The 44,162-nt window shown below is 73.8% G+C and carries 39 protein-coding genes and 1 pseudogene; 20 read left to right on the forward strand and 20 right to left on the reverse strand.

The window, feature by feature from the left end:
- Nucleotides 1-615: 615 nt before the first annotated feature.
- From ACFWIC_RS32595 to ACFWIC_RS32615, 5 genes are all read left to right on the forward strand, one after another.
- Nucleotides 616-819: a cold-shock protein gene (locus tag ACFWIC_RS32595; protein ID WP_030289665.1), complete on the forward strand. Its 204-nt coding sequence runs from the start codon at nt 616-618 to the stop codon at nt 817-819.
- A gap of 381 nt (nt 820-1,200) precedes the next feature.
- Nucleotides 1,201-2,820 carry a chaperonin GroEL gene (gene groL / locus ACFWIC_RS32600; protein WP_329877131.1) on the forward strand — a complete coding sequence of 540 codons (1,620 nt, stop codon included), beginning with the start codon at nt 1,201-1,203 and terminating at the stop codon, nt 2,818-2,820.
- Between the two features lie 169 nt (nt 2,821-2,989).
- The gene (locus tag ACFWIC_RS32605; RefSeq protein WP_329948975.1) at nt 2,990-3,349 is read left to right on the forward strand and encodes a hypothetical protein; all 360 of its coding nucleotides are present in this window, start codon (nt 2,990-2,992) and stop codon (nt 3,347-3,349) included.
- 311 nt (nt 3,350-3,660) lie between these two features.
- On the forward strand, nt 3,661-4,413 hold the full coding sequence (locus tag ACFWIC_RS32610) for an ABC transporter ATP-binding protein (protein WP_329948974.1): 753 nt from the start codon (nt 3,661-3,663) through the stop codon (nt 4,411-4,413).
- A complete protein-coding gene (locus ACFWIC_RS32615) occupies nt 4,410-7,151 on the forward strand; it encodes an FtsX-like permease family protein (RefSeq protein WP_380520683.1) in 2,742 nt (913 codons plus the stop codon). The genes ACFWIC_RS32610 and ACFWIC_RS32615 overlap by 4 nt, the downstream gene beginning before the upstream one ends.
- Before the next feature lie 151 nt (nt 7,152-7,302).
- Here the strand turns inward: ACFWIC_RS32615 and ACFWIC_RS32620 are convergent, their stop codons facing one another.
- On the reverse strand, nt 7,303-7,947 hold the full coding sequence (locus ACFWIC_RS32620; protein ID WP_329948972.1) for a hypothetical protein: 645 nt from the start codon (nt 7,945-7,947) through the stop codon (nt 7,303-7,305).
- A gap of 83 nt (nt 7,948-8,030) precedes the next feature.
- Here ACFWIC_RS32620 and ACFWIC_RS32625 point away from each other — a divergent pair, with 83 nt between their 5' ends.
- The 3 genes from ACFWIC_RS32625 to ACFWIC_RS32635 all read left to right on the forward strand — a co-directional run bounded on the left by ACFWIC_RS32625 (nt 8,031) and on the right by ACFWIC_RS32635 (nt 10,390).
- The gene (locus ACFWIC_RS32625) at nt 8,031-8,420 is read left to right on the forward strand and encodes a PadR family transcriptional regulator (RefSeq protein WP_329948971.1); all 390 of its coding nucleotides are present in this window, start codon (nt 8,031-8,033) and stop codon (nt 8,418-8,420) included.
- Complete coding sequence (locus ACFWIC_RS32630) at nt 8,417-9,385, forward strand: hypothetical protein (RefSeq protein WP_329948970.1); 969 nt, start codon at nt 8,417-8,419, stop codon at nt 9,383-9,385. The genes ACFWIC_RS32625 and ACFWIC_RS32630 overlap by 4 nt, the downstream gene beginning before the upstream one ends.
- A gap of 318 nt (nt 9,386-9,703) precedes the next feature.
- The gene (locus tag ACFWIC_RS32635) at nt 9,704-10,390 is read left to right on the forward strand and encodes a copper homeostasis protein CutC (RefSeq protein ID WP_329948969.1); all 687 of its coding nucleotides are present in this window, start codon (nt 9,704-9,706) and stop codon (nt 10,388-10,390) included.
- Nucleotides 10,391-10,527: 137 nt separating this feature from the next.
- On the opposite strand, the gene ACFWIC_RS32640 is transcribed toward ACFWIC_RS32635, so the two are convergent.
- A complete protein-coding gene (locus ACFWIC_RS32640) occupies nt 10,528-12,579 on the reverse strand; it encodes an AAA family ATPase (RefSeq protein WP_329948968.1) in 2,052 nt (683 codons plus the stop codon).
- A gap of 289 nt (nt 12,580-12,868) precedes the next feature.
- On the opposite strand from ACFWIC_RS32640, the gene ACFWIC_RS32645 reads away from it, so the two are divergent.
- From ACFWIC_RS32645 to ACFWIC_RS32655, 3 genes are all read left to right on the forward strand, one after another.
- Nucleotides 12,869-13,054 carry a hypothetical protein gene (locus tag ACFWIC_RS32645; RefSeq protein ID WP_329948967.1) on the forward strand — a complete coding sequence of 62 codons (186 nt, stop codon included), beginning with the start codon at nt 12,869-12,871 and terminating at the stop codon, nt 13,052-13,054.
- A 97-nt stretch (nt 13,055-13,151) separates the two neighbouring features.
- Nucleotides 13,152-14,516 carry an ATP-binding protein gene (locus tag ACFWIC_RS32650; RefSeq protein WP_329948966.1) on the forward strand — a complete coding sequence of 455 codons (1,365 nt, stop codon included), beginning with the start codon at nt 13,152-13,154 and terminating at the stop codon, nt 14,514-14,516.
- Nucleotides 14,464-15,090: an RloB family protein gene (locus ACFWIC_RS32655; protein WP_329948965.1), complete on the forward strand. Its 627-nt coding sequence runs from the start codon at nt 14,464-14,466 to the stop codon at nt 15,088-15,090. Before ACFWIC_RS32650 ends, ACFWIC_RS32655 begins: the two co-directional genes overlap by 53 nt.
- 4 nt (nt 15,091-15,094) lie before the next feature.
- Here ACFWIC_RS32655 and ACFWIC_RS32660 read toward each other — a convergent pair whose 3' ends face one another.
- Complete coding sequence (locus ACFWIC_RS32660) at nt 15,095-16,732, reverse strand: DNA repair helicase XPB (RefSeq protein ID WP_329877109.1); 1,638 nt, start codon at nt 16,730-16,732, stop codon at nt 15,095-15,097.
- 82 nt (nt 16,733-16,814) lie between these two features.
- Nucleotides 16,815-17,219 (reverse strand): hypothetical protein, encoded by a 405-nt coding sequence (locus tag ACFWIC_RS32665; protein ID WP_329948964.1) that lies wholly within the window; start codon nt 17,217-17,219, stop codon nt 16,815-16,817.
- Nucleotides 17,220-17,355: 136 nt separating this feature from the next.
- On the opposite strand from ACFWIC_RS32665, the gene ACFWIC_RS32670 reads away from it, so the two are divergent.
- Complete coding sequence (locus tag ACFWIC_RS32670; RefSeq protein ID WP_329877105.1) at nt 17,356-17,622, forward strand: hypothetical protein; 267 nt, start codon at nt 17,356-17,358, stop codon at nt 17,620-17,622.
- 109 nt (nt 17,623-17,731) lie between these two features.
- On the opposite strand, the gene ACFWIC_RS32675 is transcribed toward ACFWIC_RS32670, so the two are convergent.
- The gene (locus tag ACFWIC_RS32675) at nt 17,732-20,236 is read right to left on the reverse strand and encodes a helicase-associated domain-containing protein (protein ID WP_380520684.1); all 2,505 of its coding nucleotides are present in this window, start codon (nt 20,234-20,236) and stop codon (nt 17,732-17,734) included.
- Between the two features lie 543 nt (nt 20,237-20,779).
- Here ACFWIC_RS32675 and ACFWIC_RS32680 point away from each other — a divergent pair.
- The gene (locus ACFWIC_RS32680) at nt 20,780-21,508 is read left to right on the forward strand and encodes a hypothetical protein (protein ID WP_380520685.1); all 729 of its coding nucleotides are present in this window, start codon (nt 20,780-20,782) and stop codon (nt 21,506-21,508) included.
- A 120-nt stretch (nt 21,509-21,628) separates the two neighbouring features.
- Here the strand turns inward: ACFWIC_RS32680 and ACFWIC_RS32685 are convergent, their stop codons facing one another.
- The 4 genes from ACFWIC_RS32685 to ACFWIC_RS32700 all read right to left on the reverse strand — a co-directional run bounded on the left by ACFWIC_RS32685 (nt 21,629) and on the right by ACFWIC_RS32700 (nt 25,640).
- Nucleotides 21,629-22,615 carry an iron-siderophore ABC transporter substrate-binding protein gene (locus tag ACFWIC_RS32685; protein ID WP_329948961.1) on the reverse strand — a complete coding sequence of 329 codons (987 nt, stop codon included), beginning with the start codon at nt 22,613-22,615 and terminating at the stop codon, nt 21,629-21,631.
- A 72-nt stretch (nt 22,616-22,687) separates the two neighbouring features.
- Complete coding sequence (locus tag ACFWIC_RS32690; protein ID WP_380360161.1) at nt 22,688-23,569, reverse strand: ABC transporter ATP-binding protein; 882 nt, start codon at nt 23,567-23,569, stop codon at nt 22,688-22,690.
- Entirely contained in the window at nt 23,569-24,615 is a 1,047-nt protein-coding gene (locus tag ACFWIC_RS32695; protein WP_329877094.1) for an iron chelate uptake ABC transporter family permease subunit, read from the reverse strand. The genes ACFWIC_RS32690 and ACFWIC_RS32695 overlap by 1 nt, the downstream gene beginning before the upstream one ends.
- Complete coding sequence (locus ACFWIC_RS32700) at nt 24,612-25,640, reverse strand: iron ABC transporter permease (protein ID WP_329877092.1); 1,029 nt, start codon at nt 25,638-25,640, stop codon at nt 24,612-24,614. The genes ACFWIC_RS32695 and ACFWIC_RS32700 overlap by 4 nt, the downstream gene beginning before the upstream one ends.
- A gap of 114 nt (nt 25,641-25,754) precedes the next feature.
- Here ACFWIC_RS32700 and ACFWIC_RS32705 point away from each other — a divergent pair, with 114 nt between their 5' ends.
- Nucleotides 25,755-26,384: an HAD family hydrolase gene (locus tag ACFWIC_RS32705; protein WP_380520686.1), complete on the forward strand. Its 630-nt coding sequence runs from the start codon at nt 25,755-25,757 to the stop codon at nt 26,382-26,384.
- Nucleotides 26,385-26,421: 37 nt separating this feature from the next.
- Here the strand turns inward: ACFWIC_RS32705 and ACFWIC_RS32710 are convergent, their stop codons facing one another.
- Nucleotides 26,422-26,658: a hypothetical protein gene (locus ACFWIC_RS32710; RefSeq protein ID WP_329877088.1), complete on the reverse strand. Its 237-nt coding sequence runs from the start codon at nt 26,656-26,658 to the stop codon at nt 26,422-26,424.
- A 470-nt stretch (nt 26,659-27,128) separates the two neighbouring features.
- On the opposite strand from ACFWIC_RS32710, the gene ACFWIC_RS32715 reads away from it, so the two are divergent.
- On the forward strand, nt 27,129-27,512 hold the full coding sequence (locus ACFWIC_RS32715) for a cold-shock protein (protein WP_329948958.1): 384 nt from the start codon (nt 27,129-27,131) through the stop codon (nt 27,510-27,512).
- A 100-nt stretch (nt 27,513-27,612) separates the two neighbouring features.
- Here the strand turns inward: ACFWIC_RS32715 and ACFWIC_RS32720 are convergent, their stop codons facing one another.
- The 4 genes from ACFWIC_RS32720 to ACFWIC_RS32735 all read right to left on the reverse strand — a co-directional run bounded on the left by ACFWIC_RS32720 (nt 27,613) and on the right by ACFWIC_RS32735 (nt 31,353).
- The gene (locus ACFWIC_RS32720; protein WP_329948957.1) at nt 27,613-28,458 is read right to left on the reverse strand and encodes a 1,4-dihydroxy-6-naphthoate synthase; all 846 of its coding nucleotides are present in this window, start codon (nt 28,456-28,458) and stop codon (nt 27,613-27,615) included.
- Nucleotides 28,451-29,335, reverse strand: a complete 885-nt coding sequence (locus tag ACFWIC_RS32725; RefSeq protein WP_380520687.1) for a futalosine hydrolase — start codon at nt 29,333-29,335, stop codon at nt 28,451-28,453. Before ACFWIC_RS32725 ends, ACFWIC_RS32720 begins: the two co-directional genes overlap by 8 nt.
- 10 nt (nt 29,336-29,345) lie before the next feature.
- Nucleotides 29,346-29,879 carry a hypothetical protein gene (locus ACFWIC_RS32730; protein ID WP_380360152.1) on the reverse strand — a complete coding sequence of 178 codons (534 nt, stop codon included), beginning with the start codon at nt 29,877-29,879 and terminating at the stop codon, nt 29,346-29,348.
- A 139-nt stretch (nt 29,880-30,018) separates the two neighbouring features.
- Nucleotides 30,019-31,353: an MFS transporter gene (locus tag ACFWIC_RS32735; RefSeq protein ID WP_329877173.1), complete on the reverse strand. Its 1,335-nt coding sequence runs from the start codon at nt 31,351-31,353 to the stop codon at nt 30,019-30,021.
- Between the two features lie 791 nt (nt 31,354-32,144).
- On the opposite strand from ACFWIC_RS32735, the gene ACFWIC_RS32740 reads away from it, so the two are divergent.
- Together ACFWIC_RS32740 and ACFWIC_RS32745 are read left to right on the forward strand one after the other, a co-directional pair.
- Nucleotides 32,145-33,026: a DUF3027 domain-containing protein gene (locus ACFWIC_RS32740; RefSeq protein WP_329877171.1), complete on the forward strand. Its 882-nt coding sequence runs from the start codon at nt 32,145-32,147 to the stop codon at nt 33,024-33,026.
- Nucleotides 33,027-33,312: 286 nt separating this feature from the next.
- The gene (locus tag ACFWIC_RS32745; protein ID WP_329877079.1) at nt 33,313-36,600 is read left to right on the forward strand and encodes a sacsin N-terminal ATP-binding-like domain-containing protein; all 3,288 of its coding nucleotides are present in this window, start codon (nt 33,313-33,315) and stop codon (nt 36,598-36,600) included.
- Between the two features lie 111 nt (nt 36,601-36,711).
- Here the strand turns inward: ACFWIC_RS32745 and ACFWIC_RS32750 are convergent, their stop codons facing one another.
- The 3 genes from ACFWIC_RS32750 to ACFWIC_RS32760 are packed head-to-tail and all read right to left on the reverse strand — an operon-like array spanning nt 36,712 to nt 39,893.
- The gene (locus ACFWIC_RS32750) at nt 36,712-36,948 is read right to left on the reverse strand and encodes a hypothetical protein (protein WP_329877077.1); all 237 of its coding nucleotides are present in this window, start codon (nt 36,946-36,948) and stop codon (nt 36,712-36,714) included.
- Nucleotides 36,949-36,988: 40 nt separating this feature from the next.
- Nucleotides 36,989-39,538, reverse strand: coding sequence for an HAD-IC family P-type ATPase (locus ACFWIC_RS32755; RefSeq protein ID WP_380520688.1), 2,550 nt, complete (start codon nt 39,536-39,538; stop codon nt 36,989-36,991).
- A gap of 52 nt (nt 39,539-39,590) precedes the next feature.
- Nucleotides 39,591-39,893 (reverse strand): DUF2530 domain-containing protein, encoded by a 303-nt coding sequence (locus ACFWIC_RS32760; protein WP_329877073.1) that lies wholly within the window; start codon nt 39,891-39,893, stop codon nt 39,591-39,593.
- Nucleotides 39,894-40,139: 246 nt separating this feature from the next.
- Between ACFWIC_RS32760 and ACFWIC_RS32765 the strand changes: the two genes are divergently transcribed.
- Together ACFWIC_RS32765 and ACFWIC_RS32770 are read left to right on the forward strand one after the other, a co-directional pair.
- A complete protein-coding gene (locus ACFWIC_RS32765) occupies nt 40,140-41,600 on the forward strand; it encodes an NCS2 family permease (RefSeq protein ID WP_329877071.1) in 1,461 nt (486 codons plus the stop codon).
- 167 nt (nt 41,601-41,767) lie between these two features.
- Nucleotides 41,768-42,301 (forward strand): NUDIX domain-containing protein, encoded by a 534-nt coding sequence (locus ACFWIC_RS32770; protein ID WP_380520689.1) that lies wholly within the window; start codon nt 41,768-41,770, stop codon nt 42,299-42,301.
- On the opposite strand, the gene ACFWIC_RS32775 is transcribed toward ACFWIC_RS32770, so the two are convergent.
- A complete protein-coding gene (locus ACFWIC_RS32775) occupies nt 42,302-42,595 on the reverse strand; it encodes a hypothetical protein (protein ID WP_380520690.1) in 294 nt (97 codons plus the stop codon).
- A gap of 4 nt (nt 42,596-42,599) precedes the next feature.
- On the opposite strand from ACFWIC_RS32775, the gene ACFWIC_RS32780 reads away from it, so the two are divergent.
- The gene (locus ACFWIC_RS32780; RefSeq protein ID WP_380520691.1) at nt 42,600-42,932 is read left to right on the forward strand and encodes a GNAT family N-acetyltransferase; all 333 of its coding nucleotides are present in this window, start codon (nt 42,600-42,602) and stop codon (nt 42,930-42,932) included.
- A gap of 193 nt (nt 42,933-43,125) precedes the next feature.
- On the opposite strand, the gene ACFWIC_RS32785 is transcribed toward ACFWIC_RS32780, so the two are convergent.
- Together ACFWIC_RS32785 and ACFWIC_RS32790 are read right to left on the reverse strand one after the other, a co-directional pair.
- On the reverse strand, nt 43,126-43,920 hold the full coding sequence (locus ACFWIC_RS32785; protein WP_380520692.1) for an ABC transporter permease: 795 nt from the start codon (nt 43,918-43,920) through the stop codon (nt 43,126-43,128).
- Nucleotides 43,917-44,162 (reverse strand): annotated as a pseudogene (locus ACFWIC_RS32790) (ABC transporter); the annotation flags it as partial. The pseudogene ACFWIC_RS32790 and the gene ACFWIC_RS32785, both read right to left, overlap by 4 nt.

The following is a 44,162-nucleotide window of genomic DNA, read 5'->3' on the forward strand; positions in this document are numbered from 1 at the left end:
CTTGGCGGGCGTCCCCTCTCCTCATCGGGGGGGGGGGGGGGGGGGGGTCGCGCCCATTTCCCCCGCCCCCGGCCGGTGGGGGCCCGTAATGCCCCCCCCCCCCACGGCCGGTCGTATTTTGGCGGGAATATTTTCCGTCCCGGGCGGAGTAAAGTGTCGCCGTACCGGGAACAGCGCCGCCCCTCCCCGCCCTCCCGGCGATCGCGCCCACTCGCACCCGTACCGCCGCCGACCGTCCGGCCGTTGAGACCGGCGACGGGCCCGCGGGAGGGAAACATGTCAGGCCGGTGTCAGAATTCTGGAGCGGATTTCGGGCATTCCGTCCGCTATGTCCGGGAGGAAAGGCGGCCTTCCTCCCGATTACTCCCGGGCTGTCCCTTGATCATGCCGGGGAATTCCCAACCGTTGACCCTGTTGCAGAGGGCGTCGATCCGGATACATTCAGCCGCGGTCGACGCAATCGCCCGTTCGCCGGATACCGTCCGGCGGCGTCGGGGGGATTGTGGCGTGCGCGGTTGCGCCCAGGGGGGGTTCCCCGGGCCGGCCTCCAACCAGACCCGGGCCCGCAGACCTGCGGGCACGTGAAGGGCCAGCACAGCACTAGGGGAGTTCGGAATGGCTCAGGGCACCGTCAAGTGGTTCAACGCGGAGAAGGGCTACGGCTTCATCGCGGTCGACGGTGGTGCGGACGTCTTCGTCCACTACAGCGCGATCCAGATGGACGGCTACCGCACCCTTGAGGAGGGCCAGCGGGTCGAGTTCGAGATCTCTCAGGGGCAGAAGGGCCCGCAGGCGGACATGGTCCGCGCGGCGGTCTGACCTTTCCGACACCCAGGAGTTCGGCTCGGCTCATCGGCTGGTGCGCCTCTCGCTTCCCGGCGGGCCCGTACGACACACGTCGTACGGGCCCGCCGGCCTGTCCGGGGGTGCGTCCGGAGGCGGACGGGGACCGCCGGAGGGGCCCCGGAGGGGGGCGTGCGGAGGGCCCCGGAGGCGCTCGCGGATTGCCGATTGGGCTTGCACTCGCCCACCTAGAGTGCTAATCATTGGCGTTAGCACTCACAGCTTGAGAGTGATAAGCGGACCGGGTCGGTGAGGCCCCAGGGAGCGGTAGGGGAAGGGACCCCCGCATACCAGGGCCGTCCGTCGCGGGCACCCCTTGGTCCGAGCAGTCGACCGTGTCCCGGAGGACCACTTCAGATGGCCAAGATCATCGCCTTTGATGAGGAAGCTCGCCGCGGCCTTGAGCGTGGCATGAACCAGCTCGCCGACGCGGTGAAGGTCACGCTCGGCCCCAAGGGTCGCAACGTCGTTCTGGAGAAGAAGTGGGGCGCCCCCACGATCACCAACGACGGTGTCTCCATTGCCAAGGAGATCGAGCTCGAGGACCCGTACGAGAAGATCGGTGCGGAGCTCGTCAAGGAGGTCGCCAAGAAGACCGACGACGTCGCGGGTGACGGCACCACCACCGCCACCGTGCTGGCCCAGGCGCTCGTTCGCGAGGGTCTGCGCAACGTCGCCGCCGGCGCCAACCCGATGGCCCTGAAGCGTGGTATCGAGAAGGCCGTCATCGCCGTCTCCGACCAGCTGCTGGCCCAGGCCAAGGACGTGGAGACCAAGGAGCAGATCGCCTCCACCGCCTCCATCTCGGCCGCCGACACCCAGATCGGCGAGCTCATCGCCGAGGCCATGGACAAGGTCGGCAAGGAAGGCGTCATCACCGTCGAGGAGAGCAACACCTTCGGTCTGGAGCTTGAGCTCACCGAGGGCATGCGCTTCGACAAGGGCTACATCTCGGCCTACTTCGCCACCGACCTGGAGCGCATGGAGGCCGTCTTCGACGAGCCGTACATCCTGATCGCCAACTCCAAGATCGGCTCGGTCAAGGACCTCCTGCCGCTGCTGGAGAAGGTCATGCAGAGCGGCAAGCCGCTCGTCATCATCGCCGAGGACGTCGAGGCCGAGGCCCTGTCGACCCTGGTCGTGAACAAGATCAAGGGCACCTTCAAGTCCGTCGCCGTCAAGGCCCCGGGCTTCGGTGACCGCCGCAAGGCCATGCTCCAGGACATCGCCATCCTCACCGGCGGCACCGTGATCGCCGAGGAGGTGGGCCTGAAGCTGGAGAGCGCCGGCCTCGACCTGCTGGGCACCGCCCGCAAGGTGGTCATCACCAAGGACGAGACGACCATCGTCGACGGTGGCGGCGACGGCGAGCAGGTCGCCGGTCGCGTGAGCCAGATCCGCGTCGAGATCGAGAACAGCGACTCGGACTACGACCGCGAGAAGCTCCAGGAGCGCCTCGCCAAGCTGGCCGGCGGCGTGGCCGTCATCAAGGCCGGCGCGGCCACCGAGGTGGAGCTCAAGGAGCGCAAGCACCGCATCGAGGACGCGGTGCGCAACGCCAAGGCCGCCGTCGAGGAGGGCATCGTCGCCGGTGGTGGCGTCGCCCTGCTGCAGGCCGCCGTCGCGTTCGACAAGCTGGAGCTGGAGGGCGACGAGGCCACCGGTGCCAACATCGTCAAGATCGCGCTGGAGGCCCCGATCAAGCAGATCGCGACCAACGCCGGTCTCGAGGGTGGCGTCGTGGTGGAGAAGGTGCGCAACCTTCCCGCCGGCCACGGCCTGAACGCCGCGACCAACGAGTACGTCGACCTCATCGCCGCGGGCATCATCGACCCGGCGAAGGTCACCCGCTCCGCGCTGCAGAACGCCGCCTCCATCGCGGCGCTCTTCCTCACCACCGAGGCCGTCATCGCCGACAAGCCGGAGAAGGCTTCGGCCGCCGGCGGCGGCATGCCGGGCGGTGACATGGACTTCTGATCCTTCGGATCGGACGGTTCCTCGTCCGCACGGGCGGTCCCCTTCGGGGGGCCGCCCGTGCGGCGTTTGCGGGGGAGCAGGGCGTTTGCGGGGGCGCGGCGCCGGGCGGTTCGGCGGGGCCTCGTGCGGAGGGCGTCCGGGGCGGCGGCGGGTTTGGGAGAATGGGCCGATGGCTTCCCCTGACGACATCGAGACGGCGCTGCACACCGCACGGGCGCTGATTCTGGCCGACCTCACCGCACGGGACGTGGCGGACGCCGCCGTGGTGTCGCTGGTCGAGCAGGCCGTGACGCACCGGCGCTGGTGGCTGGAGCAGTGGCCGGACGGCACCGAGTACGTGCTCGGGCTGGTCGCCCAGGACGTCCAGGACGCGCTGCTGGAGAACTACGGCCGCTGGCCGCTCTGCGCCGAGTGCGCGGCGGACGGGGACCCGCACGCGCTCGGCGTGGAGCCGGAGCTGGGCCCCGAGCCGCACTGGGTCTGCGGCAAGCAGGGCGCCGCGGTGGCGCCCGTCGGGCAGCTCGCCTGACGCCCCCGCCGTTCCGGCGCCGCCCACTGCCCCGGTCGTCTCCGCCGTCCCCTCTGTCGCCGTGCTCCTTGCCGCCCCTGCCGCTTCCCCCGCCCTCCCCCTGCCGGGTTCCCCCGCTTCTCCTCGTCCGCCGCCGTGCCTCCGGGTGCGGCGGCTTTTTTCGCGGCTCCGACTCGCGTAACCTGCATATGCAGTCTACCGACTTATGTCGGGCACTTGAGTCACCCCTTCGGGTGGGGGTATACATACTCGGTATGTAGGGCGCCGCCGGCCGCGAGGCCGTCCGCCCACGCGAAACGAGGGGGAGAAGCATGTCCCAGTCAGATTTGGCCCGGCCCGTCCTGCAGCTGCGGAACGTCACCCGGGTGCACGGGCAGGGCCCGTCCGAGGTGCACGCGCTGCGCGGCGTCGACCTGGCCGTCCACCCCGGGGAGTTCGTCGCCGTGATGGGCCCGTCCGGCTCCGGCAAGTCCACCCTGCTGACGCTGGCCGGCGGTCTCGACCGGCCCTCCGGCGGGGAGGTGCTGGTCGAGGGCGTCGAGCTCGGCGGACTGAGCCGGACCGGGCTCGCCGCCGTCCGCCGTCGCTCGGTCGGCTACGTCTTCCAGGACTACAACCTGATTCCGGCCCTCACCGCCGCCGAGAACATCGCGCTGCCCCGGGAGCTGGACGGCACCTCCGGGCGGATCGCCCGCCGCGAGGCACTGGCCGCACTCACCGAACTGGGCATCGCCGAGCTGGCCGACCGCTTCCCCGAGGAGATGTCCGGCGGTCAGCAGCAGCGCGTCGCCATCGCCCGCGCGCTCGTCGGCGACCGCCGCCTCGTCCTCGCCGACGAACCCACCGGCGCCCTCGACTCCGCCACCGGGGAGGCCGTCCTCGCGGTGCTGCGGGCCCGCTGCGACGCCGGCGCCGCCGCCATGATGGTCACGCACGAACCCCGGCACGCCGTCTGGGCCGACCGCGTGGTCTTCCTTCGCGACGGCCGGATCGTCGACGAGAGCATCGGCCGGGACGCCGAGACCCTGATGCTGCTCTCCAGCCGGAACGGAGCCGGTCGATGAGGCTCTCCGCCCTGCGCGTCGCGCTGCGCATCGCCCGCCGCGACGCCCTGCGCGCCAAGGGCCGCAGCGCCCTCGTCGTCGCCATGATCGCCCTGCCCGTCCTCGGTGTCACCGGCGCCGACGTCGTCTACCGCAGCGGCCAGCTCACCCCCGGCGAGCGGGCCGAGCGGCTCATGGGCGGCACCGACGCGCTGGTCACCGCCTACCGGCCGGGCCGCGCGGTCGAACAGGCCCCGGTCGCCGAGGACGGCGTCCGGGTGCTGGTGGCCGGGGAGACGGCCACCGCCGAGCAGCAGCGCGCCGCCGCGACGGCCCCGGCCGCCCTGGTCGCCGGGTTGCTGCCGCCCGGGGCCGTGCTCCTGCCGGCCACCCCCGGACCCGAGGTCAGCGCCTCGACCCGGGAGGGCCTGTTCACCACCTCGACCGGTGAGGCCGACCTGACGGCGAAGGACTGGTCCGGCCGTCTCGACCTGGTCGAGGGCCGGGCCCCCTCCGCGCCGCACGAGGCCGCCGTCACCCGGGCCTTCCTCGACGAGGCCGGGCTGCGGATCGGCGACGCCACCACGCTCAAGGGCCTGGCGACCCCGTTCACCCTGACCGGCGTGGTCGAGCACCCCGGGGACCTGGACAAGGTGGAGCTGGTCGGCCGCCCCGGCGAGGTGGTCGCCCCGCTCACGGCGGCGATGGCGCCGAAGACCGCCGGGATCACCGCCCCGGTCGCCGACGAGGGCGCCCCGCCGGAGCAGTGGCTGGTGCGGCTGCCCGCCGGTGGACGGCTCGACTGGGCCAAGGTCCAGGAGTTCAACAGGTACGGCTTCACCGTCACCTCCCGGGCCGTCACCCTCGACCCGCCCGCCCGGTCCGCCGTCCCCTACCAGCTGGACCGGCCGGTGGACCTCACGGCCGCCACGGACAACCGGACCGTCGTGCTCGTCACCGTCGTCGGGATGGCACTGCTGGAGGTCGCGCTGCTGGCCGGCCCCGCGTTCGCCGTGGGCGCCCGCCGCTCGCGCCGCCAGCTCGCCCTGATCGGGGCGGCCGGAGGCCACCGCGGCCACGTCCGCGCCGTGGTCCTCGGCGCCGGGCTGGTGCTCGGGCTGGCCGGTGCCGCGCTCGGTGTCGGACTCGGCACCGGACTGGTCGCCGCCGTCCGGCCCTGGGCCGAGGAGGCGGGCGGCAGCCGCTTCGGACACTTCGCGCTCGCCCCGGTCGACCTGCTGGCGATCGCCGGCGTCGGCGTCCTCACCGCACTGCTGGCCGCCGTGCTGCCCGCCGTGCAGGCAGCCCGCCGTGACGTGGTGGCCGGTCTCACCGGCCGCGACACCGTCACCGCCCCCAGCCGCTGGGCCCCGGTCGTGGGTCTGCTGCTGGTCGGCGCCGGCGCGGCCGTGGCGGTCTACGGGGTCGGCACGTACTCCAGTGCCGGCATGCCGGTGGTCGGGAGCTTCACCGCCCGGACCCTCTCGGTACTGGCCGGAGCGGCCACCGCCGAAATGGGCCTGCTGCTGTTCACCCCGATGCTGATCGCCCTGTTCGGCAGGCTGGCCCGCCGGCTCCCGCTCGGCCCCCGGCTCGCCCTGCGCGACTCGGCCCGCCACCGCGGCCGGACCGCGCCGGCCGTGGCCGCCGTGCTGGCCGCCGTCGCCGGGGCCGTCGCCGTCGGCGTCTACACCACCGGTACCGACGCGCAGGAACGCGCCGCCTACCGTCCGGAGGCCCCGCCCGGCGCCGTCGTGGTCGACGCCGCCCTCAAGCCGGACAGTCCGCAGCTGACGCGGCTGCGCACCTCCGTCGAGCAGGACCTGCCCGGGCTCGGCACCCGCGCCGACGTCCACGAGGTCGTCTACGTGTTCTGCCCGGAGTGCTCCTCCAGCGTGCGGATCCAGGGGACGGGCCCGGTCGAACGGGGCAGGTCCGCGGTCCGGACGCTGGCCGGGGACGCGACCGTCCTGCACAACCTGTTCGGCCTGCACGACCGGACCGCCGAGGAGGCACTGGCGGCCGGCAGGACGGTCGTCTTCGACCGAGCCTTCCTGCGCGACGGCCGGGCGGTGCTGACGATGCAGGGCGGCGCCGGTGGACCGGTCCAGCCCGGCCAGGCGCCGCAGACGGAGAACCGCGAGGTCGGCGTCGAGGCGGTCCTGGTGGAGAACCCGGAAGCCGCCCGGTTCGGGCCGGTCCTGATGAGCCTCGACGCGGTGCGGAAGGCCGGTCTCGAAGCCCGGCCGGCCGGGTCGGTCTGGCTGCCGGAGACGGTGCCCACCCCGAAGGAGCAGCAGCGGGCCGAGGCGACCGTGGCACGGATCGTCCCGTTCGCCCAGCTCCGGGTGGAGCGGGGCTACGACCCGAAGAGCAACCTGAACACCGTGGCGCTCACCGGGTTCGCGGCCGTCGTGGTGCTGGGCGCCGCGGCCGTGGCCACCGGGCTCGCCGCCGCGGACTCGCGCAACGACCAGGCCACGCTGGCCGCGGTCGGCGCGCCGCCGCGGATCCGGCGGGTGCAGGCCGGTCTGCAGTGCGCGCTGATCGCGGCGATCGGGGCGGTGCTCGGCACGATCAGCGGGTTCGTACCGGCGATGGGGCTGCTCCGGGCGCACAGTGCCGGGAGCTCGGCGGCGCCGTTCGCCGCACCGTGGGGGGTGATCCTGCTGGTCACGGTGGTGCTGCCGGTGGTGGCCGGGCTGGGAGCGGCCGCGTTCACCCGAGGGGGGCTGCCGCTGGCGCGGCGGGCCGGCTGACGGGGCCGTGCCTCCCGTGCCCGCTCCGGTGGGCCGTGCTTCGACGGGCCCGGCTGCTTCGGCGGCCGGGCCCGCCCCTGTCCGGGAGGCATCGGAACGGGGCCCGGGTGGCCTGGGGCCCGGGTGGCGGGCCCGCCGGGCACCGGAGGGCCTACGCGCGGGTGAGTCCGGCGAGCTCGGCGGCCAGGTTGGCGCGTGCGGGGGCGTCGAACCGCTCGTGCGCGGTGGGCGTGCGGTAGAGCGCGGGGAGCGCGAGCAGCTGCCGGAGCACCGCCGCGCGCCCGGCGCGGAAGTCCGGCTCGGGGACGAAGGCGTACTCCTCCCGGACGGCTGCCGCGTACGCCGCGTAGGCGTCCGGCGGACCGCCGAGGACGGCGAGGTCGGCGTCGCAGAGCACCTCGCCGTCGCGGTCACCGGGGTCGGGGTGGTGGGTGACGGTGAGCCGGACCAGCCGGGCGACCTCGTCGACCCGTGCGGCGGCGAGCCCCGCCTCGGTGAGCGCGCGGACGGCGAGGACGGCGCTGCGCTCCTCGTTCTCCGAGCGGTCCGGGCGGTAGACGGCGTCGTGGAACCAGGCGGCCAGCCGGACGGCGTCCGGGTCGGCGGCGTGCCCGGCGAGCGCGTCGACGTGGGCCAGGACCGCGCGCAGGTGCTCGGTGGTGTGGTACCGCCGCTGCGGTTCGGCCCAGCGCCGCAGCAGCTCCCGTCCGGCCGGCTCGGGGTCGGCCCCGGTGCCGCAGCGGCGGAGCAGGGCGGTCCAGGCGGCGAGGAGACCGGGGTCGGGTGCGTCGGGCATGGGGTCATTCTGTCCGGCCGTCACCCGGATCGGTGACGGATTCCGCTGGACTGGATATGTCGGTGGACGGTATATGTAGTTCCATGACAGAACGGGCCATGCAGGAGCCGACGCTGCTCCTGCTCACCGCGCTCGCCGATGCCCCCCGGCACGGCTACGCGCTCATCCAGGAAGTCGCCGCGATTTCCGGCGGCCGGGTCACGATGCGCACCGGCACGCTGTACGGCGCGCTCGACCGGCTGCTCCAGCAGGGCCTGATCGAGGTCGCTGCCGAGGAGGTCGTCGACGGCAGGGCCCGCCGCACCTACGCGCTCACCGAGGGCGGACGGGGCGCGCTGGGCACCGAGGCCGAACGGCTGGCCGCCGTCGCCGAGGAGGCGCGGCGCAGGCTGGCGGCCGTCCGGCCCGCCGCCGTCCGTCCGACCGGAACGGCGCGGCCCGCGTTCCTGAGGGTCAGGGGGGCCTTCGCATGACTCATCAGACCTTTCCGGGATTCCTGGCGGAGCCGGTGGCGTTCCGCGCCGCGCTCCGGCTCTACCCGGCCCGCTACCGCCGGGAGCGCGGGGACGAGCTGTCCGCCGTCTTCGCCGACAGCACGGCCGAGGCCGGCAAGCTGGCGACCGCCCGGGAGGCGGTCGACCTCGGGGCCTACGGCCTGCGCATGCGCGCCGGGCTGACCGCCTCGTCCCGCCTGGGGCAGCTGCTCGCGGCCGCCGCGCCGCTGATCGCCGGGGCGATCGCGGGGCTGGGGGTGGCGCAGGCGCTGGGGAGCGCGGTCGGCTCCTACCGGCCCAGGCTGCTGATGACGCCGGACCACATCACGCACGTGCCCGGGTTCATCGCCTCCGTCGGGGAGATGTTCGTCCCGCTGCTGCTCGTCGCCTTCGTGCTGGCGGGCCGCTGGCAGGCCGCCCGGGTGACGGCGCTGGTCGTGGTCCTCGCCGGGGCGTTCCGGATGGTCGAGGTGATCGGGGTCTCGCACGACGGGTGGCAGTTCTTCCTGGGGAGCTGCGAGGCGACACCGCAGCTGGTGTCCGGCCTGCTCTTCGCGCTCGCGCCGCAGGAACTGCTGGAACGTCCGACCTGGCGGAGCCGTGCCGTGGTGGTGGCCTCGATGGTCGGGGGCGGGCTGGTCCTGCTGGCCGAGGAGTTCTACAGCTCCTTCGTGCTGATGGACGGGCGGACGGCGGCGCTGCTGCTGATCGTCCCGCTGGTGTCGCTGCTCGGGGTGGCCCGGGGACGGCTGGCGCCGGCGGCGATGGGGCTGACGGTGCTCGCGCTGAGCGCGGGGTTCAGTCTCTTCCGGGCCTGGCAGGTGGTCGGCGGGGCGTGGCGACTGCTGCCGCTGATGGGCGTCGCGCTGGTGGTGCTGCTGGCCCTCGGCCGGATCCTCGGCCGGAGTGGAGCCGGGGCGGGAGGTGGCCGGAGCCTCGCCTGAGTGCACTCGGATCCGTCGGGGATCCGCGGGCCCGGAGGGGTTCGCGCGAACCCCGCCGGAGCGGGGACGGCCGGGGCTTCGCCGCCCCTGAACGGCCGGACGACCGGATGTGGGACCGGTCGTCCGGCCGTTCGGTCTGTCCGGGGTCGCGGTCGGGGCCGTTCGGTCTGTCCGGGGCCGGGGCCGGGGCCGGGGCCGGTCGCGCCGTCGCCGGGCGGGTGCGGTGGACGAGGTTGCCGGAAGGGGCGGGTGGATTCGGTGCTCCGGGTGGCTGCACGGGGCTCGCCGGGTGCTGCCCGATGTGGCAGGCTGTGTGATATGTCTAGACCAATTTTCGAAGTCATCGCGCTGACGCCCCAGGACGCCCAGGCCGCCGAGTCGGGCGGCGCCGACCGGCTCGAACTGGTCACGGACATGGCCGCCGACGGGCTGACCCCCTCGGTCGAGGACTTCGCCAAGATCCGCGACGCCGTGGAGCTGCCGCTGCGCGTCATGCTGCGCCTGCGCGACGGCTTCGCGCCCGGAGACCTGGACGAGCTGCGCGCCCGCGCCGCCGCCCTCCGGGCCGAGGGCGCCGACGAGTTCGTCTTCGGCTTCCTCGACGCCGACGGCGGCGTCGACCTCGCCGCCACCGAGGCCGTCGCCGACGCGGTGGCCGGCTGCCGGTGGACCTTCCACCGGGCGGTCGACCACAGCGCCGACCGGGCCGCCGTGCGCGCGGCCGTCGGCGCGCTGCCCGGACTCGACACCTTCCTCACCTCCGGCGCGGCCGGCGGCGTGGACGCGGGCCGGGACGTCCTGCTGGCCGAGCTGGCCCGCGCCGGCGAGCCCGGCTACACCCAGCGGATCCTGATCGGCGGCGGCCTGCGCGCCGAGCACCTGGCCGGGCTGCTGGCGGCCGGCTTCGACGCCTTCCACGTCGGCGGCGCGGTGCGGGTCGACGGGTGGCAGTCGCCGGTGGACGCCGCCAAGGTGGCCGAGTGGCGGGCGCTGATCGGCGGCTGAACCACGTCGGAGCCCGGGGCCGGCCCTCCACGGGCCGGCCCCTCCGTCGTGGCGCCACCGTCCGCCGTCGCGCGGTCCGTCGGTGCCCGGTACCCGGCGCCCCGTGCCCCGTGCCCCGTCCTCCGGCGTCGCGTCCGTCAGCGCAGCTGCTCGGGCAGCGGCTCCGAGTGCAGGACCTCCAGGCCGGAGACCGCACGGGTCAGCGACACGTACAGCCGCCGCAGGCCCGTCCGCTCGTCCGGCTCGCCGGCGATCACCGCGGCCGGCTCGTCGAGCACCACGTAGTCGTACTCCAGACCCTTGGCCAGCGAGGCCGGGACGAGCGTCAGCCGGGCCTCCGCGCTGGTCTCGGTGCCCGGGGCGAGGTGCGGCAGGCCGGCCGCCGCCAGGGCCTGCGCGAGCAGCGGGACGTGCGCGTCCGCCGCGATCAGGCCGGTCGACCCCTCGTTGAGCAGCGCCCGGCGGCAGGCCTCGACCACCGCCTCCACCCGCTCCGCGCCGTCGACGTGACGGACGATCAGCGACCCCGGGGCGTCGCGGACCGAGCCGGCCGGGGCCAGTCCGGGCGCGATCGCCGGCAGCAGCCGGGACGCGTAGGAGATGACCTCCTCCGGCACCCGGAAGCCCTTGGTCAGCTCCTCGATGTGGGCGCCCGGCTTGCCGAGGTGGTGCAGGGCCTCCGGCCAGCTCGCCGTCGCCCAGGGGGTGGTGCCCTGGGCGAGGTCGCCGAGCACGGTCGCCGAGCCGGTGGAGCAGCGGCGGCCGACCGCGCGGTACTGCATCGGCGAGAGGTCCTGCGCCTCGTCGAGGACCACGTGGCCGAGCGAGGGCGTGCGCTGCACCAGGTCGGTCGCCTCGTCGACGAGGACGGCGTCGGCGGCCGTCCAGCGGGCGGTCCTCACCGAGCGGCCCGGCTTCGGCCACAGCACGGCGGCCTGCTCCTCGTCGGTCAGCAGGCCGTCCGCGCACGCGGCGAGGAACTCCGGCTCGGAGAGCAGGCGCAGCACCAGCTTGGCCGGCTCCACCAGCGGCCAGCACTCCTTGACCACCGCCTTCACCGCCGCGTTGCGGGCCACCGCGTCCTGCACCCGGTCGTCCGGGGCCTCGCCGCCCTGCTCCATCTTCAGCAGCACGGCGTGCGAGATCCGCTGCGGCAGGGCATCCCGGGCGGCGCCGTACCGGATGTCGCGGCTCTTCAACTCCTCGATGATCTCGATCAGTTCGTACGCCGGGACGCGCCAGCGGCGGGAGCCGCGGACCACCACGCAGGGCTCGGTGGGCAGGGTGATGCCGGCCCGGACCGCCCGGCGCAGCACCTCGGCCATCCGGGCGTCGCCCTTCAGCCGGGCCGCCTCGGCGGAGTCCTCGCCCCGTACCTCGACGTGTCCGACCAGCTGCTGCACGGTCGCCTGGGCGACGTCCACCTCGCCGAGCGCGGGCAGCACCTGCTCGATGTAGGAGAGGAAGGCGTTGTTCGGACCGATCACCAGCGTGCCGGTCCGCGCGAGCCGCTCGCGGTGCGCGTACAGCAGGTACGCCACCCGGTGCAGGCCGACGGCGGTCTTCCCGGTGCCGGGCGCGCCCTGGACGCAGAGGGTGCCGGAGACGTCGGCGCGGACGATCTCGTCCTGCTCCGGCTGGATGGTGGCCACGATGTCGCGCATCGGGCCGACGCGGGGCTTCTCGATCTCGGCGGCCAGCAGCGCGGAGGAGGTGTCGTGCTCCGCCGGGTCGGTGAGGTGCTCGTCCTCGTACGCGGTCAGTTCGCCGCCGGTGTAGCCGAACCGGCGGCGCCGCTCGACGTCCAGGGGGTCGGTCCGGCTGGCCCGGTAGAACGGCTGGGAGACCGGCGCGCGCCAGTCGATCACCATGGGGTCGCCGCCGGCGTCGTGCACGTGCCGGCGGCCGATGTAGAAGCTCTCGCCGCCGGAGCCCTCGGACAGCTCCTCGCTGATCGCGTGGAGGTAGTCGAGGCGGCCGAAGAAGAGCGGGGTGTGCGAGAGGTCGGCCAGGGAGGCGATCCGGGCCTCGATCTGGTTCCGGAGCACGACGGCGGTGACCCAGGTGCCGGTCACGTCGCTGATGTCCAGCGACTCGACGTCCTCGCGCATCGCGCGCAGCGCGGCGCGGGAGGACGCCAGGTGGTCGCGTTCGCGCTGCAGGGGGTCGGTGGTGGGGGTGGCGGGCACAGCGAACCTTTCCGGCTGCCCCGCGGGCGGGCGCAGCGGATCGTAGGAGCTCACGGTGTGTACGGCCGACCGGTTGCCGAACGGACGGCGCCTCCCCCGGCTGCCTGCGCGACTACAGCAGGTACCACGGTTCGGGAGGGGGCAGACGGACGATCCTAGTCCGGTCCGCCTCCGGGTTCCAGCTCCTGGATCCCTCGGGGCCTCCGTACTCCCGGAGGACGACCTCCGTCCTGCCGGATACGGCCTTTGGGGTGATGTGCCCGGCGTGTCCGGAACCTACCGTTGAACCATGAGCACCGTACACATCACGGCGCCCCGAGTGCCGTCCCAGCAGTCCGCCCCCGCCGGCGCCACCGCGACCGGCACCCCCGGCCGCCGCCGCAGCCCCCTGACCACCGCCGTCCGCAACGTCGGCATCGCCCTCGACACCGCCACGCGCGTGGTCCTCCTCGGGCGCGACGGCGTCAAGTACTGAGCAGAGTGCAATCAGAAGCCTGAATTCGCGGAACTTTGCAGATTTCGGCAGTTTGATTTGGGTAGTCTCCCCATCGAATGGATGAGGAGGGCCAACGATGCTGATGCGGTTCCGGGTGGCCAACCACGCGTCGCTCCTGGAGGAGCAGGAGCTGAGCCTGGTCGCCACCGACGAGCATGACGACATCGCGGTGACCGAGGCGTCTTCGGCGGGTGTCCGCGTGCTCCCGGCGCTCGCCATTCTCGGGGCCAACGCGTCAGGCAAGTCCAACGCGCTGCGGGCGCTCGTCTACATGCGTCGTGCGGTCCTCGAATCGCACGCCCGGTGGCTGCCGGACGGTGGCACGTCGCGTGTCCCGTTCCTGCTCACCGCAGGGGGCCGGGCGGCGCCGTCCGCGTTCGCCGTGGACATCGTGCTCGACGGCGTCCACTTCGAGTACGGCTTCGAGCTGGACGACCGGCAGGTGCGCGAGGAGTGGCTCAGGAGCTTTCCGGAGGGGCGACCACGCCGTCTCTTCGAGCGTTCGGTGGCCGACGACGGGACGTCGAGCTACGCGTACGGGCCGAGCTTCCGGGGGCGCAGGCGGCTGATCGAGGACGTCGTGCGGCCGAACAGCCTCTACCTGTCGGCGGGGGCGGGAAACAACCATGACATTCTGCGGCGAATCCACCGCTGGTTTCACCGCGGGCTCAAGGTTGCACTCGACGCGAACTTCGGCGCGAGGATCCAGGAGACGCGCAGGTTGTGGGACAAATCGGAGGAATATCGCGACAGGCTCAGGGGCCTGCTCCAGTTCGCGGACCTTGGTATCACCGATCTTTCGATCACCGAGGAGGAGTGGGACGACGAACGTGTGCGTCAGGTGAGGTCGGCCATGCGGGTCCTGGTTCCCGAGATTCCGGAGGACGAGGCGTTCGACGTGAAGCCGGCCCCCCAGATCGGCTTCGTCCACGCGGCGGAGGGCGGGCCCGTGACTCTCGATCTCCACGACGAGTCGAACGGCACGCGTACCTGGGCCGGACTGCTCGGACCGGTGGTCGGCGCGCTGCAGGACGGATCACTCCTCGTCGTCGACGAGTTGGACGCACGGCTGCATCCGCATCTCGCTGCCCGCCTGGTGGCACTCTTCCAGAACCGGGAGTGGAACACAGGCGGTGCCCAACTCCTCTTCAACACGCATGACGCGACACTGCTCGCCCCGCACAGCGAGGCGAATCTGCACCGGGACCAGGTCTACCTGGCGACCAAGGACGCCCGTACGGGGGCCACGGAGCTGACCGCACTGGTCGACTTCAGGGTCAGGGACGGTGTCGAGAATCTTGAGAAGCGCTACCTCGCAGGCCGTTACGGTGCGCTACCTTTCTTCGACGAAGAGCTTCTGGTGGGGATCGGGGCGAAGCGTGGGGTCGATGAGGCGGGGCAAGCCGCTCGGGACGAAGAAGCAGAACGCGAACACGCGTGAGCAGGAGCGCCGTTTCCTGGTCTACTGCGAGGGGGAGGTCACGGAGAAGATCTACCTCCGCGGCCTCGTCAAGGACCTTCGGAGCAAGCCGATCTCGTTGAAGATCGGCAACACGCACGGTGAGCCGTGGTCGCTCGTCAACTCCGCGATAGCCCACGCTGCCCGTGCGGACGAGTCGTTCGACGAGGTGTGGTGCGTGCTGGACGTCGAAGCCCCGCAGCAGGCACCGTCCCTCGACCGGGCCCTGAGACTCGCTCGCGAGAAGGGCGTGAAGTGCGCGCTCTCCTCGCCGTGTTTCGAGCTCTGGCTCCTGCTCCACTTCGACCGGGGCCGGGCGTACCTGCAGAGCCACCAGGCAGCCAGGGAACTGGCGAAGGTCCTCAAGGGGTACGACCCCAAGAGGAAGGAGTTCGCCTTCGACGACGTCAGGGGCCTGACCGTCAAGGCCCGCGCCGCGGCACTCGATCTGCACGCCCGGCACGAGCAGCCGGACGGGCAGATCGAGTGCTGGTGCGTCAGCAATCCGTGCACCTCGGTGGGTGGTCTGCTGGACGCCCTGGACTACCGGCCGTGACCGGTCACAGCACGTCGTCCGCGTCGATGATGCGGTAGGCGTAGCCCTGCTCGGCCAGGAACCGCTGGCGGTGGGCCGCGAAGTCCTGGTCGACGGTGTCGCGGGCGACCACGGAGTAGAAGTGGGCCGAGTGGCCGTCGGCCTTCGGTCGCAGGACGCGGCCGAGGCGCTGGGCCTCCTCCTGGCGGGAGCCGAACGTGCCGGACACCTGGATGGCGACGGTCGCCTCGGGCAGGTCGATGGAGAAGTTGGCGACCTTGGAGACGACCAGGACGCTGATCTCCTTGTTGCGGAACGCGTCGAACAGCTTCTCGCGCTGGGCGTTGCTGGTCTCGCCCTTGATCACGGGGGCGTCCAGGGTCTCGCCGAGCTCGTCGAGCTGGTCGATGTACTGCCCGATGATCAGCGTCTGGTCCTTCTCGTGCTTCTTGACCAGCGCCTCCACCACGCGGCGCTTGGTCGCGGTGGTCGCGCAGAAGCGGTAGCGCTCCTCGGGTTCGGCGGTGGCGTAGGCGAGCCGCTCGGAGTCGGTCAGGGTGACCCGGACCTCGCAGCAGTCGGCCGGCGCGATGTAGCCCTGCGCCTCGATCTCCTTCCACGGTGCGTCGAAGCGCTTGGGCCCGATGAGCGAGAAGACGTCGCCCTCGCGGCCGTCCTCGCGGACCAGGGTGGCGGTCAGGCCGAGCCTGCGGCGGGCCTGGAGGTCGGCGGTGAACTTGAAGACCGGCGCCGGCAGCAGGTGGACCTCGTCGTAGACGACCAGGCCCCAGTTGCGGGCGTCGAAGAGTTCGAGGTGGGCGTAGACGCCCTTCCGCTTGGTGGTCATCACCTGGTAGGTGGCGATGGTGACCGGGCGGATCTCCTTCCTGGTGCCGCTGTACTCGCCGATCTCGTCCTCGGTGAGCGAGGTCCGCTTGACCAGTTCGTGCTTCCACTGGCGGGCCGAGACGGTGTTGGTGACCAGGATCAGCGTGGTCGACTTGGCGTACGCCATCGCCGCGGCGCCGACCAGGGTCTTCCCGGCGCCGCAGGGCAGCACGACCACGCCCGATCCGCCGTGCCAGAAGCCCTCGACGGCCTGGGCCTGGTAGGGGCGCAGCTGCCAGCCGTTCTCGTCCAGCTCGATGGGGTGGGCCTCCCCGTCGACGTAGCCGGCGTGGTCCTCGGCGGGCCAGCCGAGCTTGAGCAGCATCTGCTTGATCTGGCCGCGCTCGGAGGGGTGGACGACGACGGTGTCGGGGTCGACCCGGGCACCGACCAGCGGGGCGATCTTCTTGGAACGCAGCACCTCCTCCAGCACCGGGCGGTCGGTGCTGGTGAGCACCAGGCCGTGGGTGGGGTGCTTGCTGAGCCGGAGCCGCCCGTACCGGGCCATGGTGTCGGCCACGTCGACCAGCAGCGCGTGCGGCACCGGGTAGCGGGAGTACTTGACCAGGGCGTCTACCACCTGTTCGGCGTCGTGGCCGGCGGCACGCGCGTTCCACAGCCCGAGCGGGGTGATGCGGTAGGTGTGCACGTGCTCGGGCGCACGCTCCAGCTCGGCGAACGGCGCGACGGCGCGCCGGCAGTCGGCGGCCTTCGGGTGGTCGATCTCCAGGAGAAGAGTTTTGTCGCTCTGGACGATGAGTGGTCCGTCGTTCACGCGGGGAAGCCCTCCACTGGCTGACAGGTCTGCAGGGACGCAGACCCTCCAGTGTCGCTCATCCGGCCGCGTGGTCGGGAGGCTACTTCCATTCGTGGTACTTGCCGGTGGACTTCCCGTCCGGGGCGACCTCGTACTCGAAGAGCCCCACGATGCCGTTGAGGCGCTCGAACTGCGGTGACGCGGTGGAGAAGAAGAGCGATCCGCGCCAGCTGGTGCCGCCGCCCTCGGTGAAGTGGCCGATGCCGATGCCGTGCCAGCTGATCGTCTGGCCGTCGGAGGTCATGTCGACCCCCTGGCCCTCGCCGCGGAGCGTGCCGTCGGCGCGCAGCTCGGACTCGTAGGTGCCGAACCCCTTGACCGGAGTGCCGTAGTAGTCGCCGCTGCCCTCGAACGAGACCTCGACGACGACGTGTCCTTCCTCGGCGGCGAGGACGCGTCGACCGATGTCCTGGCCCTTCGTTTCGCCGATCGGATCGCCGAGCATGATGGCTCCTTCCGTCGTCCCCCTCCTCCGGACTACGCCGCCGGACGGTGCGCGTCAAATGCGGCTCAGCGGGGCGGGGGAGGAGCGGGAGCGGGGCCGGGGGTGACCCGGGCCGGGGCGGCTCGTTGATTCGGGTATGAACACGTCGAAGCGCGTCCTCACCGCTCTCGCCCTGGCCGGTACGGCCTTCGCCGCCACCGCCTCCTCGGCCACCTCCGCGCACGCCCTGGCGGGCATCGGCGAGGGGCCGGGCGGTCCGCTCGCGGCGCCCGCGTTCCTGCTCGCGGACCTGGCCGGTGCCAACTCCGTGATGCCGATCGGGCAGGGTGACCTCGCCGCCATGGCGGACAAGGCGATGAAGGAGAAGCAGGGAGAGCAGGCGGCGCAGCAGCAGGCGCACTGACCGCGCACCGTCCTTCCGCCGGCCGTTCCTCGGCCCGGTCCGAGCCGGGTGCATGTGGTCCGGGCCGGGTGCGGTCCGGACCGGCACCGGCTCGCCGCCGGGCCGGTGGCTACTCGTCGAGTTCGGCCACGCCGGTGATCCGGTGCAGCGCGAAGGTGCGCAGCTCGCCGTCGTGGTGGTCGAAGGCGGTGACGAAGCCGCCTTCGACCTTGACCGGGTCGATGATCCGCTGGCTGGCGAGGCCCTCGGCGTTGAGGTAGCCGATCCACATCCGTTCGCCGAGCAGGACCGCCGTCTGGAGCGAGGCGAGCGTCTCGGCCGCGGCCGTGCGCGGGAGTTGGCGGCCGTCGGTGGCGGCCGGTTCGCGGCGGGCGGCGGTCGCGGCGCGGTCGCCGGCCCGGATCGCCTTGATCGCTGCGGCGAGCAGCGTGTCGTCCGGTGCGGGCGGGCCGTCCGGGACGGGCACGGGAGCCGTCCGGGGCGGGGTGCGGTGGCTGTCGGGGCGGGTGATCAGCACGTCGCCCTCGGCGGACTCGGCGGCCGGCGCGTAGCCCATGGTGCGCAGCGCGGCGAGGAGGGCGTCGGGCGGCGCCTGCGAGGCCAGCACGGTGGGGGCGAGCAGCCGCAGGCGCAGGTCGACGGAGCGGCGGTCGGCGAGCACCTCGTTGAGCAGCGCGGGGTCGTCGCAGCGCAGGTACGAGGAGGCGGCGCCGACCCGCAGGATGCCGTGCCGGCGGGCGACGTCGTCGATCAGGTAGCCGAGCGGCTGCGGGACGGGTGTCCGGGAGTGCTGCTCCAGGAAGGCCCGCAGGTCGGCGGCGCTGCGACCGGCGTCGAGCGCGCGGCGGACCGACGTGGGGGTGAAGCGGTAGACGGTGGCGCCGCCCTTGGACTCGATGTCGGCGCAGAGCGCGAGCGCGTGGGCGAGCGGGGTGAGCAGCGGCCCGGGGGCGACCGCGGTGAGGTCGGGCTGGAGGATGACGTGGTCCAGCGGCCGGGGCAGCAGCGGGGCCAGCACCCCGGCGGGGTCGGCCTCGGCGGTGAGCAGCGCACGGGCGGGGGCGGCGAGGGCGCCACGGCCGGTGATGCCGAGGAGTTCGGCCTCGGCGAGGGTCCAGGTGGCGAGGTCGTCGCGCAGGTCGCGGCCGTCGGGGGCGGTCGGTCCGCCGCGCAGCGGGCGCTGCCACCGCAGGGTGGGCAGAAGCTCGTCGGCGGTGGCCGGGGTGCCGGGCGGCAGTTCGGCGAGCAGGGCGAGGGCGGCGCGGCGGACGGACGGGGCGAGGGTGCGGTCCAGCTCCGGTCCGAGGGCGGCGCGCGGCTTGCCCTTGCTGTCGGCGGTGCCGGCGAGGGCGGGGACGCGGGTGGCGGTGAGCCAGGCCCGGGCGAGGACGGTCCAGCGTGCGGCGGTACCGAGGTGGAGCCAGTCGTCGTAGGCGGGGGTGGGTGCCCAGCGCTCGTCGGCCTCGCCGTCCGGGGCCAGCAGCCCGGCGGTGTGGGCGAGTTCGATCCAGAAGGAGGCGAGCTGCTCGGTGGTCTCCAGGGTCTGCGCGGTGCGCTTGAGGTCGCGGACGCCGAGGCCGCCGGCCCGCAGGGTCGGCGGCGGGGTGAGGCCCCAGTGGTCGAGCAGTTCCTCGACGGTCCGGACGGCGGTGTGGGCCTGTCCGGCGGCGGCGTTGTCCACAGCCTGTGGATCGCGCGGTGGAGCGGCGGGTGACGGTTCGGGCTGGAGCGGTTCGACGGTGCGGTGCGAGCGCCCGCCGCGCAGGTGGAGGGCGAGTTCGCGCGGCAGGACGACGCTGCCCGGGCTGGTGGGCAGCAGCAGGCCGCGGGCGAGCAGCCACTCCACCGGGCTCTGCGCGTCCGCGGCGGTGACGGGGCGGGTGGCGTCCGGGACGGTGCCGGTGGGCGGGCCCCAGACCAGTCGTTCCAGCAGCCGCAGTGCCGGTTCGGGGGCGGTGGCGAGCAGGCCGTCGCAGCGGGTGCGGTCGGTGAGCAGCGCGGTGAATCCGGCGACGGCGGAGACCGGGTCGGCCGTCGCGGGCTGTCCGGCGGAGGCGAGCAGCTGCTGGAGCCGGGCCGGGGACATGCCGGTGCTCGCCTCGGCGAAGGTCGGACCGAGGCCGGTGCGCCCCGGGTTGGCGGCGGTCGGCGCGAGCGCCTCACGGGCGGCGATGACCAGGCGCAGGCCGTTGTCCGGGCCCCAGAGCAGGGCGCGGTCGCGCAGGGTGGCGAGCGCGCGGGGCAGCTCGGCGGCGACGGCCGAGCGGTCGCCGGCGGTCAGCGGGGTGGCGCCGGGGTGCGGCTTCACCTTCGCCGGTCCGGCGAGCAGGGTGCGGACGGCGGTCGGGGTGGCGCCGTCCGGGAGGGCGGCGAGGGCCTCGGCGACTTGCAGGGTGAACCGGTCCAGCCGCTCCAGGGCGCGCAGGGCGGAGGCGCGGGAGGAGAGCCGGGCGGCGAGCTGGGTGAGGTCGCCGGGCACGGGGTTGAGCAGGTCGGGGCGGGACCGGAGCAGGGTGGCGAGGTCGTCGTCGGGCCGGGTACGGAGTTCCTCCGCGAGGGTGCGGGGGCCGGCGGCGGACTTGGCCTGGCGTTGGGAGCCCTGCTGTGTGGTCATTCGACCTAGGTTAGTCGCGCCGGGGCGGGGTGGGGGATGGGCGGAGAGCGGGTGGTGGGGGCCGGTTCCGGTGCCGTTCGGGTGCGGACGCGGGTGGTTCGGTGTCGTGCCGCGCGGTCCGGCGCGGTTCGGCGCGGTTCGACGCGGGAGGACGTGCGGTCCGGCTCGCGTGGTGGGACGGCGGGTGGGTACCGTCACGGGCAACGGGGACGGGGACGGGTTCCGGTACGGGTTCGGGCAAGGCGGGGTGTGGTGGGGATGTCGGACGGCGAGTGGTGGCGCAAGCAGGGGCCCTGGAGCGAGCCGCCGGGCTCGGGGGGTACGGCGGGCCCGGCCGGAGGTGGGGACGGCGACAGCGTGTACGCCCAGGAGGCGGCGCCCGACGCGCCTCCGCGCCCCTCGACGCCGCCACGCCCCGCCGCCCCGCCTTCCGCGCCTCCGTCCGCGCCGTCCGCGGCTTCCGGTCCGCCCACCCCGCCCACCCCGCCCGCCGCGCGGCCGTCGGTTCCGGCCCCGTCCTCCTTCGGTGGGGACTCGCCGTGGGTGGCGAAGCAGGTGGAGGGGGCGCCCGGCGACCCCGACGCGCTCCCCGCCCCGTACCGGGCGATGAGCACGGGCGACTGGGACTACGTGTCGATCGACTTCGGGGAGGGGCCGGCGGGTCCGGCGGCGTCCGACAAGCCGATCCCCGAACAGCGGACCGCGCAGGACGACGCCGCGGCGGACGCCTCGGACGCCGCCCCCGCGGGCGGGGGGACCGGGCCGCCGGTTGACCCCGGACCCGGGAAGGCCGGGGCGGAGAAGGGCAGGGGGAAGGCCGGCAAGGCGCGGAAGGGCAAGGCGAAGGGCCGCGAGCCCGCGCCCGCCGCCGGGGACCCGGCGCCGCCGCCGAAGGCCGGTGCGACGGCCGGCCGCCGTCCCGCACCGCTGCTGCTGCTCGCCGCCGCCGTCCTGGTGGGTGGCGCCGTCACCGGTCAGCTGATTGCCATGCTGGTGGGCTGGGCGCTCGGCTACCTGTCCCGCCAGCTGGGCGACTTCGCCCGCAAGCTGGCCGTCTTCGGCATCCCGCTGATGACGGTCAGCGGCAGCTCCCTCTGGTTCTGGGGCCGGGCCCAGGGGCGTTGGGGCACCGGTCTGGAACCGGGCCAGCAGGCCACCGACGCCGTGTGGAGCGCCGCTCCCGGCGTGCTGCGGCTGGCGGCGGTGCTGTCGGCCGTCTTCCTGCTGGCCGTGTCCGTCCGGCGCCGCCGCACGGCCGCACCCGGCCAGTAGGGCCCTCCCGGCCGTGGCAACCGGCCGTGGGCGCCTGGTGAGGGGCCGGGCGGCCGACCGCTCCGGCTCGCCGCTCCCTCGGACGCCCGGCCTCAGGCGCCCGGCCTCGGACGCCCGGCCTCAGGCCCCCAGGAAGTGCTGCAGCTCGGTCAGGACGTAGTTGGCGCCGGTGTAGCCGATGCCCTGGAACCAGAGCTGGTCGTCGACCGGGAACGCGCGGTGGGCCCGGACCGCGCCGAGCGCCTGCCAGGCCGGGCTCGCCAGCGCGGCCGTCGTCCCGGCCCGGTCCGGGTCGCCGTAGGTCGCGTACAGCAGCAGGTCGCCGTCGGCCTTGGCGAGTTGGTCCGCCGGGATCTCCATGTCGCCCTGTTCGACGTTCTGCGCGTCCGGCCGCCCCACCTGGGCGTCGGTCAGGACCGACCCGGGGAAGCTCTGCTTCCCGTACAGCCGGATGCCCCCGCCCTCGACGAAGCGGACCAGGCTGACCTTCCGGCCGCCCGTCCTGGCGTTCCCCAGTGCCGTCACCACCTGGTTGACGTGCCGCTGGTAGGAGGCCGCGAACGCCGCGGCCGCGTCCTGCCGGCTCAGCGCCTGGGCGTGGGTCTGGACGTTGGCCTTCCAGGGCGCGCCGGTGGTCTGGGTGAGGACGGTCGGGGCGATCGCCCGCAGTGCTTCGTACCGGCCGCCGTCCCGGCTCTGGTTGGAGAGGATGAGGTCCGGCCGCAGCGCTCGGATCGCGGCGAGGTCAGGGTCGCCGGTGGCACCGACGGTGGCGATCGGGGCGAGCCGGGACGCGGGCCAGTAGTCGGGGAAGGACGGGTCCGCCGCGGGCCGGGCCGAGCCGACCGGGGTGATGCCGAGGGTGAGCGCGGAGTCCAGCTCGGCGGTGTCCAGGGTGACGACCCGCAGCGGTGCGCCCGGCACGGTCACCGGCCCCGTGGCGGTGGTCACGACGACGTCCGGCACCGGCGCGGGAGTGGCCGACTCGGCGATGGCGGTGCCGTCGACGGGTGGCGGCGAGGGGTGCCGCGTGGTGCAGCCGCAGAGGGCGGCGCCACCGAGCCCGCCGAGTGCGGTGAGCAGGGCGCGGCGGGTGATCGGAGGCATCGGCGGTCCTCGGACGGATCGGGACGGGGCGGCAACCCGTCGATTATGTCCGAATTGGATGGTAAACCGGCGCTATGCGTCCTTCGTGGCCGTCCACGGCGCGCCCGGCACCACCAGCGGGGTCCCCGTCACGGGGTCCGGCACGACGACGGAGTCCAGCCCGAACACCTCGCGCACCAGCTCCGCCGTCACCACCTCCGCCGGCGGTCCCTGGGCGACGATCCGCCCGTCCCGCATGGCGACCAGGTGGTCCGCGTACCGGGCGGCCTGGTTGAGGTCGTGCAGTACGGCGACGACTGTCCGCCCGCGCTCCACGTTCAGCCGGCGGACCAGGTCCAGCACCTCCACCTGGTGCGCGATGTCCAGGAAGGTGGTCGGCTCGTCCAGCAGCAGGATGTCGGTGCCCTGGGCGAGGGCCATCGCGATCCAGACCCGCTGGCGCTGCCCGCCCGACAGCTCGTCCACGCCGCGCTCGGACAGGTCGGCGGTGGAGGTCCGCTCCAGCGCCTCGGTGACGGCGGTCTCGTCCTCCGCCGACCACTGCTGCCACCAGCTCTGGTGCGGCTGGCGACCGCGCGAGACCAGGTCGGCCACGGCGATGCCCTCGGGTGCGGTCGGCGACTGCGGGAGCAGCCCGATCCGTCGGGCGATCCTCTTGGTGGGGACGCGCGCCAGCTCCTCGCCGTCCAGCAGCACCGCGCCGCGGGTCGGCTTCAGCAGCCGGCCGAGCGCGCGCAGCAGGGTGGACTTGCCGCAGGCGTTCGGTCCGACGATCACCGTGACCTTCCCGTCCGGGATCCGCAGGTCGAGCCCCTCGGCGACGGTGCGGGTCTCGTAGGCGAGGGTCAGGCCCCGCGCTTCGAGCCGGTGGAAGGGCTCCGGCCGGTCGGAGCCGGACGGGCAGGAGCCGGACGGACCGGAGCCGGGCTCGGCGGACACCGCGTCAGCGGACATCAGGAACCTCCACGACGGGAACGGATCAGCAACCACATCAGGTACGGCGCGCCGACCAGCCCGGTCACCACGCCGACCGGCAGTTCGGTGGGCGCCAGCAACCGCCGCGCCACCAGGTCGGCCAGCACGACGACCAGCGCACCGGTCAGCGCCGAGCAGAACAGCGGGATCTGCGCCGAGCGGGCCAGCCGCAGCGCGATCTGCGGGGCCATCAGCGCGACGAAGTCCACCGGGCCGGCCGCTCCCGCCGCGCAGGAGGCGAGCACGATGCCGAGCAGCGCCATGCCGAGCCGGATCCGGTCCAGCCGCAGGCCCAGCCCGACGGCGGTGGCGTCGTCGAAGGAGATCGACCGCTGCGCCCGCGCCGCCCAGAGCGCCGCCGGCAGGGCGGCGAGCAGCACCCAGCCGAGCGGGCCCGCCTGGTCGTAGCCGGAGCCGTTGAGGCTGCCGGTCATCCACACCTTGGCGGCCTGCGCCTGGAAGCCGTCGCCCTTGGTGAGGAAGACGGAGGTGAGGGAGGAGAGCGCGACCGAGATGCCGATGCCGATCAGGACGAAACGCTGCGCGTGCAGCCCCCGCCGCCAGGCCAGCAGGTACACCAGCAGGCCGGCGGCCAGTCCGCCGCCCACCGCCGCGTACGGCACCTCGCCGGCGGAGCCGACCACGCCGTACGCCATCAGGCCGACCACCGTCGCCGTCGCGCCCCAGGAGACGCCGACCACGTCGGGGCTGGCCAGCGGGTTGCGGGCGACGGTCTGGACGAGCGCGCCGGCCAGGCCGAGCGCGGTGCCGACCAGCAGGCCCACCACCACCCGGGGCAGCCGGAACTCGCCGACCACCAGCTCGTGCGGGCTGGGCCGCCCCAGCACCACCTTCACCACCTCGCCCGGCGCGACGGTGGACTCGCCCAGGCAGAGCGAGGCGACGACGGTGGCGGCCAGCACCAGCAGCAGGCCCAGGACGGCGGCGGCCGAGCGCCGGTGCAGGAGGAACGAGGCCCGCCCGGCGCGCAGCACGGTGTAGCCGGGCAGGGAGACGGCGCTCATGCCGCGACCACCTTCCGCCGCCGGACCAGTACGACCAGCACCGGCACCCCGACCAGCGCGGTCATCACCCCGGCCGGCACCTCGGACGGCGGGAAGAGGACCCGGCCGAACGCGTCGGCGAGCAGCAGCAGCGCCGGGCCGAGCACGGCGGAGAAGGTGAGCACCCAGCGGTGGTCTGCGCCGGCGACCGCCCGGGCGGCGTGCGGCACGGCCAGGCCGACGAAGGCGATCGGGCCGGCCGCGGCGACCGCCGAACCGGTCAGCACGGTCGCGCCGAGCGCGCCGACGGCCCGGACCGTCCCGGTCCTGGCGCCGAGCCCCTTGGCGGTGTCGTCGCCGAGCGCCAGCGCGTCCAGCCCGCGCGCCACCGAGAACACCAGCACCGTGCCGACCAGCAGGAACGGCAGCAGCTGCCAGGCCACGTCGGAGGTGCGGCCGGACAGCGAGCCGACGTGCCAGAACCGGAACTGGTCCATCGCGGCCGCGTCGGTGGTGAGGACGAGCGTGTTGAGCGAGGCGATGAACGCGGACATCGCGGAGCCGGCCAGCGCCAGCTTGATCGGGGTCGCCCCGCCCCGGCCGCGGCCCGCCAGCCCGTACACGAGGACGGTGGCGACCACCGCGCCGGCGAAGCCGAACCAGACGTACCCGGTGAGCGTGGAGATCCCGAACGCCGAGATCGCCACCACGACACCGGCCGCCGCGCCCTGGCTGACGCCGAGGATGCCCGGGTCGGCGATGGGGTTGCGGGTGATGCCCTGCATGACGGCGCCGGCCAGACCGAGCGCCGCGCCGACCGCGAGGCCGACCACCGTCCGCGGCACCCGCAGCTCGCGGACGACGACGGCGTTGGTGGTGTCCCCGCCGTGCAGCAGGGCGTCGACGGTCTCGCCGAAGGGGATGGTGCGGCTGCCGACCGCGAGGCTCAGCAGCGCCGCGGCGACCAGCACGGTCAGTGCGGCGGCGAGCCAGAGTATTCGGCGGCGCAGCAGTCGCTGCTTGCCGGGCGCGGTGGTGTCGGTCATGGCTCTCTCTCGCCGATAGCTCAGGCAAACCTAAGTTCCACGGAGAAGCCGGGGCAAATCGTCCGGTCCGACGGCTCCCGGGGCCCGCTCCGGAGGGTTGGATAGCCTGGCGGCATGCCTGCGACCCCGGACGCCCCGCTCACCGTCGGTTTCGACCTCGATATGACGCTGCTGGACACCCGGCCCGGCATCCGGGCCACCTACCTGGCGCTCTCCGCCGAGACCGACACCTACATCGACGCCGACCTGGTGGTCACCCGGCTCGGGCCGCCGCTCCTGGACGAGCTCCGCAACTGGTTCCCGGAGGAGGGCCTGGACGCGGTCGCGGACCGGTACCGCACGCTCTACCGGGACCACGCCTTCGCCCCGACCGTCGCGCTGCCCGGCGCACACGCCGCCGTCGACGCGGTCCGCTCGTACGGCGGCCGGGTCGCCGTGATCACCGGCAAGTACGAGCCGAACGCCCGGCTCCACCTCGACCACGCCGGTCTGCACGCGGACGCGCTGGTCGGGGACCTCTGGGCGGAGACCAAGGGCGACGCGCTGCGCGAGCACGGCGCCGGCGTCTACGTCGGCGACCACCTCGGCGACATCCGGGGCGCCCGGCACGCGGACGCGGTCGCGGTCGGCGTGGCCACCGGTCCGTACAGCGCGGCGGAGCTGCTGGCGGCGGGCGCGGACGTGGTGCTCGCCGACCTCACCGAGTTCCCGGCGTGGCTGGCCGGGCACCTCGTGGGGCGCTGACGGCGGACCACCGCCGGGGCGCGCCCGCCCGGGGTCGTCAGGCCCCGGCGCGCGCCCGCCGGCGCTGGTCCCGCGCGGAGAGCAGCAGCCCGCTCAGGGCGAGCAGGAAACCCAGCGGCATCAGCATGCTCAGCCAGTACGCGGCCGACGGCAGCGGCGTCAGATCGAGGAAGAGCGGGACGAAGGTCACCAGGGTGGCGAGCGCCCCGAGCCCGAAGACGATCGCTCCGGCCTTGACGTAGGCATCGCCGCGGTCGGCGCTCTGGCTGCTCACTGGGCTTGCTCCTCTGCGGGGTCGGCTGTCGCCCCAGTCTCGCAGAGGCCCGCAGGCCGTCGCCCCGGCGCCGGCCTGCGGGGTCGTTCCGCGGACCGGCGGTCCCGTCACGTTGCGCAGTTTTCCGGGCGCTGGGAGTTTTGATCCCTGTTGGGCGGGGGTATGCAGGCTGTGCCGAGGGGCGCACCCGTGCGCCCCGCTCTCTTGGACCGGGGGTGTGAGCCTGTGGAAAGCGCCGAGCCGCGCCCCGGCCATGCCGGTACCCGGTCGCCCGCGGTCGCCGGAGCTCCGTACGGATCTTTCGCGGAACGCGGATGAGACAGTGACGGACCGTTAGTCTGCTCTCTACAGCGTGCTGACCGTACGCGCCTCGTCGGCGCGTCCCCCCAAGGTCGGTCCGCCCACCCACCACCCCGTGATCCCCGGCCAGGGCCGAGGATCCCTCACACCCATATCGAGGACTGTTCGAGATGCCCACCGGCCAGGTCAAGTGGTTCAACGAGACGAAGGGCTTCGGCTTCCTGTCGCGCGACGACGGCGGCGACGTCTTCGTCCACACCAAGGCGCTGCCCGCCGGTATCACGTCGCTGAAGCCGGGCCAGCGGGTCGAGTTCGGCGTGGTCGCCGGTCACCGCGGCGACCAGGCGATGCAGGTCCAGCTGCTGGAGGCGCTGCCGTCGGTGGCCGCCGCCCAGCGGAAGAGCCCCGACGACATGGCGGCGCTCGTCCAGGACCTCATCACGATGATGGACGCGGTGCTGCCCGGTCTCCAGCACGGCCGCTACCCGGCCAAGCCGGCCGGGCAGAAGCTGGCGGTGCTGCTGCGCGGGGTGGCGGAACAGTTCGACGTGTAGGGCGTCCCGGGCCCCGGAGATCGCGGGGCCCGGAGAACACGGGCCCCGGGGAGTGCGGGGCCCGGCCGTGCGGAGCGTCGGGGGAGCTCCGGGCGTCGCCCTAGAAGTCCAGCGCACCCGGGCCGAGCGGGGGCACCAGCCCTTCGGCTGCGGCCCGGGTGAGCAGCGCGCGCACGGCGGCGTGACCCTCCTCGCCCAGCTCCGCGGTGAACTCGTTCACGTACAGCGCGATGTGCTGGTCGGCGACGGCCGGGTCCATCTCCTGGGCGTGCGCCAGCACGTACTCCCGGCTGGCGGCCGGGTCGTCCCAGGCCTGCCGGACGGAGGCGCGGATCGCCTCGGTGAGCGCCCGCAGCCGCTCGGCGCCCAGCGAACGCCTGGCGATGATCGCGCCGAGCGGGATCGGCAGGCCGGTCTCCCGCTCCCAGGCCTCGCCCATGTCGGCGAGGCAGTGCAGGCCGTAGTCCCGGTACGTGAACCGGGCCTCGTGGATGACCAGCCCGGCGTCCACCCGGCCGTCCCGGACGGCGGGCATGATCTCGTGGAACGGCAGGACGACGACCTCGCCCAGGCCGCCCGGCACCGCCGTGGCGGCCCAGAGCCGGAACAGCAGGTAGGCGGTGGACCGCTCGGAGGGCACCGCGACCGTCTTCCCGCTCAGGTCGTCGCCGCTGTCCGGGCGGGTCAGCACCAGCGGGCCGCAGCCGCGCCCGAGCGCGCCGCCGCAGGGCAGCAGCGTGTACTCGTCCAGCACCCAGGGCAGCGCCGCGTAGCTGACCTTGAGGACGTCCAGTTCGCCGCGTTCGGCCAGGCCGTTGGTGACGTCGATGTCCGCGAAGGTGACCTCGGGGACGTCCGCGCCCGGGACGCGTCCGTGCGCCCAGGCGTGGAAGACGAAGGTGTCGTTGGGGCAGGGCGAGTAGGCGATGCTCAGCCGTTCAGCCACGGCCGGCCTCCTTCGACGCGTTCCGGCAGGATGTCAGCAGTTCGGGGTAGGGGAGGGCGGCGAAGGCGCGCTCCAGCGCGGCCAGCGCGTCGCCGATCCGCCAGGCCGCCCGGTCGCGGGGGCCCACGGGGTTGGAGACGGTGCGCAGCTCGAACACCGGCACCCCGTGCCGGGCCGCCGCCTCGGCGACCCCGAACCCCTCCATCGCCTCGGCCGCCACCCGCGGGTGGCGGGCGGCCAGCTCGGCGGCCCGCCCGGCGCTGCCGGTCACCGTGGAGACGGTCAGCACGGTGCCGGTGAGGACGGGGCCGGCGACGGCGGCCAGCGCCTCGGCCGCGAGTGCCACGGCAGCCGGGGCGGGGGTGTGCCGGACGGTTCCGAAGCCCAGCTCGGTGACGTCGGCGAAGCCCTCGGGGGTCTCCGCGCCCAGGTCGGCGGCGACGATGTGCTCGGCGATCACGGTCGCGCCGACCGGCGCCTGCGGGGCGAAGCCGCCGGCGATCCCGGCGGAGACCACCAGGTCGTAACGGGCGGCGGTGAGGGCGGTGGCCGTGGCCGCTGCTGCGGCGGCGGGGCCGACCCCGCCGGCCAGCACGTCGACCGTCACGCCCGACGGGTGCTCGACCCGGTCCGGTGCGCCGCCGGGCCACCGCACGTCGGGGGCTGCGGGAGCCGCCGGACCCGCGGATGCGTGAGCGGTCGCGGGAGCGGTCGCGTGAGTGGCCGCCTGAGCCGTCGCGGGAGTGGAGGGGGACGCGCAGGCGCCGGCCGCGGTCAGACCGCGCAGCACGGCCTCGGCTTCGGGGGCCACCGCGACGACGACGAGCAGCCGGGCCCGCGCGGGGCCCGACTGCTCGTCGGGAAGTCGTGCCGTCACCGGACGGCCGTCAGTTGTCCTGGGTGTTCAGCTGGAAGTACCAGACGCCGTAGATCGATTCGGGCTGGTCCGGGTCGGTCTCCACCACGGTGATCAGGGTCTTGCCCGAGGCGTTGAGCGCCTTGCTGGCGGGGACCGAGCCCGAGTAGGTGGTGTCCTTGGCCGCCGAGGCCAGGATGAACCGGCCGCCGGAGCCCTGCTGGCCGCCGTTGGTGTTGGCCCACCAGCCGCGGTCGGCCACCTCCGGGCTCACACCGACGCCGATCCGGTCGCTGACGACCACGTCCGACTTGGGAAGCGTGCCGCTCTCCAGGGCCTTGGCGGCCTTGTCCTGGCACTCCTCCTGCTGCAGGTCGGTCAGCGGGCTGCCGTCGTTGAAGCAGAACGGGTCCGCCGCGAACGAGGAGTTGCCGACCGTCAGGGTCACGCGGTGGTCGCTGATCTCGTGCTGGCCGGACGCGAACGCGATGGACCCGCCGACCGTGCCGGCGCCGATCACGACGACGGCGCCGAGGGCGGCGATGACACGGGTGCTGAGGCTCATGCGTCAGAGGCTACCGGGCTTTCCCGATCACGCTACGCGGGGGTCGGCAACCGCGTGTTGTGCCTCGGCCGGTGCGGGGCGCCCGCGGCACCCGAGGGGCCCGCGCGTGCCGCGTCACCCCGGGGCGCGCCGGGGCGCCTCACGCCACCCGGGGCGCGGTCGAGCGGTGTCGCAACCCCACCCGGAAGAGCGAGCGGACCGTCCAGAGCAGCACCGCGCCGACCACGGCCGCCGCCACCGAGAGCCCCAGCGCCCCGTTCAGCGGCAGCAGGATGCCGACCGCGCCGCCGACCACCCAGGACATCTGCAGCAGCGTCTCCGACCGGGCGAAGGCGGAGGTCCGCACCGACTCGGGGACGTCCCGCTGGATCAGGGCGTCCAGCGACAGCTTGCCCAGCGACGCCGCCACCCCGGAGGCCCCGGCGACCAGCACCACCGTCACCGCGCCGTACCAGAGCGCGGCCGCCGCCGTGGCGCAGCCGGCCAGCAGCAGCATCGCCGTGACCGTCACCTCCGGGCCGCGGGTGCGCAGCATGGCGCCGAGCACCGAACCCAGCGCGTTGCCCGTTCCGGCGGCCAGCGCCACGATCCCGAGCGCCAGGGTCGGCTGGAGACTGCCGATCGGCTCCTCGCGGAGCAGGAACGCCAGGAACATCACCAGGAAGCCCACCAGCCAGCGCAGCGCCGACATCGCGCGCAGCGCCAGGATCACCGACGGTCCGACGGTGCGCAGCGACGCCTTGGGCCGCTGGTCGGCGGGCGCCGGCTCGTCCGCCTTGCCGTGCAGCACGCCGTGGTGCCCCGGCCCGTGCTCCTCGGCGTGCAGGACGGCCCGCTGCTCACCCTTGGCCGAGTCCACCTTGTGCGGCAGGTGGAAGGCCATCAGGGTGCCCGCCACGAACACCAGGAACGCCCCGCGCAGCGGCCAGCCCGGCCCGATCAGGTGCAGCAGGCCGCCCACCCCCGCCGCCACCATGGTGGCCAGCAGCCCGGCCAGGGTGACCCGGGAGTTCGCCTTCACCAGCGACAGCCGGCTCGGCAGCAGCCGGGGCACCACCACGCTGCGCACCACGCCGTACGCCTTGGACGCGACCAGCACGCCCAGGGCCTCCGGGTAGAGCGCCAGTCCGCCGCCGGTCACCACGCCGGCCATCGTCCAGGCGAGCACCGCCCGGGCCAGCATCGACATCGCCATGGCGGCCCGCCGTCCGTGCGGCAGACGGTCCAGCAGCGGGCCGATCACCGGGGCGAGCAGGGCGAACGGGGCCATCGTGATCAGCAGGTAGAGCCCCACCCGGCCGCGGGCCTCGCCGGTCGGGACGGAGAAGAAGATGGTGGAGGCCAGCGCGACGGTGATCAGCATGTCGCCGAAGGAGTTCAGCGCGTGCAGCTCGATCAGTTTGGCCAGGCCCGACTCGCCGGCGCCCTCGGCGGAGGTGGCCCGACGGATCCGGCGGCCGGTGCCGTGCACCATCTTGCCGGTGCGGGAGCCGGCGGCGGAGGCGGTGCGGACCAGGAAGTTGCGGCGCCGCTCCCCGTCCTCCTCCTCCGGTTCCTCTCCCGGTCCGGCCTGTCCGGTCTGCTGTCCGGTCTGCTGTTCGACCTCGGGGGTCCCGGCGGCCTTCCGGAGATCCACGGTCGTCCCAGACGCCCCGGACGTCCCGGTGTCCGTGAGGTCCCCGGGTACGTCGGCGGCGTCGGGATGCGGGTCGGGATGCGGGTCGGGGTGTGAGTCGGCGGGCGAGGCGACGGGGCCGGACGCGGACGCGGGAGCGGGCGTCGTGAAGGAGTCCACCGGTTGCGGTTCGCCCGCACCGTGGACCGGGGGTTGCTGTCGCGGCACGGCGTTCGCCTCGTCGGGGCTGCCGGCCTGCGAGGGGCGCAGTACGTGCTGCGACGGTTTTTCGTCCGCCACAAGGCCATCCTGCCCCAGAATCGGGAAGGCAACGCGAGATTCCGCTCCGCGCGGCGCGGCCGGGCACGGTCCGTGAGCACGGCCGCTACCGCTCTCCGGCGCTTTCGCGCACCGCCGTCCCGGCACAGGGACGGCCCCGGACTGTGCCGGGTGGCCGACCGACGGGTAGCCTGCCCAGGGTCCGCCCGAGCGATCGGCCGGCGCCCGTCGGACCCGGCGAGCGGCGCGGCCGGTATCCGAGGCGGGCCGCGGTCGCGCAGAATGGACGAGGGACACCGAGCCGCGACGGACAGGCAACACGCCGTGGGTGACAGAAGAACTGGGAGAGAATCGACGCCGTGAGTGCTGCGATGCGAAGCCGTACCCCTGATCGGCTCTGTGCCGAGGCCGTCGAACTCGCCCGCCAGGCTGCGGAAGAGGCGGTCGGCACGGAAACCGTGGGAGCGCACCTCGGCGTCCAGGCGGAGGCCGACCGTGTCGTCACCCACACCTTCGAGTGCCTCGACGCGGCCTACCGCGGCTGGCACTGGGCGGTCACCGTGGCGCGCGCCCCGCGGGCCAAGAACGTGACGCTGGACGAGGTCGTGCTGCTGCCCGGCTCCGACGCGATCCTCGCCCCGCAGTGGGTGCCGTGGAGCGAGCGGCTGCGTCCGGGTGACATGGGACCCGGTGACCTGCTCCCCACCGACGCCGACGACCTGCGCCTCGAACCGGGCTGGACCGGCGAGGACGAGCCCGCGCCGAACTCCGTGGTGGCCCAGGTCGCCCAGGAGGACGTGGTGGTCAGCGACCCGCACGTCGAGCCCGCCCCGGCCCGCGCCCAGATCGGCGCCGTCGCCGACGAGCTCGGCCTGGGCCGCAGCCGGGTGCTCTCCCGGCTCGGTCTGCACCTGGCGGCCGACCGCTGGGAGAAGGCGCACGGCTCGCAGACCCCGATGGCGCAGTCGGCCCCGGCCTCCTGCGTCAGCTGCGGCTTCCTGATCCCGATCGGTGGCACGCTCGGCCAGGCGTTCGGTGCCTGCGGCAACGAGTTCGGTCCGGCCGACGGCCAGATCGTCTCCTTCGCGTACGGCTGCGGCGGCCACTCCGAGGCGGCGGTCATCCCGGCCCCGCCGGCGCCGTCCGAGCTGATCCTGGACGAGCTGGTCGTCGAGCCGATGCAGTTGCACCCCGACCGCACCTCCGGCTCCGTGGAGCCCGACGCCCCGGCCGAGGAGCTCGGCCACTCCTGAGCCGACGGCTTTCCGCGTCCGGCCCCGCCCACCCGGGCGGGGCCGGACGCCGTCGTACGGGCCCGTCCGGACGCCTCCGTGCCGGCGGACACGCTCCCGGCGCCGGACCGCCCCGCACCGCCGGACGCCGCCGCACCCCTCCTGATCGGCCCGGACCGCGCCACGGCACCGGTGCGCACCCACCCCGGTCGGCCGGGGGTCCCCGGGCGGGGGACAATGCCCCGTACGAAGTACAGGGCGGCGGAAGGCGGCAGGTCCAGTGGAACCTCGGATCATCGGCAGCGGAATGGACGAGCACCTCGCGGACCACTTCGGCAGCGCCGGTCTGCGCCGCCGTGTGCTGGACGCCTGGGCCGCCTCCCCGGCCCGGTTCCGGGAGGACGCCAACGCCGAGGAGGAGCTCGCGCTCGGCGGCTACCGCGACCGGCTGGTGGTCGAGTTGGCGCAGAACGCCGCCGACGCCGCGGCCCGCGCGGGCGGCGCCCCCGGCCGGCTGAGGCTCACCCTGGCGGACGGCGTGCTGGCCGCCGCCAACACCGGCGCGCCGCTGGACGCCGCCGCCGTCGAGTCGCTCTCCACCCTGCGTGCCTCCTCCAAGCGCGACTCCGAGGCCGGGGGCCGGCCCACCGTCGGCCGGTTCGGCGTCGGCTTCGCCGCCGTCCTCGCCGTCACCGACGAACCCGCCGTGCTCGGCGCGGCCGGCGGCGTGCGCTGGTCGCTCGGCGAGGCCCGCTCGCTGGCCGAGGCCCAGCCCGCACTCACCGAGGAGCTGCGCCGGAGGGACGGTCATGTGCCTTTGCTGCGGCTGCCGTTCGCGGCCGAGGGCCCGGCGCCCGACGGCTACGACACGGTGGTCGTCCTGCCGCTGCGCGACGCGGCCGCCGAGGACCTCACCCGTCGTCTGCTGGCCGCCGTCGACGACGCCCTGCTGCTGACCCTCGCGGGCCTCTCCGAGATCGTCGTGGAGACCCCGGACAGCACCCGCGTCCTCACCCGCAGCGCCGCCGAGCCGCGTCCGGACGGCGTCACCGAGGTGACCGTCACCGACGACGCGGGCGGCAGGCTGCGACGGACCGTCTGGCAGACCGCCGGCGCCTCCGGCTCCCTGGACGCGGCCCTGCTCGCCGACCGTCCCACCGAGGAGCGCTCCCGCCCGTACTGGACGGTGACCTGGGCCGTTCCGGTCGACCCCGAGGGCACCCCGCAGGCGCCCGGGGTCGACCCGGTGCTGCACGCGCCCACGCCCAGCGACGAGCCGCTCGGCCTGCCCGCGCTGCTGATCGCCTCCTACCCGCTGGACTCCACCCGCCGGCACGTCGCCCCGGGCCCGCTCGCCGACTTCCTCACCGAGCGCGCCGCCGACTGCTACGCCGACCTGCTGCGCTCCCGGGGCGGCGACCTCGGCTCGCTCGGGCTCGTCCCCGGGCCGCTCGGCCAGGGAGCGCTGGACAACGCGCTGCGCGCCGCGATCCTCTCCCGGCTGCCCGGCACGCCGTTCCTGCCCCACCCGGCGCCGGTCGCGCAGGGGACGCCCGCGCTGCGCCCCCGCGACGCGACGCTGCTGGAAGGCGCGGACGGCTCGGTGGTCGAGGCGCTGGCGCCGATCTTCCCCGGCCTGCTGCCGGCCGGCCTGGAGCGCCGGACCGAACTGCGGGTGCTGAACGTGCGCCGGGTGCCGCTCGCCGAGGTGGTCGACCAGCTCGGCGGCCTGGACCGCGAGCCGGCCTGGTGGCGGAACCTCTACGCGGCGCTCGGCGGGGCCGACCCGGAGGCGCTCGGCGCGCTGCCCGTCCCGCTCGCCGACGGACGGACCGTCACCGGCCCGCGCCGCGTCCTGCTGCCCTCCGACGACGCCGACTGGGCGGCGTTCCCCGGCTATCCGGAGTCGCTGGCCGGCGCGCTGGCCGTGCTCGACCTCCGACTCGCCCACTCCGAGGCCGCGCACCCGCTGCTGGCCAAGCTCGGGGCCGGCGCCGCCACCCCGGCCGGGGTCCTGGACACCCCCGAGGTGCGGGCGGCCGTCGCGCGTTCCTACGAGGTGGCCGAGGACGACCCGGACGCCGCCGCGGACCTCGCCGATGCCGTCCTGGCCCTGGTCAAGGCGGCCGCCCCGGCCGTGGGCGAGCACCCCTGGCTGGGCCGCCTCGCGCTGCTCGACGACGAGGGCGAGCCGGCCCGTGCGGGCGAACTCGTGCTCCCGGACAGCCCGTTCGCAGCCCTGGCCCGGGAGGACGACGCCGGCTGGGTGGACGACGACCTGCTGGAGCGCTGGGGCCCCGAGGTGCTCACCGCCGTCGGCGTGCTGGCCGACTTCGTGCTGGTCCGCGCCGAGGACGTGGTGCTCGACCCGGACGACCTGGAGCGGCTCGACCCGACCGCGCCCGCCGACCGCGCGGCCGGCGGTCACCCCACCGGCCTGATCGACGAGGCGCCGGACGGCCTCGCCGAGTGGGCCGAGGACGTGCTGGAGGTCCTGAACGCCGACGCGGGCAACCCGACGGGCCTCCCACCGGTTGCCGCCGAGCTGCTGGCCGTCCGCGACCTCGATCTGGTGGAGGACGACGCGTGGCCGCAGGCGCTGGCCGCGCTCGCCCGGCCGCCCTACCGGGACGCCGTGGTCACCCCCGTCCGCACCCTGCTGCCCGACGGCTCGTACGCCGACCTGCCGCCGTACACCGCCTGGTGGCTGCGTGACCACCCGGTGCTGGACGGCCGGGAGCCGGCCGGGCTGCGCGCGGCAGGCGCCGACCCGCTGCTCCGCGGCCTCTACGACGAGGCGCGGACCGCGCTCGACGAACAGTTCCTGCACGCGCTGGGCGTCCGCACGACGCTGACGGCGCTGCTGGCCGAGCCGCACGGGCCGGACGAGGTGCTGGACCGGCTCGCCGACCCGGAGGCCGAGGTCGGGCACCGCCAACTGCACGGCATCCACAGTGCGTTGGCCCGCGTGCCGGTCGAGCGGATCGAACCGCTGGACGTGGTGCGGGCGTTGCCGCCGCTGGACCGCTCCACCGGCCGCCGCCCGTCGCGGACGGTGATCGTGGACGCTGCCGACGCGGTCGTCGCGGACGCCCCCGACCTGGTTCAACTCCTGCACGACCACGCGTTGTTGCCGGTGGCTCCGGCGCTGGCGGCCGACCTCGCCGAGCGGCTGCACGTCTCGCTGGCCAGCGAGGTGGCCGGCGGGCGGGTGCTCTCCGAGGGCGCGCTGCACCGGGTGCCGGCCGTGGTGCGGGAGTTGCTGCCCGGCTGTCCGGTCGCCTACGAGGAGCACGAGGAGCTGCTGGTGGTCGGCCCGGACGGCGGCGAGGCCGCCGTCGACTGGCGCTGGGACACCGGGGCGGACGCACCCGAGGCGCCGTACGACCCGGAGTCGGCCGAAGAGGCCGACGAGGACGACGAGTTCGAGGTCCCGCCGGTGCCCGGTCTGCTGCACGCCGCCACTCCGGAAGGGCTGGCCGCAGGGCTCGCCTGGTCGGTGGGCCAGTGGCACCGGCGGTTCGAGGTGCTGGCCGCGCTCAGCGAGCCCGACCGGGCCTACGAGCTCTCCGCGGCCCGGGACTTCGAGGGCTGAGCGGGGCGGCCCGGTCGGGCCTGCTCCGGCGCCCGGGTCGCCGCCCGGGTCGCCGCCCGGGCCCGTTCCGGTGTCCGGTCCCGCAGCTGTTCCCGCACCCGTTCCGGCGTTTCAGGAGCGGGTGCCGGAGCGGGTCCGGCCACGCGCGATCAGTCGCAGGTAGATCCCCAGCGTCACGACCACCCAGACCGCGCCGAGCAGGGCCGTCGCCACCTTCACCAGCCGCGGTCCGGCGTCGACACCGGCGAGCGTGCCGGCCCCCACCAGCGCCAGGGCCAGCAGACCGGTCGCCAGCAGGCCGCCCAGGAAGGCGGTGAACGCCTCCAACTCCCCACCCCTGCGCGCCATGCGGAACCCCCCCGGTTCGGGCTCGATCCGTCCAGTGCGGTCAATCATCCGTCCTGCGTCGCATGATGCGCCAGGTCACTTCCAGCAGAATTCCGGCGATCAGCGCGATCCCGACGCCGATCCACGGGTCCCGGGTGCCGGACAGCGAGAGCTGGAAGAAGTCGGAGAGCCACGGCACGGTCAGGACCAGGGCGAACGCCCCGCCCATCGTCCCGATCAGCAGCAGCCGCCACCAGTTGTACGGCCGGGCCACGATCGCCAGCACCCAGATGGCGACCAGGAAGAGCGTCAGGGTGGCGACGCTGGTGTCCGATTCGAGGTCGGTCGCATGGTCCGCACGGGCCAGTGCGTACGCGGTGAAGGTGGCTGTACCGGCGATGATGCCGCCGGGGATCGCCAGCCGGAGCACCCGCCGGACGAAGCCGGTCCGGGCCCGCTCGTTGTTGGGCGCCAGTGCCAGGAAGAAGGCCGGCACGCCGATGGTGAGCGTGGAGAGCACGGTCGAGTGCCTGGGCAGGAACGGGTACGGCGAATGGGTGAAGATCACCAGCAGGGCGAGCAGCACCGAGTAGACCGTCTTCACCAGGAAGAGCCCGGCGACCCGTTCGATGTTCCCGATCACCCGCCGGCCCTCGGCGACCACCGAGGGCATGGTCGCGAACGAGTCGTCGAGCAGCACGATCTGCGCGACCGCCTTGGTGGCGTCGCTGCCGGTGCCCATCGCCACGCCGATGTCCGCGTCCTTGAGCGCCAGCACGTCGTTGACACCGTCGCCGGTCATCGCCACGGTGTGGCCGCGCGACTGCAGGGCGCCGACCAGTTCGCGCTTCTGCTGCGGGCTGACCCGGCCGAAGACGGTGGTCCGCTCGGCGGCGTCGGCGAACGCCTCCGGGTCGGTGGGCAGGGTGCGCGCGTCCAAGGGGTGGTCGGCGCCGGGCAGCCCGAGGTGGGCGGCGACCGCGCCGACCGAGACGGCGGCGTCGCCCGAGATCACCTTGGCCTGGACGCGCTGGCTCTCGAAGTAGCGCAGGGTGTCGGCGGCGTCGTCGCGCAGCCGCTGCTGGAGCACCACCAGGGCGAGCGGCCGGAGGCCGGCGGCCGGGTCGGGGGCGTCGAGCGGGGTGGGCGTGCGCCCGAGCAGCAGCACCCGCAGGCCCTGGGTACCCAACTCGTCCACCTCGGCGAGCGTCGGGTGGCCGTCCGGCAGCAGCACGTCCGGTGCGCCGAGCAGCCAGGTGGCCTCGCCGCCCTGCGGCTCCAGCAACTGCACGCCGCTCCACTTGCGGGCGGAGGAGAAGGGCATCGCCTCGATGACCCGCCAGCCGCCGCTCCGCTCGCCGCTGCCGTCGCCGTAGGCGTCGATCACGGCGCGCATCGACGGGTTGGGGCGGGCGTCGGCGCCGGCCATCATGCCCAGCGCCTGCTTGACGATCTCCTTGACGGTGCCGCGGTCGTCCAGACCGTCCCGGGCCTCGGGGCCGTCCTGGCCGTCCCCGGTGCCCGTGATGCTCCGCCCGACCGGGCCCCGGCCTTCCCGGTCCGGGTCGCTCCCGTCGGGACCGGTCTCGATCAGGCGCAGGTCGACGACGTCCATGCCGCCCTCGGTGAGGGTGCCGGTCTTGTCCAGGCAGACGGTGTCCACCCGGGCCAGCCCCTCGATCGCCGGCAGCTCCTGCACCAGGCACTGCTTGCGGCCCAGCCGGACCACTCCGATCGCGAAGGCCACCGAGGTCAGCAGCACCAGTCCCTCGGGCACCATCGGCACGATCCCGGCGACCATCCGGCGGACCGCTTCCTTCCAGTCCCGGCCCTCCACCGCGAGCTGGCTGATGATCAGACCGATCGCGGTGGGCACCAGCAGCCAGGTGATGAACCGCAGGATGCTGTCGATGCCACTGCGCAGCTCCGACTTCACCAGGGTGAACCGGCTCGCCTCCTCGGCCAGCTGTGCGGCGTACGCCTCGCGGCCGACCTTGGTGGCGGTGAACGCGCCGGCACCGGCCACCACGAAGCTGCCGGACATCACCTGGTCGCCGGGCTGCTTGAGGACCGGGTCCGGTTCGCCGGTGAGCAGGGACTCGTCGATCTCCAGGCCGTCCGCCTCGGTGACCTCGCCGTCGACGATCACCTTGTCGCCGATGCCGAGCAGCACGGTGTCGTCCAGCACGATCTCGCCGACCGCGAGCTGCTGGACGGTGCCGTCCCGGCGGACCTGGGGTTTGGCCTCGCCGATCAGCGCGAGGCTGTCCAGGGTCTTCTTGGCGCGCAGCTCCTGGATGATGCCGATCGCCGTGTTGGCGACGATGACCAGGCCGAAGAGGCCGTCCTGGAGGGGGCCGACGATCAGGATGATCCCGAACATCACGCCGATGATCGCGTTGAACCGGGTGAAGACGTTGGCCCGGACGATCTCCTTGGCCGAGCGGCTGGAGCGGACCGGGACGTCGTTGACCTCGCCGCGGGCGACCCGCTCGGCCACCTCGGCGGCGGTCAGGCCGCCGCGCCGGCCGGGCAGCAGCCCGAGCGGGTGCGCGCCTTCGGGCTTCTCCTCGGTGGGCCGGTCCTCGGCAGGCTGGGCAGGCTGCGTCATGGCACCGACTCTACGGGTGCCTTATGTCCGATGCGTGCTACTAAAGGACTATTCAGTCCGACCGGGTGGCCGGGTCCGTGCCGTTCCCGTTCGGGGCCTGCGCCCGGGCCTCGGCGGCCCGGCTGCGGGCGATGGCGTCCCGGCGGGCGCGGCAGTACCAGAGGCCGATCAGGCCGAGCCCGCTGCCGGCCAGGCAGATCCAGGGCCAGTTGCCGTGGCCGTGGTCGGAGAGGGTGCCCCAGAAGGGCAGCAGCACCAGGAAGGCGACGAACCACACCACCGTGCCGCCGCCGACGATGGCGACGTCGTTGGCCTCCAGCGACGGGGGCGAGGGGTGCAACGGCGTCTTCGGCATGGGCTCTAGGGTACGGTGCGGCGGGCGCTTGTCCGATTCCGTGCCGCAGCTGTCTCTTTCTTTCCGGAAACCCCTTCGTTCTACGCGCGAAGATGGCGTACGAGCGAACAGGGAACTCATACTTGTGTCCCCGGTCGGCCGCGGCATGCTCAGAACACCTTGCTTCGTGCCCGTCCCACCGGGCCGCCCGGCCACCGTCGCTCCGGGTGGGTCCCCCTCTCCTCAGCCCCCACCAGAGGATGCAGCATGCCCGTGGCCCAGCCGACCGCCGAGTCGCCCGAGCCCACCTCCGACGCGCCGAAGCCCCCGTCCGGCGCGATGGACCGTTACTTCCGGATCAGCGAGCGCGGCTCCACCCTGCCGCGCGAGATCCGCGGTGGCATCGCCACCTTCTTCACCATGGCGTACATCCTGGTGCTCAACCCGATCATCCTGGCCAGCGCCACGGACATGAACGGCGCCCACCTGGACAGCGCCCAGCTGGTCACCGCCACCGCGCTCACCGCGGGCCTCACCACGCTGCTGATGGGCGTCATCGGCAACGTCCCGATCGGCCTCGCCGCCGGCCTCGGCGTCAACACCATCGTCGCCCTCCAGCTCGCACCCAAGATGACCTGGCCCGACGCGATGGGCATGGTGGTGCTGGCCGGCTTCGCGATCATGCTGCTGGTCGCCACCGGCCTGCGCGAGCGCGTGATGAACGCCGTCCCGCTCGGCCTCCGCAAGGCCATCGCGATCGGCATCGGCCTCTTCATCAGCCTCGTCGGCCTGGTCGACTCCGGCTTCGTCAGCCGCATCCCGGACGCCGCCCACACCACCGTCCCGCTCCAGCTCGGCACCGGTGGCCACCTGCTCGGCTGGCCCGTCCTGATCTTCGTGCTCGGTCTGCTGCTCACCCTGGTGCTGATCGTCCGCAAGGTGCCCGGCGCGATCCTGGTCTCGATCGCGGTCATGACCGGCCTCGCGGTCGTCATCGACAAGATCGCCGACATCCCGGCCCTCAACTGGGGCCTGACCGTCCCGGCCTGGCCCGGCAATCCGGTCGCCGCCCCCGACTTCGGCCTGGTCGGCGAGGTCAGCCTCTTCGGCGGCTTCGAGAAGGTCGGCGTCCTCACCGGCGTCCTCTTCGTCTTCACCGTGCTGATGTCCTGCTTCTTCGACGCGATGGGCACCATCCTCGGCGTCGCCGACGAGGCCCACCTGCTGGACGAGAAGGGCGACCTGCCGGGCATCAACAAGGTCCTGATGATCGACGGCATCGCCACCGCCGCGGGCGGCGCGACCTCCTCCTCGGCCAACACCTGCTTCGTCGAGTCGACCGCAGGCGTCGGCGAGGGCGCCCGCACCGGCTTCGCCTCGATCGTCACGGGCGGCCTCTTCGTGGTGGCCCTGTTCCTCACCCCGCTCGCCACCATGGTCCCCGCCCAGGCCGCCACCCCCGCCCTGGTCGCCGTCGGCTTCCTGATCCTGGCCAACTCGATCAAGGACATCGACTGGGCCGACTACACCATCGCGATCCCGGCGTTCCTGACCATCGTGATGATGCCGTTCACCTACTCCATCACCAACGGCATCGGCTTCGGCTTCATCACCTTCTGCATCCTGCGCCTCGCCGCCGGGCGTGGCCGCGAGGTCCCGGTCGCGATGTACGCGGTCTCCGCCGTCTTCGCCTTCTACTACCTGATGCCGGCCCTCGGCCTGCTCTGATCCCGCTGAGCTTTCAACGGCCCCACATCTTCATGGGTGTGGGGCCGTTGGTGTCGGAGCGTGCGAGGGCCGCCAGTATTCGTCAGTCTGACGCGAATTTGCCGGAGCGGGCTGTTGAGGTCGCTCCGCTCTGCGATGCTGAAGGTCCGTCGAGAGGGGCCGCGGCTATGCAGTGGAAGATCCACGGGGAACGTCCGATCTACGAGAACCCTTGGGTGAACCTGTGGCTGGCTGATGTCGAGCAGCCCGACGGGCACCGCTGGGAGCACCATGTGGTCAAGCTGAGGCACCTGGCCGTCGCGGCCATCGTGAACAGCGAGAAGCAGGTGCTCATGATGTGGCGGCACCGCTTCATCACCAACACCTGGGCCTGGGAACTCCCGATGGGGCTGATCGAGCCGGACGAGACCCCGGTGGAGGCTGCGGCCCGCGAAGCGCTGGAGGAGACCGGTTGGAAGGTCGGTGAGGTCAAGCCGCTGATCTACGCCCAGCCGGCGAACGGGATCACCGACTCCGAGCACTTCGTGTTCCGGGCCGATGCTGTTGAGTACGTAGGGCCGCCGACCGAGCGAAACGAGTCCGATCGGATCGAGTGGGTCGCTCTGTCCGAGCTGCGCGGCATGATCGACCGCCGCGAGATCGTCAGCAGCGGCACGCTCGTGGGTGTGCTCTACCTCTTGCTCGACGAGGGCGGTCTCTGATCATCTGGCCGAGCCGGTGATCCGGTCGACCAGTTCCTCGGCCCGGGTGTGGCCGCGGTAAGGCTTGAGCAGCCGGCGGAACTCCTGGAGGTGGGCGCTCGCGCGGCCGAAGGCTTCGCGCATCGTCGCCCGGAGGCTGAGACAGGCAAGCACGTTGGCGATGAACGGGCGGTCGCCGATCTCGCGCGCGAACCGGAGCGCTTCGGTGAAGTAGCTCTGGGCGGTGTTGAACTGCCGTGCGTCGAAGTACCACCGATGGGAGAACGACCCCGGCACCATCCTCGGCTTCGGCACGCAGGTGGCCCAGTCCTGGGAGGTTCGCGCGGGCGGCTGGGAAGCCCAGGGCCGCAACCGCGACTACCCCCAGTTCGAGGTGGTCGCCGGCGACGATCACACGCCGGTCGGCATCACGACCCTCTCGATCGACCCCGCCGTGAGGACGGCCGAGTACGCCATCCTCCTCGCCCCGGAGGCGCGCGGTAAGGGCTTCGCGGCTGAGGCCACTGAGCTGACGCTCCGCTGGGCCTTCGAGTACACGGCACTGCGGATGGTGTGGCTCAAGGTCCTGGAGTCGAACGTGGCGGGCGTCTTCGCCTCCTACTACCTGACGCCGGCCCTCGGTCTGCTCTGACGGACCCGCACGCTGCGGCGGACACCGTGCGCGGCGTGCGGCCTCCGGGGCTCGGCATTCGTCGTGCGGGGCGGTGGCTGCCCGCTCCGTCCGGCCGGGAACGCGGACGGGGCGGCGCAGGCCGACGGGGTGTCGGGGTACGCCGCCCCGGGGCGGGGCGAGTGGCGGGTGGTGGTGGGTGCCGCCATGGCGGCTACTTCGGGTCGCGGTTGAACGTCGAGGTCGACCAGCGGTAGCCGAGCGCCGCGAGGCCCAGGCACCAGGCGACGGCGAGCCACCCGTTGTGGCCGATCTCGCTGCCGAGCAGCAGTCCGCGCAGGGTCTCGATGGCGGGGGTGAAGGGCTGGTACTCGGCGATCGGCTGGAACCAGCCGGGCATGGAGTGGATCGGGACGAAGGCGCTGGAGAGGAGCGGCAGCAGGATCATCGGCAGCGCGTTGTTGCTGGCGGCCTCGGCGTTCGGGCTGATCAGACCCATGCCGACGGCGATCCAGGTGAACGCCAGGGCGAAGAGCACGAGCAGCCCGAACGCGGCCAGCCACTCCAGGGCGGTGGCGTCCGTGGAGCGGAAGCCGATGGCCGCGCCGACGGCGCCGACGAGGACCACGCTGGCGACCGACTGCAGCACGCTGCCGACGACGTGTCCGACGAGCACCGACGGGCGGTGGATCGCCATCGTGCGGAAGCGGGCGATGATGCCCTCGGTCATGTCGTTGGAGACGGACACCGCCGTCCCGACCACGGTGCTGCCGATGGTCATCAGCAGAAGGCCCGGGACGAGGTAGGCGATGTACGCGGAGCGGTCCGGGCCGCCGCCGCCTCCGAGGCCCGCGCTCATCGTGTCGCCGAAGACGTAGACGAAGAGCAGCAGCAGCATGATCGGTGTGAGCAGCAGGTTCAGGGTGAGGGACGGGTAGCGCCGGGCGTGCAGGAGGTTGCGGCGCAGCATGGTCGAGGAGTCGCGCAGGGCGAGGGTGAGGGAGCTCATCGGGCGTTCTCCTTGGCCTGGTGGGGGATGTCGGTGCCGCCGGTGAGGGCGAAGAAGACGTCGTCGAGGTCGGGGGTGTGGACGGTGAGTTCGTCGGCTTCGATGCCGGCGGTGTCGAGGTGGTCGAGGACGGTGCGCAGGTGGCGCTGGCTGCCGTCGCTGGGGATCTGGAGGGTGAGGGCGTCGTCGTCGCGGGTGGTTTCGGGCAGTGCGGAGGTGGCGTTGCGGTAGGCGGTGGGGTC

It is taken from the genome of Kitasatospora sp. NPDC127035 (assembly GCF_042726075.1).
In the GTDB taxonomy this organism is placed as follows: Bacteria; Actinomycetota; Actinomycetes; order Streptomycetales; family Streptomycetaceae; genus Kitasatospora.

Excerpts from the sequence above, each read along its gene's own strand:
- ACFWIC_RS32760 (WP_329877073.1), bottom strand. The coding sequence starts at position 39,893 with ATGCCGAAGACGCCGTTGCACCCCTCGCCCCCGTCGCTGGAGGCCAAC.
- groL (WP_329877131.1), top strand. The coding sequence starts at position 1,201 with ATGGCCAAGATCATCGCCTTTGATGAGGAAGCTCGCCGCGGCCTTGAG.
- ACFWIC_RS32700 (WP_329877092.1), bottom strand. The coding sequence starts at position 25,640 with ATGACCGACACCACCGCGCCCGGCAAGCAGCGACTGCTGCGCCGCCGA.
- ACFWIC_RS32715 (WP_329948958.1), top strand. The coding sequence starts at position 27,129 with ATGCCCACCGGCCAGGTCAAGTGGTTCAACGAGACGAAGGGCTTCGGC.
- ACFWIC_RS32755 (WP_380520688.1), bottom strand. The coding sequence starts at position 39,538 with ATGACGCAGCCTGCCCAGCCTGCCGAGGACCGGCCCACCGAGGAGAAG.
- ACFWIC_RS32610 (WP_329948974.1), top strand. The coding sequence starts at position 3,661 with ATGTCCCAGTCAGATTTGGCCCGGCCCGTCCTGCAGCTGCGGAACGTC.
- ACFWIC_RS32785 (WP_380520692.1), bottom strand. The coding sequence starts at position 43,920 with ATGAGCTCCCTCACCCTCGCCCTGCGCGACTCCTCGACCATGCTGCGC.
- ACFWIC_RS32675 (WP_380520684.1), bottom strand. The coding sequence starts at position 20,236 with ATGACCACACAGCAGGGCTCCCAACGCCAGGCCAAGTCCGCCGCCGGC.
- ACFWIC_RS32655 (WP_329948965.1), top strand. The coding sequence starts at position 14,464 with ATGAGGCGGGGCAAGCCGCTCGGGACGAAGAAGCAGAACGCGAACACG.
- ACFWIC_RS32740 (WP_329877171.1), top strand. The coding sequence starts at position 32,145 with ATGCGAAGCCGTACCCCTGATCGGCTCTGTGCCGAGGCCGTCGAACTC.
- ACFWIC_RS32685 (WP_329948961.1), bottom strand. The coding sequence starts at position 22,615 with ATGCCTCCGATCACCCGCCGCGCCCTGCTCACCGCACTCGGCGGGCTC.
- ACFWIC_RS32730 (WP_380360152.1), bottom strand. The coding sequence starts at position 29,879 with ATGAGCCTCAGCACCCGTGTCATCGCCGCCCTCGGCGCCGTCGTCGTG.
- ACFWIC_RS32645 (WP_329948967.1), top strand. The coding sequence starts at position 12,869 with ATGAGCACCGTACACATCACGGCGCCCCGAGTGCCGTCCCAGCAGTCC.
- ACFWIC_RS32670 (WP_329877105.1), top strand. The coding sequence starts at position 17,356 with ATGAACACGTCGAAGCGCGTCCTCACCGCTCTCGCCCTGGCCGGTACG.
- ACFWIC_RS32745 (WP_329877079.1), top strand. The coding sequence starts at position 33,313 with ATGGACGAGCACCTCGCGGACCACTTCGGCAGCGCCGGTCTGCGCCGC.
- ACFWIC_RS32595 (WP_030289665.1), top strand. The coding sequence starts at position 616 with ATGGCTCAGGGCACCGTCAAGTGGTTCAACGCGGAGAAGGGCTACGGC.
- ACFWIC_RS32615 (WP_380520683.1), top strand. The coding sequence starts at position 4,410 with ATGAGGCTCTCCGCCCTGCGCGTCGCGCTGCGCATCGCCCGCCGCGAC.
- ACFWIC_RS32765 (WP_329877071.1), top strand. The coding sequence starts at position 40,140 with ATGCCCGTGGCCCAGCCGACCGCCGAGTCGCCCGAGCCCACCTCCGAC.
- ACFWIC_RS32735 (WP_329877173.1), bottom strand. The coding sequence starts at position 31,353 with ATGGTGCACGGCACCGGCCGCCGGATCCGTCGGGCCACCTCCGCCGAG.
- ACFWIC_RS32705 (WP_380520686.1), top strand. The coding sequence starts at position 25,755 with ATGCCTGCGACCCCGGACGCCCCGCTCACCGTCGGTTTCGACCTCGAT.
- ACFWIC_RS32650 (WP_329948966.1), top strand. The coding sequence starts at position 13,152 with ATGCTGATGCGGTTCCGGGTGGCCAACCACGCGTCGCTCCTGGAGGAG.
- ACFWIC_RS32635 (WP_329948969.1), top strand. The coding sequence starts at position 9,704 with ATGTCTAGACCAATTTTCGAAGTCATCGCGCTGACGCCCCAGGACGCC.
- ACFWIC_RS32750 (WP_329877077.1), bottom strand. The coding sequence starts at position 36,948 with ATGGCGCGCAGGGGTGGGGAGTTGGAGGCGTTCACCGCCTTCCTGGGC.
- ACFWIC_RS32665 (WP_329948964.1), bottom strand. The coding sequence starts at position 17,219 with ATGCTCGGCGATCCGATCGGCGAAACGAAGGGCCAGGACATCGGTCGA.
- ACFWIC_RS32770 (WP_380520689.1), top strand. The coding sequence starts at position 41,768 with ATGCAGTGGAAGATCCACGGGGAACGTCCGATCTACGAGAACCCTTGG.
- ACFWIC_RS32695 (WP_329877094.1), bottom strand. The coding sequence starts at position 24,615 with ATGAGCGCCGTCTCCCTGCCCGGCTACACCGTGCTGCGCGCCGGGCGG.
- ACFWIC_RS32630 (WP_329948970.1), top strand. The coding sequence starts at position 8,417 with ATGACTCATCAGACCTTTCCGGGATTCCTGGCGGAGCCGGTGGCGTTC.
- ACFWIC_RS32620 (WP_329948972.1), bottom strand. The coding sequence starts at position 7,947 with ATGCCCGACGCACCCGACCCCGGTCTCCTCGCCGCCTGGACCGCCCTG.
- ACFWIC_RS32605 (WP_329948975.1), top strand. The coding sequence starts at position 2,990 with ATGGCTTCCCCTGACGACATCGAGACGGCGCTGCACACCGCACGGGCG.
- ACFWIC_RS32625 (WP_329948971.1), top strand. The coding sequence starts at position 8,031 with ATGACAGAACGGGCCATGCAGGAGCCGACGCTGCTCCTGCTCACCGCG.
- ACFWIC_RS32690 (WP_380360161.1), bottom strand. The coding sequence starts at position 23,569 with ATGTCCGCTGACGCGGTGTCCGCCGAGCCCGGCTCCGGTCCGTCCGGC.